We start from the raw sequence: 57351 nt of genomic DNA on the forward strand, positions 1-57351 counted from the left end.
ACTCACTCCACCGAACTCGAGGGAAGCCTCAACTTCATGATACCGTCCGGATAAGTTGAGGGCTGTCTCGACTTATCGACCTGGAAGGCAGCGCCATGTCCATTTCCCCGCGCAGGACCGCCGTCGTCATCGGAGCAGGGCCGGGCCTCGGCATGTCCATCGCGCATCGCGTCGGCCGTGAGGGCTACACCGTGGCCCTGGTCTCCCGCAGCGACGCCCGGCACGCCGGATACGTCAAGTCGCTGGCCGAGGAGGGGATCGAGGCCGAGGCATTCGCCGCCGACGTGCGCGACCGCGACCTGATCGAGTCCACCCTCGACACCGTCGCCGAGCGGCACGGCGGCATCGACCTCGTCTACTACGGGCCGGGCGCGGTCGAACCCGACGCGCACCCGACGCCGATCGACCGGATCGACTCCGACGACGTGCGGACGGCCATGAGCTGGGTGTACCCAGCCGTCGACGTGGTCGCCAAGGTGCTGCCCGGCATGATCGAACGCGGCGACGGCACGCTGCTGTTCGCCGGCGGGCTCAGCGCGATCACGCCGATGCCGCCCCTCGGCAATCTGGCGCTGTCGTCGGCGGCGCTGCGCAACTACGCCCTGACCCTGCACGCGGGCCTGGCCGGCCAGGGCGTCTTCGCGGGCATCCTCACCATCGGCGGGCTCATCGAACGCGGTGACATCCACCAGCTGGTGACGTCGCAACCCGAGCGGTTCGGCGACACGGGGAGCACCACGCTCGACCCCGACGAGATCGCCGACGGGGCCTGGCGGCTGTGCGCGGACAGGGACCGTCCCGAGGCGGTGTTCAGCGCCTTCGGGTGAGGCTAGGGTGTTCCGCCGTGACCGAACCGGACTTCCTGCGCGACACCCGCGCGTCCTACGACGCCGTGGCCGCCGACTACGCCGCGCTCTTCCACGACGAGTTGGCGGCCAAGCCGCTGGACCGAGCCATGCTCGCCGCCTTCGCCGAGCTCGTGCTCGCGGCGGGCGGCGGGCCGGTGGCCGACGTGGGATCGGGTCCTGGCCGCGTGACGGCACACCTGGACGGTCTGGGCCTGACCGTCTTCGGCGTCGACCTGTCGCCGGAGATGGTCGCGGTGGCCAGGGCGACGCATCCGGGCCTGCGGTTCGAGGAGGGCTCGATGCTCGCCCTCGACGTGGCGGACGGTTCCCTCGGCGGCGTCGTGGCCATGTACTCGACCATCCACATCCCCGACGAGCTGCTGCCCGAGGTCTTCGCCGAGTTCCACCGGGTGCTGGCCCCGGGCGGCCACGTGCTGCTCGTCTTCCAGGTCGGCGACGAGCCCGCGCGCCGGACCGAGGGGTTCGGCCGCCCGCTCTCGCTCGTCTTCCACCGGCGGCAGCCCGACCAGGTCGCCGAGCTGCTCGGCCGGGCGGGGCTGGAGGTGCGGGCCAGGCTGCTGCGCGAGCGCGAGGAGGGAACCGTGGAGAAGACGCCCCAGGGATACCTGCTGGCCCGCAAGCCCGCCTGACCCTCTAGTCTGGCCCGCCGACGGCGCGGAGCCGGGACTCGAGGCCGTCAAGGATCCGCTCGAGGCCGTAGACGAAGTTCTCCTCGCGGGCCTGCTGCTGGTCCTTGCCACGCTGTGCGGCGTACTCCTCCCGCAGCTGCGGGTGCTCCTGCACGGCCGCCTCGGCGGCGGGCCACAGCTTTTCGACCCACTCCTGCTCGCTGTAACCGCTGCGGGACAGCAGGGACAGGAATGCGGCCTCGCTGGTGGACATGCCGATGACGTAGGCCACGACGGCGCTGATGGCCTGGTCGGCCTCACCTGCGCCGAAGCCGGCGCTCCTGACGATGGCCAGCAGGCGGTCCGAGGTCCGCATCATGTTCGGCCCGAGGTAGACCAGGCCGACCTGGCCGAGCACGGCGGTCAGCCAGGGGTGCCGCAGGATCGTCGACCGCATGCTGCGGGCGCAGTCGCCGACGGCCTGCCGCCATCCCGCGGGGTCGTCGGCGGGGGGCACCCGCACCTCGCCGTAGACCTCGTCCACGACCAGTTCGATCAGCTCGTCCTTGTTGGCGACGTGCCGGTAGAGCGAGGTGGCCGCGGCGCCCAGCCTGGTGCCCAGACGCCGCATGCTCAGGGCCTCGATGCCCTCGGCGTCGAGCAGCTGGATGGCCTCGGACACGATCTGCGCCCTGCTCAGGGCCGGCTGTGGCTGCTGCCGCTGGGGGCGCATCCACACCGAAGGGATCGGCTGCTTGTCGGCTGGCATGCGGTCTCCTCCTCTGTACGGCTCCCACGATAGCGCACGCCGTGCGCGGCTTGCGTACGTCAAACCTGTGTGCGTAGGGTGTTCGCAACTAGAGCACGTCGTACGCCACTACTGGTCGAGCGGTTAGCTCGTCAACCACTGAAACCGACTCGTCAACGGCTACGTCGTCCCCGACAGGCGCAGTCGGGTGCGGGACGGTGCCGCCGGGGGCAGCGTGGCGAGGATGTCGGCGAGGGTGACCCCGGCGAGGCTGCTTCGCCACGCCTCGTGCGCCTCGGCCATCTTCGCGGCGAGGATGCAGGTGCGGTGGCACTCCTCGGGCGGCAGCGCGCCCCGTCCCTGCTGGCGGATCTCGCGGCACTCGTACGGCGGGGACGTGCCGTCGACGGCCTCGACGATCTGCAGGAGCGTGATCGAGGCGGCGGGCCTGGCGAGCCGGAATCCACCCCGAGGCCCCGTGGTCGCGGCCAGCACGCCGGCTTTGACGAGCGCCTTCAGCTGCTTGGCGAGGTAGGGCGCCGGGAGGTCGTAGTACTGCGCGAGCTGTGTCGTCGACGCGGTTGCCCCCGGATTGAGCTGCGCCAGCGTCGTGGCGCAGTGCAGAACCCATTCAGTGCTCACAGGCAGCTTCACGTTCCCGAGTCTATCGCAGACATTGCGGACCTATTTAGTCCGTGATATGGTCCCGTGCCGTAGCGAGAGAAGAGGAGAGATCATCATGCGGATCGCCGTTGCCGGCGCGACCGGGAACATCGGGGCCCTCACCGTCGCCGCCCTCGAACGGGACGGGCACGACGTCAGGCGCATCAGCCGCTCGCTCGGCCTGGACCTGTCGACAGGTGCCGGGCTCGACGACGCCCTGGCCGGCGTCGAGGCGGTCGTCGACGCCACCAACGGGCCGGCGGCCGGCCGGGACGAGACGGTGGCCTACTTCGGCACCGCCACGCGGAACCTCCTCGCCGCCGAGGAGCGGGCCGGTGTCCGTCACCACGTGCTGCTCTCGATCGCCGGGATGGATCGCATCGACGGCAACGCGCACTACGCCGGCAAGCGGGAGCAGGAGCGCCTCGTCGCCGCGGGACCGGTGCCGTGGACGATCGTCCCTGCCACCCAGTTCCACGACTTCGCCGCGATGGTGACGAGCTGGACCGAGCAGGACGGCGTCGCCACGATCGCGCCGCTGCTCGTGCAGCCGATCGCGCCCCGGGACGTGGCGGAGATCCTCGCCGAGGTCGCGACGGGCGAACCGAAGGGGCGGTACGTCGACGTCGCAGGACCCGAACCGCAGGACCTGGTGGACATGGCCCGGCGCACCAACGAGGCGCGGGGGCGCGCGGTGAAGCTCGTGCCGACGTGGTCGACGGTGTTCAGCCCGGACATGGCCGGCAACGTGCTACTTCCCGGCAAGGATGCCCGCCTCGCCCCGACCACCTTCGACGAGTGGCTGGCGACACAGCGATAGCGCCGCGGGAGGGAGGGCCCGCTGCCACCTAAGGCCGTCCGTGAGGGAGCTGCCCGGACACGGCGGCCTGCCGTAGGCGGGGCCTTCTCGAGGGTGCCCCGCCACCGCCTCTTCCAGGCCGGAGTCAGAGCATGACGTGGGCGGCTGGGTGGCCGACGAAGGAGAACTGGGCGACGCGGTTCAGTTTGATGTCGTCGGCCTGCCAGGTGTGCATCGCCGAGTCGGCGCTGCGCCAGTAGACGAAGTTGAACCGGTCCGTGGAGTAGATCTTGACGCGGTCCTCCTTCAGCCGGCGGACGAGGTGGGTGTCCTCGCCGCGGGTGATGTCCGCGAAGCCGTACGACTTGAACATCTCGGCCTTGCCGAGGAACGTGCCGCCCTGGACCAGCCACGTGTAGCGGTGCTCCAGGCCCGGCAGGCGGAGCATCGTGGTGTTGGTGCCCTCGAAGTACGTGTAATGGGCGCCCTTGCCGACGAGTTCGGCGTCGGAGTAGTCGAAGGCGCGGGCCAGGTCGGACAGGTAGTGCTCGCCGTACAGGTTGTCGTCGTCCATCTTGGCGATGAGCTCGCCCTCGGCGGCCGCGATGCCCATGTTCATGCAGGCGCCGAGCGAGAGCTCGGCGGGGGCGGGCAGGACGACGACGTCGGAGATGCCCGCCATGCGGGCCTTGTCGGCGACCACGACGGGGTCGATGTCGAGGCCGTGCAGGACCATGACGAGCTGGACCGGCTTGTGGATCTGCTTGGCGACCGAGGAGATCGCGTGCTCCAGCTGCGCCGCGCGGTTGGTGGGCAGAACCACCGAGATCGAGCGGGAGCGCTGCGGGACGGGACGGCCCAGCAGGCCGAGGATCTGGTCGACGCGGTGCGAGAACAGGTGCTTGTCGAAGACCTCGCGCATCGCGAGGTGGCCCATGCGCGCGCGCAGCTCCGGACTGTTGAGGAGGTGGAGCACCTGGTTGTAGGACTCGAGGGGCTCGCGGGCGATGGGCACGAGCGGCCCGAAGGTCTCCTCGATGGCGCGCGACCAGCCGGAGACGACCGGCGTGGCGCAGGCCGACAGCTCGAAGACGCGGCGGGCGCACATGGTGGGGGAGTCGAGCACCGAGTTGACGTTCAGGAAGACCTTGTACATGCGGTACGCCGCGAGCATCTGGTCGTACGGCAGCTCGCCGACGATGTGCGGCTCGTATTTCTCGGGCCAGGCGTACTTGTCGTCCACGGAGCCGTTGCGGGCGAAGATGTGCAGGCCGAGCTCCCTGATCGGGTCGATCACGGTCTCCATCTGCTCGCGCCGCTCGGGGTGCTTGTCGCGGAAGTACATCCCGGCGAAGACGACGTCGTGCAGGCGGCCCTGCTTCTGCTGGATGGGGTTGTGAACGCGCGGCTGGGCCGCGAACTGCAGCACATCGACCCGGTCGTGTCCCAAAATTTCGCGATATTTCGGCACCATGTCGCCGTCGCAGGTGAACACGTAGTCGAACAGCTTGGCCGTGTCGATGAAGAAGTCGAAGTTGGGCGGGTCCTCTTTGTTCCAGAAGACCGTGGGGATGCCCTCGGCGCGGCACCACTCCACGAGGTCGCGCAGCTCCTGCTTGGGCGCGTTGCTCCCGGTCATCTGGTAGCGCCAGCGGCCCTGGTTGCCGTGCCAGGCCGACTCGCAGAACAGCAGGTCGGGCCGCTTGTCGGCGAAGATCTCCGGCCAGTCGCGCAGCCCGAACTCGATCTGGTCCCACTCGTAGCGGAAAGCCATCCTGGAGAAGTCGTCCAGGATGACCGCGACCTTCAGGTCGGGCCTGTTGATCGGGCCCGTCGGCCACTTCACCGCGGGCACCTCGACCAGCGGCGGCCGCTTGCCCGCGAGCTCGGTCACCTCCGAGACCGGCTGCGGCGGCTTGGGCGCCTTCTCGTGGGAGCGTACGGCGGCCACCACGCGACCGGGCTTCTTCGACGTCAGGGCCTCGCCGAGCTTGAACGACCGCTTCGCCTGGGTCGCCTGGAGCTTCCACGTGGCGTACTCGGCCTTCGCCTCCGCGATCTCCAGACGCCGCCGCAGCTCCTTGATCTCCGCCTCGTACCGCTCGACGAGCTTGCGATCCTCAGGAAGCCAGTTGATCGGCCCGAGTCGCTGAAAGGTCGGCTCTTCTGAAGACATCCGCTCGCCCTAACGTCAAAGGAGGTCTGTCATGGTACGGCTAGAGCCGTCCGTTTCGTGAGGCTGGCGACAGATTCTCACCCTTCAACCACGCGGCGATCACCCGCGCGATCCTCGGGCCGGACGCGCCGTCCCACAGCACGGGCAGCTCGCCCGCGGGGGTCGAGGCCCCGTCGGCCAGCGCCTTGGAGGCGGCGGCGGGCAGCGCGGCGGGCGTCACGAGCCGGTTGGTGCCGTGCGTGACCGTGATGGGCCGCTCGGTGTTGGGCCGGACCGTGAGGCACGGCACGCCGAGCATGGTGGTCTCCTCCTGCACGCCGCCCGAGTCGGTGACGACCAGCGCGGCGCCCTTCACCAGGGAGAGGAAGTCCACGTAGCCGAGCGGATCGATGACCTTGATACCCGGCCCGTCGACGAGCCCGGCCTCCGCGAGGCGGGCCCGCCCACGGGGGTGGATCGGCACGACCAGCGGGATCTGCCTGGAGACCTCGAGGACCGCCGAGACCAACTCGGCGGCGGCCTCCGGGGTGTCGACGTTGGCCGGGCGGTGCAGCGTGGCCACGCCGTAACGAGCGGGGATGCCCTCGAGCCTGGCGGCGTCGAGCGACGGCAGCGCGGCGAAGAGGCTGTCGATCATCGGGTTGCCGACCAGGTGCATCTTGGCGGCCGGCACGCCCTCGGTGGCCAGGTACGACAGCGCCTCGGGGGAGGTGGCGAACAGCAGGTCCGACAGCGAGTCGGTGACGATCCTGTTGACCTCTTCCGGCATGCCGCGGTCGAAGGAGCGCAGGCCCGCCTCGACGTGGGCGGTCGGGATGCCCAGCTTCGCGCAGACGAGGATGGCGGCCAGCGTGGAGTTGACGTCTCCGTAGACGACCACGAGGTCGGGCTCGTGCGTCTCGACGACCTCCTCGAGCCCCACGAGCAGGGCCGCGGTCTGCTTGGCGTGCGTCCCCGATCCGACTCCGAGGTTGGCCACCGGCTCGGGCAGGCCGAGGTCGGCGAAGAAGACGTCTGACATCAGCGCGTCGTAGTGCTGGCCGGTGTGGATGATGCCCTGCCGCACCCCGAGTTCGTCGAGGCCGCGCACCACGGGTGCGGCCTTCACGAAGTTGGGGCGGGCGCCGAGGACATGGAGGACCAGGGGGTTCTCCCTCATCTACCTCGCCTTTCATAGCGGAAGGGGAAAAACGTTGCCTATGGTACGGTCACCGCGTGGTATCCGACGCCAGACCAAAGGTTTCCGCCAAGTCGGCCAGGGCCGGAGTCGGTGGACTTCTCAAGGGCTTCATCCAGCACCCCGTCATCGTCTCCCGCGTCGTCGCGGCGAAGGTGAAATCCGACCCGGTCAGGGTCGCGCAGGCGGCCGCTGACGCCCTTCCGCCGAGACTGCGCCCCGTCGTGGGCAGGGTCGCGTGGCCCGCCGCCCGCAAGGTGCGGCGCGCCGTCCGCAAGGTCGGCATGCGGGTGGTCAAGGCCCCGTGGAACGACGCCAAGGCGGCCTGGAACGCGGGCCGCGTGAGCGAGGCGGCCGAGGTCCTCGAGCCGCACACGAAGTATCCCTTCGTGAAGCGCAGGGCCGCCTACTACCGTGGCGAGTTGGCCGCGATCAGCCCCGACCCGATCCCGCCGCGCCCCAAGGTGGCGATCGGCGAGCGCGTGGCGGGCCGCGTGCTGCACGTGGTCACCAACGCCCTGCCGTACACGCAGGCGGGGTACACGGTGCGCACGCACCGGATCGTGACCGCGCAGAAGGAGAAGGGCCTCGACCCGCACGTCGTGACCAGCTGGGGCTGGCCGATGCTGCAGGGTCACGTGGATGCCGCGCCCTTCGAGGAGCTCGAGGGCATCCCCTATCACCGGCTGCTGCCCGACGGACAGCAGGAGATGCCGTTCGAGACGCGCGGGCGGATCATCCTGGGCGCCGAGCGCGTCACCGAGCTGGTCGCCACCCTGAAGCCGCAGGTGCTGCACGCGGCCACCGACCACCGCAACGGCTCCATCTCGCACGCCGTGCGCGAGCGCACGGGCACGCCGTTCGTCTACGAGGTGCGCGGCTTCCTGGAGGAGACCTGGGCCTCGCGCGACCCGATCCGCATCGGCAGCCAGCGCCACGTGCTCCAGCGCGAGCGCGAGGCGTTCCTGATGCGCGAGGCCGACGCGGTGGTCACACTGGCCGAGACCATGGCCCAGGAGATCGTCGAGCGCGGCGTGCCGCGCGAGAAGATCACCCTGGCGCCCAACGCCGTGGACGACTCGCTGCTGACGGCCGACTACGACGGAGAGTCGTTCAGGCGCGCCTACGGCATCGAGCCCGGCGAGATCGTCGTGGGCTCCGTGTCCAGCATCGTGGCCTACGAGGGCTTCGCGACCCTGCTGCGGGCCGCCGCGCTGACCCGCGGGATCAGGGTCCTCATCGTCGGCGACGGCACCGAGCGGGAGAACCTTCTCGCGCTGGTGGAGGAGCTCGGGCTGAAGTCCGCGATCCTGCCGGGCCGGGTCGGCCCCGAGGAGGCGCTGCAGGCGCAGTCGGCGATCGACATCTTCGCCTGCCCGCGTGAGGATCTGCGCGTCTGCCGACTCGTTACGCCATTGAAACCCGTCGAGGCGATGGCGCTCGGAAAGCCCGTCGTGCTCAGCGATCTGCCCGCTCTCTCCGAGCTCGTCGGCTCCGACGGCGCGGGTCTGCTCGTGCCGCCCGGCGACCCGGAGGCGCTCGCCAAGGCGCTGGCCGACCTGCGGGACGACCCCGCCAGGCGGGCTGAGATGGGTGAGGCGGGACGGGCCGAAGTGGCGGCCAAGCGCACATGGAGTCGCGTGGCGGAAACTTATCGTGGCCTTTACCGGACGCTTGCCGAGCGATGACCTACGAGTTGGCTGTCTGTTCTGACGGGTTCAGTCGCATTAGGCGTGAGCTAGGTGGACTTGAGATAACCTTTGCGACCATGAAGTGTTCTAAGGCGATGTCGTGACGGATTTCGACCTGGCGGTAATCGGCCTGGGTTACGTCGGCATGCCGCTGGCCAAGGAGGCCGTCGCGGCAGGTCTGCGGGTTGTCGGCGTGGACGTCGACCCCCGTAAGGTCGACGCGCTCAACGCCGGTCAGTCCTACATCGACGACCTGACCGACGCCGATCTCGAGCACATGCTGGCCAACGGTTTCAGCGCCACGCTCGAGGAGTCGGTGCTCGCCACCTGCGACACGATCGTCATCTGCGTGCCGACCCCGCTGGACGAGGACCACCGTCCCGACCTGTCCGCGGTCGAGGGCGCCACCAAGGCCGTCGCGCGCAACCTGACGAAGGGCACGCTCGTCGTCCTGGAGTCCACCACGTACCCGGGCACCACCGACGAGGTGGCGCGGCCGCTGCTGGAGAGCTCGGGCCTCACGGCCGGAGTCGACTTCCAGCTCGCCTTCTCGCCCGAGCGCATCGACCCGGGCAACCCCAAGTACGGCCTGCGCAACACCCCCAAGGTCGTCGGCGGCTTCACCACCGCCTGCCGCGACCGGGCCACCGCCTTCTACGGTCAGTTCATCGAGCAGGTCGTGCCGGTCAGCGGCACCCGCGAGGCCGAGATGGCCAAGCTGCTCGAGAACACCTACCGGCACGTCAACATCGCCCTCGTCAACGAGATGGCGATCTTCTGTGACGAGCTCGGCGTCGACCTGTGGGAGGCGATCGAGGCCGCGGCGACCAAGCCGTTCGGCTTCCAGAAGTTCCTTCCCGGCCCTGGCGTCGGCGGCCACTGCATCCCGGTCGACCCGGGCTACCTGTCCTACACCGTCCGCAAGCTCGGCTACCCGTTCAGGTTCGTCGAGCTGGCGCAGGAGATCAACGAGCGGATGCCGTCGTACGTGGTCAACCGCGTGCAGCGGCTGCTCAACCGGCACAAGAAGGCGGTGAACGGCTCCAGGGTGGTGCTGCTCGGCGTCACCTACAAGCCGGACATCGCCGACGAGCGCGAGACCCCCGCCCTTCCCGTGGCGCGTGCGCTGCTGGAGCTGGGCGCCGAGCTCACGTTCGTCGACCCGCACGTCAAGCAGTGGTCGGTGGACGGCACTCCGGTGCCGCGTGAGGAGGATCTCGCCGAGGCCGTGTCGAACGCGGACGTGACGCTGCTGCTCCAGCAGCACGCCGCATTCGACCTCGACGTGGTCGAGGACAAGGCCAGGCTCGTGCTGGACACCCGAGGCGTGCTCGCCGAGGGTGAACGCGTCGAGCGGCTGTAGCGACAGGGGGCTGCGCGCAGTGCACGTGCTCGTCATGACGGTGGTGCATAACCCCGAGGACGCCCGGATCCTGCACCGGCAGATCCGCGCCCTCGTGGATGCCGGTCATGAGGTCACGTACGCGGCGTCCTTCTCCGCCCACGGCGTGGTCGCCAGGCCGTGGGTCAACGGCGTCGACCTGCCCAGGGCGGCGCAGCGCAAGCGGATGCGGGCCGTGTGGGCGGCCCGCAAGCTCTTCAGGCGCATGCGCGACAAGGTCGACCTGGTGCTCATCCACGACCCCGAGCTGCTGTTCGCCATCTGGGGCGTGCGCCGCAGGCCACCCGTGGTCTGGGACGTGCACGAGGACACCCCCGCGACGCTCTCGCTCAAGCCGTGGCTGCCGTCGCTGCTGCGTCCGCCGGTGCGCTTCCTCGCCCGCCTGCTGGAGGGTACGGCCGAGCGCCACCTGCACCTGCTGCTGGCCGAGACCGCCTACGCGGGCCGGTTCAAGCACGCCCACCTCATCGTGCCGAACGAGACGTGGGTGCCCGACACGGTCACGCCGCCGGGCGACGACAGGGTGGTCTACCTCGGCTGGCTCTCACGGGCGCGCGGCGTCCAGGAGGCGATCGAGGTCGGCAGGCTGCTGCAGCCGTACCGGGTGGCGGTCGAGCTGATCGGCTACGCCGACCCGCAGTCCAGGCCCGCGCTCAACCAGGCGGTGGCCGAGGGCGTGCTCGAGTGGCGCGACTTCATGCCGAACGACGAGGCGCTGAAGCGGCTCGACGGCGCGCTGGCCGGGCTCTCGCTGCTGCACGACGAGCCCAACTACCGGCACTCCATGCCCACGAAGATCGTGGAGTACATGGCGCACGGCATTCCGGTGATCACCACTCCCTCGCCTCGCGCGGTCGAGCTGGTCGAGCGGTACGAGAGCGGCATCGTCGTGGCCTGGGAGGACCCCAAGGCCGTGGCCCAGGCCGTCCTGTCGCTGCGCGACGAGCAGAGGGAGCGGCACGCGATGGGCGCCCGCGGCTACGCGGCGGCTCGCGCCAACCACCACTGGCCGAACTCGGCTCGGAGGTTCGTCTCGCAGCTGGAGTCCTGGGCGGGCGTCAAGAAGTAGTGGTTTATCCGCGGCAGATCACTAGGGCGGTAGGTTCCTGAACGTGCGCTGGCTCACCGTGCTCCTGGGGGCTGCGATCCTGGCCGCCGTCGCGGCCGTGGTCATGGTCCTGCCCGACAACAGGCCGACCGCGGTCGACACGGCGGCCACCCCTTCCGCCGCGCAGTCGAAGAGCCTGCCCCAGCCGACCGCCAAGGAGTACACCGACCCCTGCGGCACCTTCGACCTGCAGGGCGTCAAGAAGTACGCGATCACCGGCTACTGGATCACGCCGTCGAGCAACCCGTGCACGTGGCGCCACCAGATGGAGGAGATCCACCAGGCCGGCGGCGACACCGTCATCAGGATCGGCTACGGCCTGCAGTACCGCACGGTCACCGACGGCCGGATCCTTAAGGACGGCGAGGTCGACCCTCGCTACACCGACTGCGAGAACTGCTGGAACCAGGCGGAGCAGGACCTGAAGGCGGCCAACCCCGGCAACAGGATCGGCCGCACCTACGTCTACCGGACCGACGAGCACTTCGGCCCCGACCTCTTCCGCTGCCCGGGGATGGAACGCACCATCGAGGCGGGCAAGCGCGTCTACTACCGCCTGATCACCTCGCCCGACGGCTCCGACGACTCCACCTGTGACTTCTCCAGCAAGGCCGGCACCTACGACCTGATCCTCATCGCCGCGGCCGCCGAGGACAGCCTCAAGAAGCTGCTGGAGCTGGGCGACACGTTCGGCGTGCAGGTCTTCCCCTCGCTGCCGGTGGCTCCTCGTGACCCGAAGGCGAGCACGAGGGCCAACCCCGAGCACCTCGGCACGCTGACCACGCTGACCCGCAGGCTCATGCAGGACTACGGCGCGCGGTTCAAGGACAGGGCCTCGCTCGGCGGCTTCTACCAGCCGTTCGAGCTGCAGATGGGCGCGACGCTGGTCAACAACCCGACGCTGCAGGTCTACGCCGAGCAGCACGACATCGTGGAGCAGGAGCTGCCGGGCAAGCCCATCCTGGTCAGCCCCTACATGGACGCCCGCAAGCGGGTGCCCTTCGGCCAGACGCCCAAGCAGGTCGCCGAGGGCTTCAGGGCGCTGGCGAAATCCGGGGTCGGCATCATCGCGCCCCAGGACAGCAGGGGCACCGGCAAGGTCGGCCTGTTCTGGCCCGACCAGCGCGACGACGAGGTGGACAAGCGGCTGCAGCCGCTCGTCGGCGTGACCACGTACGGCACGGCCTACCACGGCTCGACCCGCGACTACTACCGGGAGATGAGCGTCGTCCGCGACCAGCTCGTGGACGAGGGCTACGAGGTCGAGCTGTGGGCCAACGTCGAGTCCTTCGAGCCGTCGGCCACCCAGCCGTGTCAGCCGCAGGGCACCAGGGGCAAGACGGACAAGCCGCGCCTGGACGCCGCGATCGCCATGACCGGGCGCTACGTCCAGAAGGTGGTCTCGTACATGTGGAGCGACTTCTTCACCTGCGGCGAGCCCGCGTTGAAGGACGAGGTCGCGGGTGACGTCGACCGGCCGATCGCGGTGGACGCGATCAGGACCGGCTCGGCGGGACAGGACGGCCTCGAGGTTCGCGGGTACCACCTCGACAGCGGCACGGTCACGCTGAGCTGGCCCGGCGGCTCGTCGGAACTGCCGATCACCGTCTCCGACGTGCCGAACGAGGCGATGGCCGAGGGCATCGTGACGGCGTGGGTGCCCTTCGACTGGTCGCAGGTGCCGTACGGGGTGTGGGTGAAGGTGGGGGTGCGCTCACCGGCGGGCAAGGAGGCGACGGAGCAGCTGCACGTGCGCGTCAGCGTGTAACGTGCCTGACATGGTCCCCACCGTCCCGGTCAGCGTGGACCTCGTCGTCCTCACCGTCCGCTGCCATGCGCTCTCCGCCCTGGTGTGGCGGCGCGACAATCCCCCCTTCCTGCGCAGGTGGTCGCTGCCGGGCGGCTTCATCCAGCTCGACGAGGACCTGCCCGACGCGGCCCGCCGCATCCTGGCCGAACGCGCGGGCCTGCCGGGCGCGCCGGTCCATCTGGAGCAGCTGCAGACCTACGGTTACCCCGACCGAGATCCGCGCCAGCGCGTGCTGTCCGTCGCCTATCTCGGCCTCGCGCCCGACCTGCCCGCCTCGGAGAAGGCGCACATGGCGTGGGTGCCCGTCGCCGAGCTGGCGGCCATGGCCTTCGACCACCGGCGCATCATGATGGACGGCGTGGAGCGGGCGCGGGCCAAGCTGGAGTACACCCCGCTCGGCGCGGCCTTCTGCCCGCCCGAGTTCACCGTCGCCGACCTGCGCCGCGTCTACGAGATCGTCTGGGGCCGCCCCCTCGACCCGCGCAACTTCCACCGCAAGGTCACCAAGGCCGAGGGCTTCCTGGTCGAGACCGGCGAGACCACCACCCGCGACGGTGGCCGCCCCGCCAAGCTCTACCGCAGAGGCCCCGCCGAACTCCTTCATCCCCCGATGCTGAGGTCGCTCAAGGAGTGATCGCCGAGGGCGTGGTCGGGCAGGCAGCGCGGGGTGCCGTGCAGGTCGTCGACGACCACGCGGCCCGCCACGCCGAAGACCTCGGCCAGCAGCGCGGGCGTCATCACCTCGCCCGGCGTGCCGTCGGCCCACACGCCCCCCTCGCGCAGCGCGACGACGCGTTCGGCGAAGCGGGCGGCGTGGTCGAGCTCGTGCAGCACGGTCACCACGGTGAGGTCACGGGCCGCCCTCAGCTCCCGCACCAGCGTGAGCACCTCCAGCTGGTGGCGTACGTCCAGGTGCGCGGCGGGCTCGTCGAGCAGCAGCATGCGGGTGTTCTGGGCGACCGCGAGCGCCAGCCGCACCCGCTGGCGCTCGCCGCCCGACAGCGTGTCGAGGACGCGGTCGGCCAGGTGCGCGACGCCGGTCAGGGCGAGGGCCTCGTCCGTCTCGCCGGTGGAGGCGTCCCAGAGCATGCCGAGCGGGCCGCGGTGCGCGTAGCCGCCCTGGCGGACCAGCTGCCGCACGGTCAGGCCCGGCACGGGCGGCAGGGTCTGGTGGAGTACCGCCAGCCTGCGGGCGATCTGGCGGCGCGACAGCGACCTGAGCGGGACGCCGTCGAGCGTGATCGTGCCGGAGGCGGGGGTGAGGAGCCCGGCGACGAGCCTCAGCAGGGTGCTCTTGCCGCAGCCGTTCATGCCGACGAGCGCGACGAACTCACCCTGTTCCACGGTGAGCGAGACCCCGTTGAGCACGGGCCGCGAGCCGTACGAGAAGTGGACGGAGTCGATGGTGATGCTCATGCGTGCTCCTTGCGCGCGATGAAGACGAGGACGGCGGCCCCGGCCAGCGCGGTGACCACCCCCGTGGGCAGGCCGAGACGCTGGGTCCCGGCCAGGGCCCGCCCCGCGAACTGGGCGACGGCGTCGGCGCCCGCCAGCGTGAGACCGCCGAAGAGGGCGGCGGTGAGAACCCCGCCACGCAGCCGCCGTACGGCATGCGGCACCACGAGCCCGACGAAGGCGATGGCCCCGGCCAGCGAGGCCGCCCCGGCGGTCAGCGCGATGGCCACGGCCAGGGTGACGGCGCGTCCGGCGAGGGGCGGCAGGCCGAGTGCGGCGGCGTGGTCGTCGCCTGGCGCCAGCACGGCGAGCACCGCCGAGCAGAGCCAGGCCAGCGCGATCCAGCCGACGATCCACCACCACGCGACCGACAGGTGGTCCCACACGCGTCCCTCGACCGAGCCGACCAGCCAGCGCATCGCGTTGCCGAACCTGCCCGGCTGGTAGGCGAGGAGCATCGTGGTGAACCCGGCCAGCAGCGCCGAGCCGAGCAGGCCGTACACGACGAGGTTGGCGGTGTCGCGCATCGAGGCGAACGCGGCTCCGCCGAGCGCGCCGCCGACCACGGCGGCGAGGAGCGCGCCCGCGGCGGAGTCGGCGGGCACCACACCGAGGGTCAGCGCCGTGAGCACGCCGAGCACCGCGCCCGGGTTGACGCCGGTGAACTCGGGAGCGGCCATGGGGTTGCGGAGCGTGGCCTGCAGGACGTATCCGGCCACGCCGAGCGCCGCTCCCGCCAGCAGGGCGGTCAGCAGGCGCGGTATCCCGAGCTCCCACAGGATGCGCTGGTTGAGCGCGCCGGTGAGCGGTCGTCCGGGGGCCAGCACGTGGGCGGCGGCGACGACGGGGAGAAGGGCGAGCCACGCGGCCCGCCGCACGCCGGGGCTGATCGACTTCACGCGCGCCACCTCCACGCCACGAGCAGCACGCCCGCCACGGCCGTCCACGCCCCCAGCGGTGTCTCCACCGGCGCGAACGCCAGGCGGGCGGCCAGGTCGGCGGCCAGCGTCACGAGCGCGCCGAGGGCCGCCGCCCACGGCAGCCAGCCGCGCGCGTCGGCGTGCGGCCGCGCCCGCCTGGCCAGCAGCGGCGCCACGAACCCGACCCAGGCCAGCGGCCCGCACGGGCCGGTGACGCAGCCGATCAGCAGCGCCGCCACGGCCAGCACGCCCAGCCTGGCCAGGTTGGCCCGCGCGCCGAGCGCGGCGGCGGCCTCGTCGCCGAGGCGCAGCAGCCCGAGTGCGGGCAGGCACAGCAGCACGAGGGGCACGGCCGCGGCGAACCACGGCAGGATCCGTCCGGCCTGCTCCCACATCACGCCGGTGAGGCTGCCGACGAGGTAGCGGAAGAGCATGTCGTACTGCAGCCGGTCGGCCGTCGACATCACGGCGAGCAGCAGCGCCTGGATGGCGGTCGAGACGGCCGCGCCGATGAGCAGCACCGACCCCGCGCTCCTGCCCGTCCTGGCGACCGCGAGCGTGACCACCCCGCCGAGCGCCGCTCCCGCCAGCCCGACCACCGGATACAGCACGAACGGCACGGGCAGCGCCCACACCACGCAGACCCCCACCGCCAGCGAGGCGCCCGTGGAGACCCCGATCATCTCCGGTACGGCCAGCGGATTGCGCAGCGACTCCTGCAGCAGCAGTCCCGCGACCCCGATGGCGGCGCCGCCGAGCAGGGCGACCAGCGTCCTCGGCACCCGCAGCTCCCACAGCACGACCTGTTCAAGCTGGCTGAGCCCGCGCAGCGGCGAGACGATCGGCGTGCCGAGGCAGAGACCGGCGATCACCAGCGCAATCAGCGCGACGGGGACCGCCACCCGTGCCTGCGTCACCCCGCCGCCTTGGCCAGCGCCTCGTCGAGGATGATGCCGAACGCCCTCGTGCCCCTGCCCGAGGCCCACAGCTCGGGCCGGACCTCGAAGACCTTGCCGGTCGCCACGGCGGGCACCTGCTTCCACACCGGGTTGTCCTTGTAGGTGTCGGTCACCGTCTTGGCGTCGGGGCCGAAGGTGAACGACTGGATGAAGATGATCTGCGGCGCCTTGGCCAGGATCTCCTCGATGCTGTAGGCCTGCGCGGTCTCGAACCCGCCGCCCTTGCTGGGCCACGGGTAGGCGAAGAAGCCGCTCAGGAAGTCGCCGAGCACGTCGTCGGTGGTGTTGACGCCGATGGCGGTCCCGCCGTACATGGCCAGGGCGGGCTTGTCCTTCAGCCCGGCGGCGGCTGCCCGGGCGCGGCCCTTGGCGAGCTTGTCGCGGAAGGTCTGCTCTGCGACGGCCTGCTGGGCGCCCCTGCCGGTGAGCTGGGCCATGGCGCGCAGGTAGCCGATCGAGTCCTCGTAGTTCTTGACCTCCACCAGCCACAGCGGAGCGAACTTCTCCACCGCCGCTCTGAGCTGGTCATGGACGCCGGCCAGGCCGATCACCAGGTCAGGACGGGCCTCGGCGATCTTCGCGACGTCCTCGCCGCCGAAGCCGCCGGGGATGACGGGCACCTTCGCGCCCTCGGCGCCCAGGTAGTCGGGCCTCGACAGCAGCTTGGGCGTGGTCGTGGCGGCGGGGGTAAGGCCGAGCTCGACCAGCATGTCGTCGCAGAGACCGGTGAGGCAGACGACCCGCTCCGGCTTGCCGCCGAGCTTGACCGCCCTGCCGTGCGGGTCGGTGATCGACAGGGCGGGGCTCACGGCGCCGGCCGCGGCGGAGGGAGCCGCCTGCGGTTCGGGGGGCGGCTGCTGTCCACAGCCTGCCGCGACGACCAGCGCGACGAGGAAGAACGCACAGCGGCGCATTGCACCTCCAGTGAAAATGGTTACCATTTGCGAAGACTTTACCGGAGGAGTCCTTTGAGATGATTCATCGCCGTCTGTTCCACCTCGCGGGCAGCGTGAAGGGGCCGATAGCCGCATGCGTGGCGCTGGGGTTCCTGGTGTCCGGGGCCTACGTCGCGCAGGCGTTGCTCCTGGCCGCCGCCCTGGCCGCGCTGGTCGCGGGCGAACCCGTGCTCCCGCTGCTGGCGTGGGCCTTCGCGGTCATCGCGGCGCGCGGCGCGCTGCTGTGGGCGAGGGAGGTGGTCACCGTACGGGCGGGAGCGCTGGTCCGGGCCAGGCTGAGGGACCGCCTCGTCGGACGGCTCGCGGAGCTCGGCCCCGCACACCTCGTGGGCACCAGGACAGGACAGGTGCAGACCACGCTGGTCGACGGCGTCGAAGGGCTCGACCCCTACTTCAGCCGCTACCTTCCCCAGGTCGTGGTCACCTTCTGCGTGCCCGTCGCGCTGGTCGGCTGGCTGTTCACGGTCGAGCCGCGAGCCGCCGCGGTGCTGGCCGTCGCGGTGGCGGGCGTGCTGACCATCCCCAGGCTGTGGGACGCGACGCTGCTGCGCAGGGGACGGGCCCGATGGACCGCCTTCTCCGCCCTGGCCGCCGACTACCTGGAGGCGATGCAGGGCATGGCGACGCTGCGCGCGTTCGGCGCCGTCCACAGGCTGGGGACAAGACTCGCGGACCGCGCCCACGCCCTCTACCTGACCACCATGCGCCAGCTGCGGATCTCCCTGGTCGAGACCGGCATCAGCGCCTTTCTGGTCCAGGCGGGGACGGTGGGGGCGATCCTGGTCGGCGGGGAGAGCCTGTTCCTGATCCTGCTCGTCTCCGTCGAGTGCTTCAGGCCGGTCAGGCAGCTGTCGGAGGCCTGGCACGCGGGCTACCTCGGCATCACCGCGGTGGACGGCATCGAGCACCTGCTGGAGGCGCGGCCCGCCGTGCCCGACGAGGGGCGCGCGGGCTTCCCCTCCTCTCCCGAGATCAGGTTCGAGGGTGTCGGGTTCACCTATCCAGGCGCCGCGCGGCCCGCCGTGAGCGAGGTGTCGTTCACCGTGAAGGAGGGACAGACGCTCGCGCTGGTCGGCCCGTCGGGAGCGGGCAAGTCCACCCTCGCCGCGCTCCTCCAGCGCCACCACGACCCCTCGGCGGGCCGGATCACGATCGGCGGCGTCGACGTGCGCGAGCTGTCACTCGACGCGCTCAGGACCGGCATCGCGGTCGTCGCCCAGGACACCTACCTCTTCCACGGCACCATCGCCGACAACCTCCGCCTCGCCAGGCCCGAGGCCACAGACGAGGAGCTGGCCGAGGCCGCCCGCAGAGCGGGAGCGCACGACTTCGTCACCGCGCTGCCCGACGGGTACGGCACGCGGCTCGGCGAGCGCGGCGCCACGCTCTCCGGCGGCCAGCGCCAGCGCCTGGCCATCGCCCGCGCCCTGCTGACAGACGCGCCCATCCTCATCCTCGACGAGGCCACCTCCCACGTGGACCTCCACACCGAACAGGCCATGAACCTCGTACGGCAGGGCCGCACCTGCCTGGTCATCGCCCATCGCCTGGCCACGGTGCGCGACGCCGACCAGACCATCACGATCGACGACGGAACCATCATCGAAGGCAGGGCCGCGTGAACCCCTCCATCCGCTGGCTGGCCGGGGCCGTGGGCGGCCACCGCAGGGCCTTCCTCTCCACCCTCGCCGCCAACCTGATCAGCCAGCTCTCCCTCTGGGGCATCGCGCTGACCTGCGCGTGGCTGGTCGGGCACAGCTCGCCCCTGGGCGGCGTCCTGGCTGTGCTGGTCCTGATCGCCACGGCCGCCACCTGGTGGGAGAGCTATGTCGCGCACGACCTGGCCTACCTCGTGCTGGCGCGGCTGCGCGGCCAGGCGTTCGAGGCGGTCGCCCGCATCGCGCCCGCCAGGCTGCTCGGCCGCCGCAGCGGCGACCTGTCCGCGGTCGTGCTGTCGGACATCGAGACGCTCGAATGGCTCTTCGCCCACACCCTGGCCCAGCTCATCACCTCCTTCGTGGTGCTGACGGCGGGCTCCGTCGCGGCCCTCCTGATCAATCCGTGGCTGCTGGCCGTCTCGCTCCCGCTGGCCTGCCTCGTACTGACGGTCCCGCTGTGGCTGCGGCGCTTCTCCTCCGCGCACGGCTCCGCCATGCGCGCCGCCACCGCCGACCTGCACGCCGACGTGGTGGACACCGTCCAGGGGCTGCGCGAGATCCTCGCCTTCGGCGCCGTGGACCGGCGTCGCGCGCTGCTGGCCGACAAGACCAGGCGGCTGGCCCGCGCCCAGGCGGCCAACGCCGCGCGCGGCGGGCTCGAAGGGGCCCTCACCGACGTGCTGCTCTCCGTGGCGAGCGCGGCCACCCTGGCCGTCGTCGCCCTCACCGTCAGCGCCCCCGCCGACGCGCCCCTCGCCATGGTCCTCGCGGCGGGCTCGCTCGCCCCCGCCGCGCAGGTGGCGCTGCTGCTCAAGGAGTACGGCTCGCTGCGCGCCGCCGCCGACAGGGTCCACACCCTGGTCACCGCCCCCGCGAACGTCACGCCCGCGCGGCAGGTCCGGGCCGAGCCCGGCGACGTGGTCTTCGAGGACGTCCGCTTCCGCTACACCCCCGAGGGACCCGAGGTGCTGAAGGGCGTCTCGTTCACCATTCCCCAAGGCAGGACCGTCGCGCTGGTCGGTCCCTCGGGCGCGGGCAAGTCCACCTGCGTCTCCCTGCTCCTGCGCTACTGGGATCCCGACGGCGGGCGCATCACGATCGGCGGCGTCCCGCTGGCCCAGGCGTCCTCGCTGGTGACGGTCGTGCCGCAGGACGTGCACCTGTTCGCGGGCACGGTGGCCGACAACGTCAGGCTCGGCGCCCCCTCGGCCGACGTGACGGGGCCGCTGGCCACCGCCCAGCTGCCCATCGACCCCGAGACGGTCGTCGGCGAGCGGGGCGTCGCGCTGTCCGGCGGCCAGCGGGCCAGGGTGGCCATCGCCCGCGCGCTGGCCACCGAGGCGCCCGTGCTCGTCCTGGACGAGGCCGTGGCCAACCTCGACACCTCGACAGAGGAACGCCTCGCCTCCGCGCTTGAGGTCGCGGCGGCCGGCCGTACGACCTTGGTCATCGCGCACAGGCCGGCCACGATCAGGCGCGCGGACCACGTCGTGGTCCTCGACGACGGCAGGGTGGTGGCCCAGGGCACGTTCACGGAGGTGTCTCACTGGCTCGAGTGAACGTGGATCGGGGCCGACGAGACCGTCCACGGCCGCTCCGGAGAGGGATGTGCGGCAGTTGTAAGGTATGGGCGCATGGGACGTGGAGTGGCATGAGCCCTGATCTCATGGCGGAGCAGGGCCCCGACGAGAGGCACATGGCGCCACCCGTTCCTTCGTGGCAGGCGCCCGGCGACACCGAACGCGGCCTGTACGAGGCCAAGACGCGTGGCGACTGGGCTGCGTATTTCGACGTCCTCGCCACCGCCGACCTCTATCACCCGATCTCGCGCGCCGTGGCCGACGCCCGACCCGGCTGGGTTCGCTACACGGCCACATACTGGGGCCCTGGGCCTCGCGCCAAGTGTCTTGCGTTCTTCACCGACGGGATGCTCCCCGCGCCCGTGCCCGACCCGGTCTTCTTCGAGGTCGACCTGGACCAGCTCGACAAGGACTGGCCTCAGGAGCACTACTGGCTGGCGATCAATCCCGGTAGCCCCTGTGAGGCGTTCTTCCCCGCCACAGCCGCCCATCGGCAGGTGTGGCGCTGGCACGCCGATCGGACGCCCCACCCCCGCCGGAACCAGCTGCGCACGCTGTGGGCAGGGGGCCCGCTGCACGGCCCCGTGGCGCACGGCCTCGCCTGCGGGGCGCTTCTCTGCGTGAGCAACGGCTCGCTCTGGAACGCGATGGGCTGGCACGGCACCGGCTACGTCCGCGAGCGGAAACGTCTCAGGGAGTGGTGGGACATCACCAGCAGAGAAGAGTGGCTGAGCGCGGAGGAGGCGCTGCTCGGCGGCCGCATGAGCAGCCCGTTCTGGGGGCTCGTGCTGGGCGTCCGCAGCGCCCTCGCCCGTGACTTCGGCGGCATGGTCGAGGTGGACCACTGGCGCCAGGTGACCTCGCGGGTCATACGCAGCCGCGCCGTGGCGCAGGAGATCACTCCCGAGGTCGCCCACCGCAGCGACTCCGAGACGGAGGCCCAGGTCGCAGGGGCGCAACGGCTCATCGGACGGATCACACGATACGAGGCGCGCTTCCGCGCGGACGGGCTGCTCGCCGATGGCCGCTTCGTCCACACGGTGGAGGCGTGGGACTACGGTCGCGCCTCGAAGATGGCCCGCTGGGGACTGGGGGCCCGCTTCTGCGACCTGGCGGAGGCCGAACAGGCGGTCCTGCGGGCCGGACGGGTCAGCCGTTTCAACTACCGCTCATGGGAGGACTTCTCGGCCGCCTACATCCTGGGACGTTGCCTCCACTTCGACGAGGAGGAGTTCGGCGACTGGTACGGCGACATGCTCAACGCGCACAGAATCCTGATGACCGACCCGAACAGCCCCTGGCTCAACATCCCTTTCAAATGACGTTCTACGGCAGCAGGGGATCGGCGATCACGAAGTCGGCCAGTTCGGGCGCCGAGGAGGGATCTCCCGCGTCGCGGAGGAGAAACGTCCCTCCTCGTGTCAGCGGATCCCACCCCCGCTGGATGGCGCGCTCGATGACCGTGCGGACGTCACGCGGTGTCGGATACGACGTGTCCGTCGCGCAGTAGCCCCAGGGCCCGCCCTCATAGGTGGACACCAGGTCCGCCTGAAGCGCCTGCCCGTTCTTACCGCCGCCATAGACCCGCAATCGGACGAAGCGACGGCAGTCATCGGAGTGGACCGTGTGGCCGATCCGAGCGGTCCATACGTAGGTGCGGCCGTCGATCCGCAAGGCCCGCAGTCTGGTCTTCACAACGCCTCCTTGGAGATCACCAGGGTAGACAGTGGACGACGTGCCCGCGATCAGTTTTCTGCCCCTCCCTTCGCATGCTGTCGCGGCCGAGGTCCTCGGGTGGGTTGGCCGGAAGTCTGCTGTTCGTGCCGCCGACTAGCATGGGGCCATGCCTCGTTTCCGCGCGATTCTTGACACTATGCCCCCCTACAAGGCGGGCAAGGCCGTGGTGAGCGCCGACGGCCGGTCGTACAAGCTCTCCTCCAACGAGTCGCCCTACGACCCGCTGCCGTCGGTCGTCAAGGCGATCGCCGAGGGCGCGAGGCAGATCAACCGCTATCCCGACCCCGGCGCGGTCAGGCTGACCGAGTCGATCGCGGCCAGGTTCGGGGTGCCGCCCGAGCACGTGGCGCTGGGCGCGGGCTCCGTCACCGTCGCCCAGCAGCTCTTCGAGACGATCGGCGAGCCGGGCGCCGAGGTGATCTACGCGTGGCGCTCCTTCGAGGCCTACCCGCTGCTGGCCGACCTGGCGGGCGTGACCTCGGTACGGGTGCCGCTGGTCGAGGAGAACCACGACCTGGACGCGATGGCGGCGGCGATCACCGACCGCACCCGCATGATCTTCGTCTGCAACCCGAACAACCCCACGGGCACCTCGATCCGCAGGACCGAGCTCGAGGCGTTCCTCGACAAGGTCCCCTCCGAGGTGCTCGTGGTGCTGGACGAGGCGTACCGGGAGTACGTCCGCGACGCCGACGTCCCCGACGGGCTCGACCTCTACCGCGACAGGCCGAACGTCTGCGTCCTGCGCACCTTCTCCAAGGCGTACGGCCTGGCGGGGCTGCGCGTGGGCTACCTGATCGGACACGAGCCCGTGGCCTCGGCGGTCCGTAAGACGATCATCCCGTTCGCCGTCAACCACCTGGCCCAGCTGGCCGCCGTCGCCTCGCTGGAGGCGGAGGCCGAGCTGCTCGAGCGGGTGGACACGGTCGTGAAGGAGCGCACCAGGGTCCGCGAGGCGCTCATCGCGCAGGGCTGGACGGTGCCGCCGACCGAGGCGAACTTCGTCTGGCTCAGGCTGGGTGAGCGCACGCTCGACTTCGCCGCCGCCTGCGCGGTGGAGGGGGTGGCGGTGCGGCCGTTCGCCGGTGAGGGCGCACGGATCTCGATCGGCACCCCCGAGGCCAACGACGCCTTCCTCAAGGCGGCCGCCGACTTCCGCGCCTAGCCGGACCGCCTGTCCCGCCACCCTGAAGCGGCATCTCGAAGAGAATCGCCCCCGGGGGGACGGAGGCCGTCCCGTCCCAGGGAGACGGAACCCTCGGGGGGGACGGAGATCCTTCTGTCCCCCCGAGAGACTTCACCTCGTAAGGCGGAACCCCGTGGAGACGGGAGTCTCCCCGAGAGAGATCACGCCGTGGAGACGGGGAGGGCCGTAGGGGTCTCCCCGTGTCCGCGAGGAACCGGGGCTCACTCCAAGCGCAGCAGGCGCGACAGGGTGATGAGGTGTGAGGCGTTGGTCCCGGTGAAGTTCGTGTACTTGGTGGACGCCAGCGTCCACACCTGCCGGTCGAACTCGGTCAGCTCCAGCCACGAGTGCAGGAAGTAGTCGACGCCGTTGGCCGCCCCCGTCCCGTCGACGTACAGGCTGAAGGCGGGCGCGGTCGTCGACCCGTTCCACATCCTGCTCTTGAGCGTGTTCTTGAAGGCCGTCATGTCCGTCCCGGTGAACACCTGTCCGCGCCGGTAGAACTCCACGAAGGCCGACAGGTCCACGTTCGCGTGTGACAGGTCCTCCTTCTTGGTGGTGTACGTGCCGTAGTTCCAGACGTACGCCCCGCCCGAGTTCGTCAGGTTGGCCTTGGCCCACTGCCCGACCTTGACGGCGCGCGAGAGGTAGGTCGCGTCGCCGTTGACCTCGTTCAGGACCAGCAGCAGGTTGGCGAAGCCCAGCGGCATGTTGAAGGGCAGGTCGTTGGTCGTCCCCGTGTGGCTGAACGTGTCGATGTTGGGCGGCTGCCGCCAGGTGGTGCCGTTCCAGGTGTTGCCGAGGTAGGCGCTCTGCTCCCAGCGGGGGACGATCTCGGTCTCGAGGAAGGCGCGGTAGGCCCCCGCCTTGGCCGCGTACGCCGACAGCGCCGGGCTCTTCGCGACCAGGCGGGCGAACTCCGCCATCGGGATGCCGATCATGGCGTCGTGCACCATGTAGGGGAAGATCCCGCTCAGCTTGACGTCGTCGAAGGACGCCGACCCGCTGACCGTGTACGACGCGTGCTCCAGCCAGACGGTCAGCGTCGGCCCGCCGGTGGGCAGCGTGCAGGTGGTCTGCTTGAACGTCCAGGTCGTGGTCGTGTAGTCGAGCGAGCAGATCGTCGTCGACCCGTTGCGCAGCACGACGCGGCCCGTCACGGATCCGCTCTTCTTGCCCCAGCCGCGCAGGAGGTACCGGGATCCGCCCTCGTAGGCGCTGTTGACGTTCTGCCGGAGCTTCTTCCACCTGGTCAGGTCGGAGACCACCCGCACGGCCTGGGTGCCCGTGCTGCCGCCCGGCGTGTCGGTGATCCGGTAGACGTGGCTGCCGGTGTCCTGGAACCTGGCCCAGCTCGCGGGCAGCGTGGCGTCTCCGGTCGTCGCGCTCTCGAAGCTCGGGTTGGCCAGCTCGACCGGTGAGTACTGGGCGGTGCTCCAGCCCTCGAAGCCGTCGCCGTCGAGGTCGTCGGCGTTCCCGATGACCGTGTCGGCGTGCGTGACGAGCTTGTCGAGCCAGGCGGTGTCCTGCGTGACGGCGTACGCGTCGAGGTAGCTGCGCATGATGTAGCTCTCGCCCCACGCCAGGTTCGCGCTGTTGGGGTCGGTGTAGACGGCGTTCCCGATCTGCGCCTCGAGCGCCTTGTACTTCGTCAGCCACACGCTTTCGGCCGAGGAGGCCGAGGAGGCCGAGGAGGCCGAGGAGGCGGGGGCGGCGGTGCCCGCCAGCACCAGCGAGGCCGCCGTGATCAGTTTGAGTAACATCAGGCCCCCCTGCGCGCGTGCCAGTTGAGGTAGGCGACGCAGCCCAGGTAGGAGCCGAGCTGCGGCTGCACCGCGCGAGCGTCGTAGATCGAGCGCGCGTGGGTGAACACCGTCTCGTCCCACTGCGCCACCGCCATCCACCGCGGCGCCTGGAGGTACTGCCCCGCGCTGGTGGTGCTGCCCGTGCCGTTCACGCGCTGGTAGGCGGTCGGGTGGCCGTCGGCGCCCGGGGGGGCGACCAGGTTCCTGCTGTAGGTGTGCGCGAAGCGGGCCATGTCCTCGCCCTTGTAGAACAGATGGTTGCGGAAGGCGGCCGCGGCGAACTCCACGTCGATCGCGCCGTGGCTGAGGTCCTCGATGCCGCGCCCCGGGTTGCTCGACGGGGTGTACTCGGAGACGTCGTCGGTCTTGGCGAAGCCGTTGTAGACCTTGCCGAACGTCGGCCAGTACGTCCAGACGTAGGCGTCGTCGGCGTCCACCTGGAGCTCCCTGGCGAACGTGCGCGCCATCCGCTGCGTCCTGTCCCTGTAGAACGGGTCGCCCGTGGCCGCGGCCAGCTCGGCGTAGGTCTGGCCGAGCGCCAGGCTCTGGTTGGTGGGCTGCTCGGTGCCGTCGTTGCCGAGCGGCGTGCCCTTGTTCCACACGAAGTAGCCGTGGCCGTCCTCGGTCTCGCGCCACTCGTCGTCGTGGACGGCCGCCGCCTCCCGGGCCGCCTTGAGGTACTCCACCGCCTTGTCCCGATACTTCGGTACGGCCAGCAGCTTCGGCGTCCTGAAGACGATCTTCGCGAACGATGCCATCGGGTAGGTGATCATCCCGGTGTGCACGGTGAAGACCACGGGCTGCGAGGTGAAGCGGGTCGCCCCCAGCACGGGCATCGCTCCGGAGGCGGGCGAGGGCCGCAGCTCCTTCGCCGTGACCAGCGTGGGCGTCGGATAGGCGGCGAAGATCCTGCGCACCGCGTAGTCGGCCGCCGCGGGGTCGAGCGACAGGTCGGGGAAGGTGGCCACCAGGTTGGTCCGGTGGTTCTTCACCTCCAGGGTGAAGCGGTCCTCGGAGCTGCCCGCGCGTACGGTGGCCACCGCGTTGTCGGCGTAGGTGAGCGCGGTGCGCACCTCCAGCAGCGGCGTGCCGTCCGCGCTCTTCAGCGTGACGATGCCCGCCGTGTAGGGCGCCATGGCCCGCCAGGCCGGCAGCGACAGCCCCCTGAAGTCCTTGACCCCTCGCACCGAGTCGCGGTTGGCCAGCACCAGGTCGATGTTGGTGATGAGCCGGTCGAGGTAGTGGGTGTCCTTGTAGGCCTCGTACATCCTGATGAAGCCGGCCAGCACGTACGACTGGCCCCACGCGAGGCCGCCGTGCTCGTTGGTGTCGGTCGGCTGGCCGCCGTTGCCGCTCTCGTGGAAGAGCTTGTCGAACAGGTCGAAGGTCTCCCGGGAGGTGTAGTCGTAGCCCGCCGAGGCGTGGGCCGTATACGCAGTTGAGGAGCTTGCGACGATATCGGTGAAGGAGCCGAGAGCGCCCATGGCCATGGCGCCGAGGGTGAATTGCCTGCGGGACAGCTGCATTGGATGTGCCTCCGGGGGGTCAGGAGCGTCGGGCGAACCAGTTGAGGTAGGTGACGCAGAGCAGGGTGGAGCCCCTCTGCGATTCGACGGCGTGGTCGTCGTAGACCTGCCGCGCGTGGGTGAAGAGCGCCGGATCCCAGGGGGCCACCGGCATGGACCTGGGCGCCTGGAGGTACTGCCCGGCCAGCGCCAGGCCGCCCGAACCGAACTGCCTGCGAGTCACCATCGGTCAGCCTTTCACCGCGCCTCGCATGCCTTCGAGGACGTGACGTTGCATGAGCATGAAGATCACGATCACCGGGACGATCGAGATGATCGTTCCCGCGGCGAGAGTGCGGACGTCGGTGCCGGTGATCCCCGCCAGGTAGGCGATGCCGAGCGCGATCGGGTACTTCGCCGAGTCCTTGAGCACCACCAGCGGCCAGATGAAGCTGTTCCAGACCGAGATGAAGCCGAAGATGCCGAGGATCGCCAGCGTCGGTCTGGCGGCAGGGAGCATGACGTGCCAGAAGATGCGCAGCTCGTGACAGCCGTCGGTGCGGGCGGCGTCCACGATCTCGCGCGGCACCCCCGCGAACGTCTGGCGGAGCAGGAAGATCCCGAAGGCCGACAGCAGCCCGGGCAGGATCACTCCCGCGAACGTGTCGGCCATCCCGAGCTGGGAGACCACCAGGAAGCGCGGGATGAGCATGACCTCGCCCGGCAGGAACATCGTCGACAGGATCGCCAGGAAGATCAGGTTGTTGCCGCGGAAGCGCATCCGCGCCAGCGGGTACGCGCACAGCGCCGAGACCAGGACGTGGAGCGGCACCATGGCGCCGACGTAGATGACCGAGTTCAGCACGTAGCGGGGGAAGGGGATGACCGTCCACGCCTCCTCCACCCAGTCGAGCACCGGCGGCCTGGGGATGACGTCGGGAGGGAAGGAGAAGACCGCCTGGCTGGACGGCTTCACCGCGGCCGACAGCAGGATCAGGAACGGGCCGACGAAGACCAGGGCGATCGCGGTCAGCAGCACGTACATCCCGGCACGTCTCATGATCTCCCCCTGGTGACGCGGTAGTTGAGCATGGCCATCCCGATCAGCACCACCCAGAGCACGAGACCCATGGCGCTGGCGTAGCCCATCTCGTAGTGCTCGAACGCCGCCGACCAGATGTAGTAGCCCAGCGTGAGTGTGGCGTCCTGGGGCCCGCCCTTGGTCATCACGTAGACGGAGGTGAAGACCTGCATCGCGTCGAGCATCTCCATCGTGATGGCGACCGCGATGTAGGGGATCATGAGCGGCACCGTGATGCGCCGCAGCCGATGCCAGGCCGAGGCGCCGTCGACCCTGGCCGCCTCGTAGAGGGAGCTGTCGATCGTCTGCAGCCCGGCCAGGTAGATCATCATGTAGAAGCCCATGCTCTTCCAGCCCTCGACCAGGATGAGCGCGGGCAGCGCCCAGAACGGGTCGAGGAGGTACTGGATCGGCTGGTCGAGCAGGCCGGCACCGGTGAGGATCCAGTTCAGCACGCCCTGCTGGTGGAAGACGTACTCCCAGGCCACGGCCACCGCGACCATCGAGGTCACTACCGGCAGGTAGTAGAGCATCCTGAAGGTCCTGATCCCGGGCAGTCTCTGGTTCACCAGGACGGCCAGCAGCAGCGGCGCGACCACCAGCAGGGGGAAGAGCCCGATCAGGAACAGCACGGAGTTGAGCGTCGCGGTCCAGAACTTCGAGTCGCCCATCATCTTGACGAAGTTGTCCAGGCCCACGAACTCGGGCGGGGACACCACGTCGTACTCCATGAAGGAGAGCTGGATCGCGGTCAGGGCAGGCCAGACGAAGAACACCCCGAACAGCGCCAGCGCGGGCAGCGCGAACAGGTAGGGGGTGTACCACCGCTGTCCTGGCATATGAGTCCTAAAGTCCGTATAGCGGCGGCCAGAATTTTGTGCAGCGTAAGCGCGTGCCGATAAACCCGTCAACACCCTCGTCGTGAACCGGGGGATTGACTGCCAGAGTGTGCGGTGTCATTCTGCCGAAAGTTGCCGTTGAGGACGGCCATAATCTCAGGAGGTGCTCCGTGATGGCCAGAGGGGTCTTAATGGCGGGCGCGCTCGCGCTGTCCCTGCTCGTGTCAGGCTGCGTGGCGGGAACGTCGTCCGAGGGCACCGCGGTCGCCGACGACCAGCCCTTCGAGGGCGAGGTCGAGTTCTGGACGATCAACCTGAAGAAGAACTACAGCGACTTCATCACCGGCCTCATCAACGAGTACCAGAAGCAGCACCCCAAGGTCACGATCAAGTGGGTCGACGTGCCGGGCCAGGAGAGCGCGACCAAGCTGCTGGCCGCCGTGGCCAGCGGCGACGTGCCCGACGCGGTCAACGTCTCGTCCATCGAGCTCGGCAGGTTCGCCCCCTCGCTGAGCCCGCTCGAGGACTACTTCAAGCCCGCCGACCTGGCGGACTTCCAGCCCAACCTGGTCGAGCCGCTGCGCATCGACGGCAAGCTCCACGCCGTGCCCTGGTACAACGGCGGCGCTCCCGTGGCGATGTACCGCAAGTCCGTGGCCGAGAAGGCGGGCGTCGATCTCAGCGCCCCGCCGAAGAGCTACGACGAGGCCCTCGCGCTGGCCGACAAGATCTACGCCAAGACGAAGATCAACGGCATGAACGCGATCCCCGACCACAACGCGATGCGCTACTACGGGATCAAGCTGCTGTCCGACGACAAGAAGACGGCGGCGTTCAACACCCCCGAGGCCATCGCGGTCCTGGAGAAGTTCAAGAAGAGCTACGACGCCAAGGGCATCGCCCCCGGTGCCGTGTCCAAGGACATCCGCAACCTGCCGCAGACCCTGGAGAACGGCCAGATCGCCTTCAAGGCCATGGCCAACGCCGCCGAGCTGCTCAACATCCAGAAGAACGCGCCCGACGTCTACAAGGACCTGGTCGTGACCGAGCCGGTCAGGATGAGCACGGGCGGCTTCCTGCTCCTGGCCCAGCAGGCCTTCTCCATTCCCAAGGCCTCCAAGCACAAGAGGGCCGCCGCCGAGTTCATCAAGTTCTTCACCAACGGCGCCAACCAGCTGGCCTTCTGCAAGATCGTGCCGATCTACCCCTCGACGGTCTCCTCGACCAAGGATCCCTTCTTCTCGAGCAGCGCCGGCGACGACCCGATGGCCATGGCCAGGAGCGTGATCGTGAAGGGCCTGCCCGAGCTGGAGTACACCCCCATCGGCACCGCCAAGGACGCCGAGCTGGGCGAGCTCCTCTCCGAGGAGGTCAGGGCCTACCTCACGGGAACCAAGAGCGCCAAGGAGGCGCTCGACACTGCAGAGAAGCGATGGAATGACGCACTTGCCTCCTAAGCTCAGAGTCGGGATCGTGGGCGCGGGGATCATGGGCCGCGGCCACGCCGAGGTCCTCTCCGCCCACCCCGACGTCGAGATCACCGCGGTCTCCCGGCGACCCCTGGAGCACGCGGAGACGGCGACGGTCTACGCCGACTACCGCGACCTGCTCGCCTCGGGCACCGTCGACGCCGTCTCGATCACCACCCCCGACCACCTGCACGGCGACGTGATGGTGGCCGCGGCCGAGGCGGGCGTGCACATCCTGGTCGAGAAGCCGTTCACCACGACCGTGGAGGACGCCGACCGCTCGGTCGCCGCGATCAGGCGGGCGGGCGTGACCGCGATGTGCCTGTTCAACCACCGGTGGGTGCCCGCCTACGCGCAGGCCAAGGACCAGATGGCGCTGGTCGGCGAGCCCGTCGTCGGCTACGCGCGCAAGGACGACACCATCCACGTGCCCACCGAGATGATCGGCTGGGCCGACCTGACCACCTGCGCCTGGTTCCTCTCCAGTCACGACATCGACCTGGTCACCTGGCTGTACGACGACCACGTGGTCGAGGTCTTCGCCACCGCGAGGTACGGCAAGCTGCGCGGCATGGGCGTCGAGACGCCCGACGCGATGCAGATCCAGGCCCGTTTCAGCAGGGGCGCGGTCGCCACCTTCGAGTCGGCCTGGATCTACCCCGACACCTTCCCGACGATGGTGGACAGCTACGTCACCGTCGTCGGCGAGGACGGCGTCATCCAGCTCGACCGCCAGAAGGAGAACATCCAGCTGGCCACCTCGAAGTCCTACACCTACCCGCGCAACATGCTCCAGCGCGTCGTCCACGGCGTGCCCGCGGGGGCCTACCGCGACGCCATCCACCACTTCGTCGACTGCGTGCGCGCCGGGGCCGAGCCGCTGATCAGCGTGGAGAGCTCCCGCCACGTCACCGCCGTGCTCGCCGCCGCGCACGAGTCGGCCCGTACGGGAGCGCCGGTGAAGCTCTGATGTCCGCTTCGATCTCGGTGGAGAAGGCCCCGCACGTGCATCCCACCCGGATGCGGCACATCCCCGACGAGGACCTCTTCGCCGCACTGGGCACCGACTCCAGGGCCTGGCGCAGGCGCGCGCCGGTCCCCGCCGGGCTGCCCGCGGCCGGGGCCGACGCGCTGCTCGGCGTCGAGGTGGACTTCCTCGACAAGGGGCACGGCCGCTCCCGGCTCTACGGCTTCCACTACCTGCGCTGGATGACCCCGCTGGTGGCCGCCTACGCCGAGAGCGGCGACCAGCGCTACGCCGACGAGTGGGAGCGGCTGTTCCGCCAGTGGTACGCCGGCCGCGACCTGGTCGAGGGCGACTGGCCGGGGCTCGACGTGGTCTGGTACTCCCTCGGCGTGTGCGCCCGCTCGATGTACGTCACGCAGGCGCTGGCCGTCCTCGGTGCGGCGGTCGGCGAGGAGTGCTGGAAGGAGATGATGAAGACCGTCCTCGGCGGCGCCCGCTGGGCCGCGGAGGAGCACGACGAGTTCAGGCACGGGAACTGGCAGTTCGCCACCGTCTGCGAGCTGCTCCACACCGCGCGGGTCTTCGAGGAGCTGCCCGAGGCCGCGGGGTGGGCGGAGATCGCCACGGCCCGCATCCACGAGCACCTGGAGCGCGACGTGCGCGCCGACGGCGGGCACCACGAGCGCTCGCCCGGCTACCACGGCATGTGCCTCGACGCGCTCAAGCGCGCCGCCGCCGTCGAGCCCGAGCTGGCCGCGCACCCGCGCTACCTGGCCATGCACGACTGGCTCGCCGCGCTCATGACCTCGGGCGGCTGGGTCCCGCACCTCCAGGACAGCGGCGTCGTCTGGCCCGAGGGCATCGAACCGGCGAAGGGCTCGCTGAACCTGGAGGCCAGCGGCTACGCGGTCTTCCGCTCGGACACCTTCCACACCGTGATCAACTACGGCTCCTACGTCGGCCACGAGCTGGAGCCGCACAGCCATCACGCCGCGCTCGACTTCGTGATCGCCGGATGGGACGTGCCGCTGGCGTGGGAGGCGGGCGGCCCGCCCTCCTACGACGACCCCGGCTACTACGACTGGTATCAGGCGACCAGGGCGCACAACACGCTGCTGGTCCCAGGCCACGACTACACCGAGGACCGCAGGGCCGCCTGCGACCTGTTCAGGACGACCCGCGAGCTGGACGTCTTCAAGGGACACCACCACGGCTACCCCGCCCGCCACGACCGGACGATCGTCTTCGTCCGCGACCCCGGCTACTGGGTGATCACCGACCGGATCGAGGCGGAGGCGATCTGGCAGGTGCACGGCCTGTCCCCCTGGGTACGGCTCGGCGACGGCCACGTCAGTGAGCGCGGCCCCGGACTCCTCGTGGTGCCTCTCGACCCACCGGACGAGGTCCTGCTCGGGAACGGTCCCGCGCGGATCCCCGACCCTGTCACCAGGACCGCCGAGTACGGCGAGATCCACTCGCTGGGCCTGCGCCGCCGCGACGGCCGGTTCACCGTCGGGCTCTTCCCCTTCCTGGACGAACCTCCCACGATCCCCGACGGATGGACGGTTCATGCTGATCGACGCTGACGCGATGCTCGGCCGCTACCCCCGCAGGGACGTCGGCGAGGGCACGGTCACCGAGACGCTGGCCAGGATGGACCGCTTCGGCATCGCGGAGGCCGTCGTGAGCCACACCCTGTCCTGGCTGCACGACCCGCACACCGGCAACCTCAGGCTGCTCGACCTGATCGAGGGGGAGCCGAGGCTGCGTCCCTGCTGGGTGCTGCTCCCCGACACCTGCGGCGAGACGGGGACCCCGGCCGAGTTCGTGTCCGCCGCGAAGGCGGCAGGGGTCGGCGCCGTGCGCGCCTACCCCGCCGACCACGGCTACGACCTGGCCGGCCGCGACGCCGCCTCGATGCTCCACGCCCTGGCGGAGGCGGAGCTGCCGCTGCTCTTCGACGCGCCGCAGGTCGGCTGGCCCGCCATTGAGTCGATCGCGCGGACCCACCCGGAGCTGTCCGTCGTGGTCGGGGGGCTCGGCTACCGCACGCTGAGGCAGGCGGCGGGCGTGCTGTCCCGCACCGCCAACGTCCACCTCGGCCTGGCCAACCTCTCCTCCCACTGCGGCCTGGAATGGCTCGTCGAGAGGTACGGCCCGCACCGCGTGGTCTTCGGCACCGGCGCGCCGGTCAGGGACCCCGCCGAGTCGGTCACCAGGCTGCTGTGGTCGGAGCTCGACGACCAGGCCGTGGCCGCCATCGGCGCGGGCAACCTGCGGAGCCTGCTGCGAGAGGAGGCGAGGGTGGCGTGAACGCACTCACCTCCGCGGTGTGGAAGCGCGAGCCGCAGAGCGCCCTGCGGATCGTGGACGCGCACGCGCACGCAGGGCCGTACAGCCTGTTCTTCATCCCGGACGCCGGGCGGGGCGGGCTGATGAGGGTGATGGACAGGTGCGGGGTGTCCCACGCGGTCATCTCCAGCCACCTGGCGATCCAGCTCGACGCGGCGGAGGGCAACGCCCAGACCGCCGAGATCGTGGGGCAGGCGCCCGACAGGTTCACCGGGTACCTGACCGTCAACCCGTGGCAGGACCCGGTCGGCGAGCTGGACAAGTGGGGGAACGACCCGCGCTTCGGCGGCGTCAAGCTCCATCCCGACCTGCACGACTACCCACTCACGGGCCGGCGGTACGCCCCCGTGTGGGAGTTCGCGCAGCGGACGGGGTGCCCCGTGCTGACGCACACCTACGACGGCTCGCCGTACAACGACCTGCCGATGGTGGACGAGGTCGCCGCGCGCCACCCCGGCGTGGTGATCCTGGCGGGGCACGCCGGCGCCACGCCGCTCGGGTTCGACGCCGCGATCGAGGTGGCGCAGCGCCGGCCCGGGGTGGTCCTGGAGGTGTGCGGATCCTTCAACACCGGCGCGGACATCGCCACAATGGTGAGAGAGGTGGGCGCCGACCGAGTGGTCTACGGCTCCGACTTCCCCTTCATCGACCTGCGGATGTCTCTGGGACGGGTAATCTTCAGTGGCCTCCCTGAGGAGGATCGGGCGGCGGTGCTCGGCGGAACGATGACCCGCCTGCTTCAGTGGCGATCCGGACTGGGGTGATCATGATCATGGATCGGTTGCGTTCAGAGGCGCGGTCCAGGGTGGCGATCGGGGTCGTGGGGCCGAGCGATCTGGTCGAGGAGATCATGATGATCGGCGCCGACCTGCCGGGAGCCGCCGACTGGCGCCTGGTCGGCGCGCCGCACGCCGGAGAACACGAGACCTACGAGAAGTTCTCCAGGATCGCCGACAGCATCGACGTCGTGCTGTTCACGGGACCGCTCCAGCACGACCTGGCCAGGCAGGCGGGCGAGCTGCCGGTCCCCGCCACCTTCGTGCCGATGAGCGGCGCCAGTCTCTACGCCAGCCTGCTGCGCGGCGTGCTCACCCAGGGCATCGACCCGGCCAGGGTGAGCATCGACTCGCTGCCCGCCGCCGACGTCGACGAGGCCTACGGCGAGATCGGGGTGAGCACCGACGGCGTGCACCTGTCGGAGTACGACCAGCCCGAGTCGGCCCGCGGGTTCGCCGCCTTCCACGAGCAGCTCTACCGGCAGGGCGCCACCACCGCGGCGCTGACCACGATCAGGAGCGTGGCGGGGAAGCTGGCCGCCGCGGGCGTTCCCGTGCTGCGCATGCTGCCCACCTCCCACACGCTGCGACTCTCCCTCAACACCGCCGCGCTGCTCGGCACCGGGAGCAGGCTGGAGGAGTCGCAGATCGCGATCGTCGTGGTGGAGCTGGCCGTCTCGGCCAGGCCCACCTACTCGGGTCCTGGCAACTACTGGCAGCAGGAGCTCAAGCTGTCGCTGCACCAGTCGCTGCTGGCGGACGCGCGGCTGATGGGGGCCACGGTGGCGGCGCGTGACGAGAACAGCTACGTCGTGACCGCGACCGTCGGCGCGCTCGCCCAGGCCACGGACGGGTTCAGGGTCGCGCCCTTCATGGACAGGATCAGGGCGGACGCCGGGGTTGCGGTCGAGGTCGGCATCGGGCTCGGGAGCACCGCGCGCGACGCCGACGCCAACGCGATGGTCGCGGTGGAGAAGGCGCGGGGGGTGGGCGCGGCCGCCGCCTACCTGGTGGGCGGCGACGGGGTCGTGCTGTCGCTGCCGCTGCGCCAGCGCAGGCGGGCCGAGAGCGAGCCCGTGGTCGCCACCAAGGCCGCCAAGCTGCTCGAACGGCTGGTCGAGGCGCTGGGCGACGGGCCGCTCGTCGTGGACGCCGAGACGGTGGCCGACGTACTGGAGATCGCGCCGCGCAGCGCCCGGCGGGTGCTGCAGAGCCTGGCGGAGGAGGGGCTGGCCTGGCCGATGCCGCCGGTCAAGGGCACCCAGGCGGGACGGCCGCGCCAGCCGTACCGCCTGGTCAAGAACTAGCCTTCGGCGAGCAGGCGGCGCGCGGTGGCGGCGAGCAACTCGGCGCTGCCCTCGGCCACCTGGCCGGCCAGCACCTCGTACTCGGTCCTGCGATAGGCGTCGGCGGTCGGCAGGTAGCCGGGGTAGCCGTTGACGTAGCCGAGCACCACGGTGGGGCCCGGCGCCGCCCCGGCGATCTGGTCGGCGACGGCCAGGAACGGCTCACCAGGCAACCCGACGAGCGCCAGTCCACCCAGCCGGGCAACGCCCACCTCCGCTCCGATCGTCCCCGAGCCGGTGGGGCTCGCGGCTTCCGAGGGCACGTCGTCGGCCCGGCGTGCGTATCCGGTGCGTGCTCGCAGGCCCTCCAGGCGGCTGCGGGCCAGGCGAGCGGCCACCGGGTCACCCGCCGCCTCGGCGCGCCGGAGGTCGTCGGCCAGCTTCTCGGAGTCGGCCGGCACCGTGGCGCGTTCGAGCCGGACCCGCCGCGTGACGGCGGCGACCCCCGACCCCGCCCCCCAGACCCGCTCGCCGACCGCCGCCGCCGTCGGCCCGGCCGCCTCGGTCCTCGATCCGGGCGCCTCGGGTCTCGATCCGGCTGTCTCCGTGGCGCCGGTCAGCAGGTCCACGCAGCGGTCGGCCACCAGCGCGCCCAGGCGCGCCAGCTCCGTGGTGTCCTGGCCGCGCCGGGTGTGCCGGGTGCTGATGTCGCCCGCCGCGCCCGTGGCCACCACCACCCACACGTCAGGCCCCAGCCGCGCCCTCAGCGCCCTCCGCACCGCCCCCGGCAGATCCGCGCTGACCCGCCGGTTGGCCGCGGGCAGCACGGTCGGGTGGACCGGCAGCACCACCACGACCCCGGCCAGCCCTCCGTCGACGACCGCGATCACGTCCAGCGGCACCACCGCCTCGGCGTCCGGCCTGCTCCGGTCGGCGCCGACGCCCCGCAGGTCGCCGCCCAGGGCCACCCCCTCGCACGGCCGCTCGCTGTCCACAGCCCTGTGGACGGCGGCGCGGGCCGCCTCCGCGACCAGGTCGAGCCACGGCTCGGGCGTGGCACCGCCCCCCGGCACGCATCCCGTCTCGGGACCCGCGTGCGTGTGGGTGGCCGCCAGCCACAGCTCGCACCCGGCCGCCCGCCGGGCCCGCGCGGCCAGGTCGTCGTTGACGCAGATGACGTCCGCGACGGCCAGCGCGAAGCGGCGCTCCCCGTCGGACCAGGTGACCGCGCTGACCTCGAGCGGATCCAGCGTTCCGGCCGACATCCCTTGCCGGTCGAGATAGCCGCCCATCGGCACGCCCTCGGGCACGTGCAGCACGACGCTGCCGTACCCCACCGTCATCGCCGCGCTCATCGGGTCACCGTCCTGATCATCGAGTCGTAGACACCGGGGTCGTCGGCAGCGGCAAGGAGCGCCGCGCCCGCCAGGCTGTCACCCGCGGGCGGCTGGAGGCGTGCCCCGGGCAGCCGTGCGGCCAGCTCGGTCGCGAACGCGGCCCGCAGCCCGGGATCGCGCAGCAGCCTGCCGGTGCACGCGACCGGCACCACCCGCTCGTCCTCCGCGAAGCAGCGGGCGGCCGCGGTCACCGTGCAGGCGAGCTCGCGGCCCGCCGCCGAGACGATGGCTCGCGCCGTCGCGTCGTGCTCGGCCAGCTCGAAGACGTGGACGGCGAAGCGCGCGATCCGCGACACCGCGTCGGGCGAGAGGTAGAGCAGGCCCGGCAGCTCCGCCAGGTCGCCCCAGACCTCCTCAGCGCGCTCGGTGAGCGCCCCGGCCGCCGCCCTGCCGTCGAAGCCCCGGTACGCGGCGTCGAGCCCCTGGCGGCCGATCCAGAACCCGCTGCCCGCGTCGCCGTACAGGTAGCCCCAGCCGTCCACCTGCCTGATCGTGTCGGCCACGCCCAGCGCGATGGCGCCCGTGCCCGCCGCGAGCACGACGCCCCGCCCTCCCCCGAAGGCGCCGGCGTGCGAGGTGACCACGTCGGTCGTGATCAACACGCGGTCCGCCATGGCGAGCAGGCGGTCGGCGAGCGCGTCCTGGGCGTCGAGGATCGTGGTCAGGCCCAGGCAGATCGTGCCGAGCCCGCGCCAGTCGGTCCCGACGCGCTCGAGCACGGCGTCGGCGGGGGAGCCTTCGGCGTACGACAGGCCGGGCACCTCCCTGATCTCCTGGACGCGGCCGCGCGAGGAGAGCGCCAGGCGCAGGCCGGTCTGCCCGCCGTCGATCGCCAGATCCATCCGGTCTCCCTTGGTTCACCATCAGGGCCGCAGCCCCGCCCTGCGGTACTCGGTGGGAGAGCAGCCGACGTGCCGGCGGAACGCGCCGCGCAACGCCTTGGCGCTCGGGTATCCGGTGCGGGCGGCGATCACGTCCACGGGCAGCGTGGAGGTGGTGAGCAGCCGCCTGGCGTGCCGCAGCCGCAGCCCGGTCAGGTGCCGCAGGAAGGTCGTCCCGCGTTCCTCCGCGAACAGGTGCGAGATGTAGAACGGGCTCGCGCACACCGCCTCCGCCACGGTCGACAGCCGCAGCCCCGGATCGGTGTAGTGCTCGGCCAGGTACGCCTCCGCCAGCGCCAGGATGTCGGTGCGCGCGGGCGGCGGCATCAGCCGTCCGAGCGTCTCCCGCAGCCAGATGTGGAGGTAGGAGCGCTCGTGGATGTCGCCGACCGTCACGATGTCCTCGATCGGCAGCCGGGCGCAGGCCGCCACCCAGTCGGTCGACCCGTCGGGCAGGCGGGAGCGGTTGACCACGTCCACCACGAACAGCAGCTCGCCGATGAGCCAGTTGCGCAGGGTCACCGGGTCGACGTCGGGCTCGCTCGCGCACCTGTCGACCCAGCCGGCCAGCAGTCCGGCCGCCCCGTTACGGTCACCGGCCCGCACCCGCCTGGTCAGCTCCTCCTCGATCCTGACCGGGGGCGACAGCGCGCCGCGCGACGCCGAGGCGCCCGAGGAGATCACCCTGTCGCCGCCGAGCACGAGCTTGTAGTCGTTGGCCCGGCGCGCCTCCCTCTCGGCCTCCCCCTGGCGGAGGCGGGGGAGGCCGAGGCTGACCGTGGCGGTCCAGGCCGTCTCCCTGACGATCCTGGCCCGCACCTCCTCGGCCAGCGCCGCCGCCTCCGACATCAACGCGTCGGGATCGGCGCCCGTCAGCATCACCAGCCACTCCTCGGGCGGCTGTGGGCTGCAGGTCACGCCGGGACGGCCGAGGGCCGCGGCGCGCACCGCGTGGTCGGCTCGCCGGAGCTGGCGCCGAGCCCACACCTGCCCCTGGGCCTGCGAGGAGGCGACGAAGTCATCGATGTCCACCAGCGCGGCGACGGCATAGCTCATGCCTCCACTTTAGGCGGACCGAAATTTGACCGTATTCACGAGCGTGCCGACGCCTTCGACGGTGGCCCGCATGGTGTCGCCGTCCTTGAGCGGGGCGATCCCGGCGATGGTCCCCGTGGCGATGAGGTCGCCGGGCATCAGCGTCATCCCGTCGGACAGGTCGGCGATGAGCCGGGGAACGCCGAACACCATCTGCTTGGTGTTGGCGCGCTGCCTGACCTCGCCGTCCACCTCCAGCGTCAGCTCCAGCGCCTGCGGATCGGGCACCTCGTCCACGGTGGCCAGATAGGGGCCGGTCGGGGCGAAGGTGTCGAAGCCCTTGGACTGGTCCCACGGCACGTTGCGGCCGATGTTGACCAGCTGCAGGTCGCGCGCCGTCATGTCGTTGAGCACGGTGTATCCGGCGACCGCCTCCCTCCACCGCTCGGCGGGCAGGTCCCTGGTGACCTTGCCGATGACGACGGCCAGCTCCACCTCGTGCTCCAGGTGGCTGGTGCGCGCGGGAGCGATCACGGGCTGGTTGTGCCCGGTCAGCGCGGACGGCGGCTTGAAGAACAGCACGGGCTCGGGCGGCACCTCCATGCCGCTCTCCTCGGCGTGGGCGACGTAGTTCAGCGCCAGGCAGCAGATCTTCGTGCAGGTCGCCACGGGCGGCTCGAAGAAGACCTCCGCCTCGTCCAGCTCGGGCCTGCGCGAGGCGGCCGTTTCGCTCAGCCGCGCCAGGCCGAGCGAGTTCAGCAGGGCCACGGGGTCGTCGGTGCCGAGATCGGCCAGGCTGACCAGCCCGCCGTCCCGCAGGGCCACCAGCTCGACGGGGGCGGACGGCGTGCGCCGGATGCGTCCAAGGAACATACCGGCAAGCCCACCAGCGCGCCCGGTGCGCCACAAGCACCGAAATTTGCGCTGACGACCCACTTCTTGCCGTCCTGCTTGTCGCCGGGCGAGAGGCGGCTCTTTGATGGTCGCCATGACCCGCTCTCTGGACGTCAGCCGCGACCTCTACGCCACCGCCCAGCAGTTCATCGCGGGCGGCGTCTCCAGCGACGCCCGCCGTTCGGCAGGCGTGCCCCTCTACGTCGAAAGGGCCGCGGGATCGCGCCTGTGGGACGTGGACGGCAACGTCTACCTCGACTACGTCCTCGGCCAGGGCCCCGCCCTTCTCGGCCACTGCCCGCCCGCCGTCGTCGAGGCCGTCACCGCGCAGGTGTCGCGCGGCATCGTCTACTCGGCCCAGCACGCCGCCGAGGCACGGGTGGCCGAACGCCTGTGCGCGATGGTGCCGTCGGCCGAGCGGGTCCGCTTCAACACGGTGGGCTCGGAGGCCGCGCACGCCGCCTGGCGGCTGGCCCGCGGGCACACCGGACGGCCGAAGATCCTCAAGTTCGAGGGCCACTACCACGGCTGGCTCGACCCGGTCCTCTACAGCGTCCACCCCGCCCTGGACGCCGCGGGTCCCGCCGACGCCCCGCACGCGGTCCCCGGCACCGCGGGCCAGCCGCCCGCTGCCGATCTCGTCGTGGCGCCGTGGAACGACCTGGAGGCGCTCGCCTGCCTCATGGACGACCAGATCGCCGCCGTGGTCATGGAGCCCGTGCTGTGCAACACGGGCGCCATCGAGCCCGACCCGGGCTACCTGCGGGCCGTGAGGGAGCTCTGTGACCGCAACGGGAGTCTGCTGATCTTCGATGAGATCATCACCGGCTTCCGCCTGGCGCCCGGCGGCGCGCAGGAGTACCTCGGCGTCCACCCCGACCTGTCGATCTTCGGCAAGGCCATGGCGGGCGGCATGCAGGTCTCGGCCCTCGCGGGACGGGCCGACGTGATGGACACCATCTCCACCGGCAAGGTCGCGCACGCCGGCACCTTCAACTCCCAGCCCGTCGGCATCGCGGCCGCGGAGGCCACCCTGCGCATCCTCGACGAGCAGCGGGAGGAGGTCTACGGCACCCTGTACGCCCGGGGCAGGGCGCTCATGGAGGGCCTGCGCGAGGCCGCGGCCAAGGCGGGCGTCCCCATGCTCGTGGACGGCCCGGGACCGGTCTTCCAGACGTACTTCACCGACGCGCCCGCCGTACGGAACTACCGGGACTTCGCCCGCACCGACCGGGCCAGGATGGCGCTCCTGCACGCCGCGCTGCTCGAGCGGGGCGTCAACATGGTGCCGCGCGGCCTATGGTTCCTGTCCACGGCCCACACCGAGGCGGACGTCGCCGCCACTGTCGACGCCTTCGCCGACGCGCTGGGGACCCTTCCGCTCGGTTGAGATCACCAGCGCCACGCCGACCAGGATGACCAGCCCGCCGAGGAGGATCTGCGGGGTCACCGGCTCGCTCAGCACCAGCGCGCCCAGCGCCACGGCGACCGCGGGGTTGACGTACGCGTAGGTCGACACCAGCGAGATGGGCGCGTTGCCGAGCAGCCACACGAACGAGGTGAACCCGACCAGCGACCCCACCAGTATCAGGTAGACCAGCCCCGCCCACGACCGGCCCGAGATCTGCTCGAGGACCAGAGACTCGCCGGTCACCGTGCCGAGCAGCGCGAGGCCCACGCCGCCGACCAGCATCTCGACGGTGCTGGCGGCGAACGGGTTGGCCGGCAGCGAGATGCGGCTCGAGAGGAACGACCCCACGGCCCACGACAGCGACCCGAACAGGACGACGACGATGCCGATGGTCGAGCTCGCGCCGTGGCCGCCCGTCAGCGACAGCGCCGCGACGCCGCCGAGACCGACCAGCACGCCGGCCAGCGTGAGGACCTTGGGCCGGTCCCTGACCGCGAACCTGAACACCACCAGCCAGAGCGGCACCGACGCGACGAGCAGCGCGGCCAGGCCGGTCGAGATGTGCTGCTCGGCGACCGCCAGGAGCCCGTTGCCAAGGGTCAGCAGCAGGATGCCCGCGATCGCCGCCCCGACGAACTCCCTGCGCGTCATCCTGAACACCGCCCTGCCCCCTCGGGCCAGCAGGAAGGCGCCCAGCAGGACACCTGCGGCGACGAAGCGCATGGCGCCGCTGTACATGGGCGGAATCGTCTCGACGGCGACGGCGATCCCGAGGTAGGTCGACCCCCACACCACGTAGACGATCCCCAGCGCTATCCAGACGAGGAGTCGCTTGTCAGTGGCGTTTTGTCCCATGGCTGCTGACAATAGCGCCCCAAATTATGATCTTTACGGCGAGCCCCACTCAAGCGCACCGCGGATCACCGGCGACTGCCGCCGTCACGTCGCCCGTTACTGGGGGAATCGTCGAGCGTCGGACGGGGTGGCCTTCCGTTGCCGGCCCCGGCCATGGGCGCTCGGTGACGCGTATCCCTGGACAGAGCCCAGCCCCGCGCGCTCGGGTGGCGCGGCCCCGCCGCTTGCCGTAAAGGATCAGCAAACAGCGGGCCCCACAGCATGCCGTAGGGGATCAGAGAACGATGGGGTCCGCCGCCCCTGAAAAGGGGAAGGGGGGCGACGGACCGGATCACCTGGACCCCAGTTTCTCCACGATCAGCCGGTAGAGCTGCCGCGGACGGCCAGGCTGGGGCGTGCGGTTCGGCGGAAGCGGCCACGCGAGTCCCTCGTCAACCAGCGTGCGCAGCAACCGCCGAGCCGTGCGCGGGGTCACCCCGAGCATCTTCCCCGCGCCCTCGGCGTCGACGACCGTGTCGCCGCCCTCCAGCTTCGCCGCCAGCCGCGCGAGCACCTCGATGCCCTTCGGCTTGAGCGGCGTCGCGCCCTGCGGGGGCATCCTGGGCGCGGGGATCAGCGCCCGCCCCTCGCGGTCGAACGTGAACCCCTGCGCCTGCTTGCCCGCCTGCGAGCGGGCCAGCGCGGCGCGCGCGTGGGATTCGGCGTCGTGCGTGGTACGGCCCATGCCCACGCCCACCTCGACCGCCAGCCCCAGCTCGTCGCGGATCCTGGCGGCGAAGGGCAGCACCCTGAAGCCGTCCGTCGCCGAGGCGATCGAGCCCCGGGTGGCGGTGACCAGGTAGCTGTGGTCGTCGATGGGCCACACCGTGGCGTTGATCCGGTTGGCCTCCTGCACCAGCAGCCGGTGCAGGGACAGCCGCAGCTCGTCGCGCCAGTAGCGGGGCGCCGCCCTGCGCACGGGTTCGCGCAGCGTCGGCACCTCGATCAGCACCACGGTGAGCTGCGACTCCTCCAGCCGGTGGTGGGCGCCGAGCAGCGCCGCGGTGTGCAGCGCGGTCCGCACCGCCGCCGAGGTCGGCCTGATCCTGATGGCGGGGACCCCCGCCGTCTGCAGCCGGTCGGCGACCGCCGGCAGGCACGTGAGTGCCCCCGTGGTCGCCCCCTGCCTGGCCAGCCGTTCGTGGTAGGCCGCGATCGTGCCGGTGGCGCCCGGTTCGTCGCGGCTGTGCACGTCGGTGGCGGGAATGCCCAGATCGGTGTACGCCTCCTCGACGTCGGCGCGGGCGACCACGTCGATGCTCACCCGCTGGGGGTCGAGCCGGGGGTCGATGGCCGCCTTGGCCAGCGCCGCGATCAGCGCCGCCCCACCGAGCTGGACGTACGTCGCCGGCATCGTCAGTACGCCGGAACGCCTCGCCAGATCGTAGGGGACGGGGCTGGCGAAAAGGCACGCGTCAACCCCTGGGCCCAGCCGTGTCACCTTGTCCGCCGCCTCCTGCTCGTCGCGGTACGCGGCGGCGACGAGGCGGCATGGCAGGGGCGCCGCGGCGTGACCCATCAGCATGACGCGTTCGACCAGATCGTGGGGTCCGACCACGCCGATCGTGAGGTCCGGTGTCATAGCGCCCGGGCGTGACACTCGGGGAGGCTCTTCGGTCCGCTCGACCAATGTTCGTCCCATCCTGCCGTCCATTGCAGTGCTCTCTTTTGGAACGATCGCTCGCGAGGGCCATAATGTCACGCCCAAATTTTCCAGAAAGTCACTCTGGAAAGAGTTCAGCCAGGTCAGCGCTAAGAAACCTCGCGAATAATATCCGCGCCCACTGCCCTCATTCGATCGGCCAGATGCGCATGGCCGCGGTCGATCAGATAGCCGGACTCGATGACCGTCTCGCCTTCGGCGGCGAGCCCCGCCAGGACGAGCGCGATGCCGGAACGAAGATCGTGCGCCGTCACCCTGGTGCCGACGAGCGGGGTGTGGCCATGGACGGTGGCCGCGTTGTCCTTCACCCGCACGTCGGCGCCCATCTTGTTGAGCTCGCCCGCGAGTGCGAAACGGCCGTCGAAGATGCGCTCGTGGATGTAGCTGATGCCGTCGGCGAAGCAGGCCACGGTCATCATCGGCGACTGCAGGTCGGTCGCGAACCCCGGGTAGGTGTCGGTGATGACGTTGATCGGCTTGAGCGGGCTGTTGTGGCAGCGGACGTTGAGCACCGCGCCCTGCGTGGCGAACTCGACGCCCATCTGCTCCAGCTTGTAGCGCACCACGCCCAGGTCGAGGCCGGTGCCGACGAGGCTGAGCTCGCCGCCGGTGATGGCCGCCGCCATGGCGAACACGCCCGCGTCGAGCCGGTCGGGCATCACGGTGTGCTCGACGGCGTGCAGCTCGGTGACGCCCTCGACGGTGATGAACCCGGTGCCGCCGCCGCGGATCTTCGCGCCCATCTTGGTGAGCATGTCGATCACGTCGAGGACCTCGGGCTCCAGCGCCGCGTTCTCGATCACGGTGGTGCCGCTGGCGAGGGCGGCGGCCATGATGAGGTTCTCGGTGCCGGTGTGCGACGGGGTGTCGAGGTAGAGCGTCGCCCCGGTCAGGCCGGACGACTTGACGTGGATGACGGTCTCGCTCTCGTCCACGATCGCGCCGAGGCGCTTGTAGCCGAGGTAGTGGAAGTCGAGATTGCGGCTGCCGAGGTTGCAGCCGCCGACGCCCTCGACCACGGCCTCGCCCAGCCGGTGGAGCAGGGCGGGGGTGAACAGCACCGAGCCGCGGAAGCGCCTGGCGATCTCGGCGGGCAGGACCGGGCTGGTCAGCCTGGAGGCGTCGATCACCAGCGTGCGCTCGGCCTCGTGCAGCTCCACGTGCGCGCCGATGGCCTGCGCCAGCTCGACCGCGCGGCGGACGTCCTCGATGATGGGGACGTTGCGCAGGACCGTACGGCCCTTGGCCGCGAGCAGGGCGGCCCCGATCATGGGCAGCACGGCGTTCTTCGCGCCCTGGATGAACGCGGTTCCACGCAGTGCGTTGCCACCGCGCACGCGGTAACGGACCATTCGCTTCTGCTCTCCTCGGAAGAAAGTGTTCGGGACGCGCCAACAGTAGCCGCTGCGGACGGCTGAGCCGGCCGATTCGCCCCGTGACTACCCGGTAAAGGAGTGTCCAGTGAGACGCTCGTACGCCTCGATGTAGCGCTGCCGCGTGCGCTCGACCACCTCGTCGGGAAGAGGGGGTGGAGCCTCTCCTGAGGATTTGTCCCATCCGGATTCCGGCGAATTCAGCCAGTCGCGGACATATTGCTTGTCGAAGGAGGGCTGCGAGCGCCCCGGCTCCCACTGGTCGAGCGGCCAGAAACGGGAGGAGTCGGGAGTCAGCACCTCGTCGCCGAGGGTCAGAACTCCGTTGGAATCCCAACCGAGTTCGATCTTGGTGTCGGCGAGGATGATGCCGCGCTCGTGGGCGATCTCGGCGCCGCGGGTGTAGACGGCGAGGGTGATCCTGCGCAGTTCCTCCGCGGTCTCCTCGCCCACCTCGGCGACCACCTGGTCGAAGGTGATCGGCTCGTCGTGCTCGCCGATCGGGGCCTTCGTGGAGGGGGTGAAGATCGGCTCGGGCAGGCGGGAGCCGTCCAGCAGGCCCTGCGGCAGCCGTACGCCGGAGACGGCGCCGTCACGGTCGTACTCGGCCAGGCCACCGCCCGCGAGGTACCCACGCGCCACGCACTCCACCGGCACCATCCTCAGCGGCTTGCACACCATGCTGCGCGCGTCGGGTGAGGGGCCCGCGAGGTGGTTCGGGACGATGTCCTTGAGCTGCTCGAACCACCAGATCGACAGCTGGGTGAGGATCGCACCCTTGTCGGGGATCTCCGGCTCGAGCACGTGGTCGAAGGCCGAGATGCGGTCGGAGGCGACCATCAGCAGCAGGCCGTCGTCGGTCTCGTAGAGGTCGCGTACCTTGCCGGAGTGCACATGCTTCATCGGGCGATGTCCGTCCTGTGGTGCGAGCCGCGCAGCTCGATCCTGTCCACCAGTTCGTAGGCGTGGTTCCTGGCGCTCTCCTGGTCGGGGCCGGTGCCGACGACCGCGAGCACCCGCCCGCCCGAGGAGACGATCCTGCCGTTCTCGACCGAGGTTCCGGCATGGAGGACGTAGGCGTGCTCGGTGGGCTCCAGCCCGGTGATCGCATCGCCCTTGACGGGGTCGCCCGGGTAGTTCTCCGCCGCGATCACCACCGCCACGGCCGAGCCCTCGCGGTAGGACAGCGGCGGCTGGTCGGCCAGCTCGCCCTTCGCGCACGCCATCAGCAGCCCCGCCAGCGGCGTCTCGAGCCTGTCGAGCACCACCTGCGTCTCAGGGTCGCCGAACCGCGCGTTGAACTCGATGACCTTCGGCCCCTTGGAGGTCAGCGCCAGACCGACGTACAGCACCCCGTTGTACGGCAGGCCGCGCCCGGCCAGCTCGGCCACCGTCGGGTGCACGACCTCGCGCATCACCTGCTCGGACAGCTCCTTCGGCGCCCACGGGAGCGGCGTGTAGGCGCCCATGCCGCCGGTGTTGGGACCCTCGTCGCCGTCGTAGGCGCGCTTGAAGTCCTGGGCGGGCTGCAGCGCCACCGCGGTCGAGCCGTCGCACAGCGCGAACAGCGACACCTCGGGGCCGTCGAGGAACTCCTCGATCACCACCCGCTCGCACGCCCGCGCGTGGGCGAGCGCCGCGCCGAGGTCGCCGGTGACGACCACACCCTTGCCCGCGGCCAGCCCGTCGTCCTTGACCACGTACGGCGCGCCGAACTCCTCGAGCGCCCGCTCGGCCTCCTCAGGCGTCGAGCAGGTGCGCGACCTCGCGGTGGGGACCCCCGCGGCGTTCATGACGTCCTTGGCGAAGGCCTTGGAGCCCTCGATCATGGCGGCCTGCCCGCTGGGGCCGAAGCAGGGGACGCCCTTGGCGCGCACCGCGTCGGCCACCCCCGCCACCAGCGGCGCCTCGGGGCCGACGACGACGAGGTCGGCACCCAGGCGCTCGGCCAGCTCGGCGACCCGCGCGGGGTCGGTGGGGACGATGTCGTGGAGGGTCGCGATCTCCGCGATGCCGGCGTTGCCGGGGGCACAGTGGAGCTCGGAAACCTGGGGGTCGAGTTTGAGCGAGCGGCACAGGGCGTGTTCCCGCCCGCCGGATCCAATCACTAGAACGCGCACCCAGCCATTCTCCCAGCTCACTGGTTTCCGTTTGCACCCGCGTCGGGCACCGGGACGCCGTACCCCGAGGAGGCTCGCCGTGCCAGATCGGCCTCCTCTCCCCGCGAGTCCCCATGGGCCGCTTCTCGGGTGTGCGGCAGGAGGAGAGAAGCGGATGTGCGGGATGGGGAGGGAATCTTTGTGGAGTTCTACGTGATCGTCTGACTCGTGAGCGAGTAGCCTGTGGGGGGTTCCTCGGCCTGTGATAGGTTGGGTCGGCTTTGCGGCGTCTCGTGTGATTGGAGGTGGTCCGGGATGAATCCTGGTGATCCCAGCAGTACGTGCCCGCGCATGATCATCGTGCGCACCCCCGACCACTCCAATTCGGCAGCCTGATCGTGCCTCCACGCATCTCTAGATTGAGGTGATCTTTCGTCCTGCGTGGACCGTGCCAGGTCGGGCGGAAAGGGACTGCCATGCGCTCGTCCACGATCTTCCGTCGCATCAACCGTCACCCCGTTCCCGTGCACTCCGCACGCCAGATGGCCACGCCCGTGCGTGAGGCCTGCGTGCCGCCGGTCGACTCCATCGTCGAGTACGGCGCCTACATCAACGGCAAGAAGATCTGCGCCGACGGCATCATCGAGTCGCTCGAGCTGGTGCGCGGCCACAATGCCGCCAACGACGGCGCCAAGGCCTTCGTCTGGGTGGGCCTGCACGAGCCAGAGGCCCCCGAGGTCGAGTGGCTGGCCGAGGTGTTCGGCCTGCACCCGCTGTCGGTGGAGGACGCGGTCAAGGCCCATCAGCGGCCCAAGATCGAGCGCTACGGCGACTCCCTGTTCATGGTCCTGAAGACCGTCGCCTACCTCGACCACAACGAGCTGACCGCGACGAGCGAGATCATCGCCACCGGCGAGATCATGGTCTTCCTCGGCGCCGACTTCGTGGTGACCGTACGGCACGGCCGGCACTGCCCGCTCACCGAGGTGCGCGAGAAGCTCGAGGACAAGCCCAAGCTGATGAACCGCGGGCCCACGGGCGTGCTGCACGCGATCTCCGACCACGTCGTCGACCGCTACCTGCAGGTCGCCGACCTCATGCAGCTCGAGCTCGAAGAGGTCGAGGCCACGGTCTTCGCCGACGTCAGCTCCCGCGACATCAACCGCATCTACCAGCTCAAGCGGGAGATGCTGGAGATGAAGCGCGCGGTCACGCCGCTGCAGCCGCCCATGGCCTCGCTCCCGCAGCGCCGCGTCATCCCCAGCGAGATGCGCGAGTACTTCCGCGACGTCGGCGACCACCTGGCCAGGGTGTGCGAGCAGGTCGAGTCGTCCAACGAACTGGCCAACTCGATCCTGCAGGCCGCGCTCGCCCGCTCCAACACCCTCGCCAACGAGGACATGCGCAAGATCTCCTCGTGGGTCGCCATCATCAGCGTGCCGACGATGATCGCGGGGATCTACGGCATGAACTTCGACTTCATGCCGGAGACCAAGCAGGTCTGGGGCTACCCGGCCGTGCTGGCCGTCATGGTCACGGCCTGTACTCTCCTCTACCGCGGTTTCCGTCGTAACGGATGGCTTTAAGTCTCATTTGACCGTATTGCCGGACCACCGGGCGTGCCTTTACGACGTTCCGGGAAGCGTCCACGGTATGTACGGGGCAAGAGGGACAAAAACCATCATCGGCACGATTCTTGCCGGTTCGGCGCTGCTCGCGGGCTCGGCCTGTGGGAGCAGCGGCACACAGTCCGGCACCGTCGCCGCACAACAGGCGGGCGCGGGAGCCGCGGCGGACAGACCCGTCGCCCTCCTGTCGCCCACGGGGGTGCCCACGGACCCCACAGGGATGCCTACGGATCCCACGGGTCACCCCACCCCCACAATGCCAGGCGAACCGAGCCCGGGCGCCGGCATGGCCGACCTGCAGAAGGCGGCCTCGGGCGCGCTCGAGGCCGTGGAGGGCGGCACGCTCGTCTCGATCGAGTCCGAGGACGAGGGCCGCTGGGAGGTCCACGTCGTCGAGACCGACGGCACCGAACAACAGATGGACGTCGACGCCGAGACCGGAGACGTGGTCTCCGGCCCCACGACCGAGGAGGACGAGGCGGAGGACAAGGCCGAGCTCCAGGCCCTCGTCAAGGGCGCCGAACTCACCTACGAGGAGGCCGCGGCGAAGGCCGCCTCGGCCGTGCCCGGAGGCCGGATCACCGAGCTGAGCCTGGACCGCGAGGGCGGCAAGGTGGTCTGGGAGGCCGACGTGATGGCCGCGGACGGCACCAAGCACGAGGTCAAGGTCGACGCCAAGGAAGGCACGGTGCAGAAGAACGGCGCGACGAGCTGAACGGAAGGCCGCTCAGACCCCTACCGGCTTGAGCGGGCCGACGGGACGGGGAAGCGCGAGCCCGCGCTCCTCCCACAGCTCTCTCATCAGGTCGGGATAGTCGGTGACGACGCCCGCCACTCCGAGGTCGAGCATCCGCTCGGCCGTGGCGGCGTCGTTCACCGTCCAGACGGCGACGGGCAGCCCCGCCGCTCCGGCCTGCGCCATCAGCGCCTCGTCCACCATCACGTGCTCGGGTGAGAGCGTCGTGCCGCCCGCGGCGCGCGCGGCGGCGGGGAGGTCGTCGCCCAGGTCGTCGTGCCAGTGCAGCGTGTCGCGCTCGATCAGGGCGAAGCGCTGCGTGCCCGGCGCGAGCGAAGCGGCGTGCCCGATGATCCGCCAGTCGAAGCTGAGGATCGCCGCGTTGCCGAGCCTGCCGTGCCTGTCGAGCTCGGCCACCACGGCCTCGGTGAACTCCAGCGGATCGGCCGTCAGCTCGGGCCTGGTCGGATCGGACTTCAGCTCGACGTGCAGCCTGACCGAGTCGGCGTCGTAGGCGTTCACCAGGCCGAGCACCGCGCCGAGGGTCGGCATGCGGGTGTCGGGCATGGGCTTCTGCGTGAGGGCGAAGGGGTCGGTGGGATGCCGCGGCAGCCGCACCCCGACGTCCAGCGTGCGCAGCTGGGCGAGGGTGAGGGCGTTGACGGGCTTGCCCACGTAGGGGAACAGCGGGTCCTGCGCCGCCGCGGGCCGCGTGTCGGCGCTCGTCACGGCCGAGACCGTGAGGTCGTGCGTGAGCACGAGACGCCGGTCGGCGGTGAGCGCGACGTCGAACTCCAGCGCATGGACGCCCATCTCCATGGCGTGGCTCAATCCCGGGAGGGTGTTCTCGGGCCAGAGCCCTCTCGCTCCCCGATGACCGTGAATTTCGACATGCACATCGGGGACCCTACCGTCCTGGCGACGCGCTGACGCGCGTGCCACGCCGGGAGCTGTTTGTCCTGATCTTTCCGCTTCCATCCCGTACGGCTACCGCCTGGGAAAGGCCACCCCGGTCACCGGCTCGCGCCCGTCCATCACGCCACTCCTGCGCCGCCCCGCGGCGCCGTCACGCCGGGCTCGCTCAGGGCCCACCGACGGCCGGCGGCACCGCGCCGGCCGTCGCGAGAAGGCGGGTGTGTCAGACCAGGGAGTGCAGCTCGATGGTCTGGTCGCGGCCGGGGCCGACGCCGATGGCGGAGATGCGCGACTCGCTCATCTCCTCCAGCGCCCGCACGTACGCCTGGGCGTTGGCAGGCAGGTCCTCGAAGCTCCTGGCCTTGGAGATGTCGCCCTCCCAGCCGGGGAACTCCTCGTAGATCGGCTTCGCGTGGTGGAAGTCGGTCTGCGTCATCGGGATCTCGTCGTGCCGTACGCCGTCGACGTCGTAGGCGACGCACACCGGGATGCGGTCGAGGCCCGACAGCACGTCCAGCTTGGTCAGGAAGAAGTCCGTGACGCCGTTGATCCTGGTCGCGTAGCGCGCGATGACCGCGTCGAACCAGCCGCAGCGGCGGTTGCGCCCGGTGGTCACGCCGTACTCGCCGCCGGTCGTGCGCAGCCAGTCGCCCATCTCGTCGGTCAGCTCCGTCGGGAACGGACCCGAGCCGACGCGCGTGGTGTACGCCTTCAGGATGCCGATCACGCCGGTGAGGCGGTTCGGCGGGATGCCCGCGCCCGCGCACGCCCCGCCGCTGGTCGGCGAGGAGGAGGTGACGAACGGGTAGGTGCCGTGGTCGATGTCGAGCAGCGTGCCCTGGCCGCCCTCGAGCAGCACGAACTTGTCGTCGTCCAGCGCCTTCTTCAGCACCAGCGAGGTGTCGGCGATGTGCGGCTTGAGCCGCTCGGCGTAGCCGAGGTACTCCTCCAGCACCTTCTGCCCGTCGATGCCGCGCCTGTTGTAGACCTTGGTCAGCACCTGGTTCTTCTCGCCGAGCACGGCCTCGATCTTCTGCGCGAGGATGCCGGGGTCGAGCAGGTCCTGGACCCTGATGCCCATGCGGTAGATCTTGTCGCCGTAGGCGGGCCCGATGCCGCGCCCCGTCGTGCCGATCTTCGCCTTGCCGAGGTAGCGCTCGGTCACCTTGTCGAGCGCCTTGTGGTGGGGCATGATCAGGTGCGCGTTCGCCGAGATCAGCAGCCGCTCGGCGGAGATGCCCCGCTCGGCCAGCGCGTCGAGCTCCGACAGCAGGACCCCTGGGTCGATCACCACGCCGTTGCCGATCACCGGGACCACGTCGGGCGACAGGATGCCGGTGGGGACGAGGTGGAGGGCGTACTTCTGGTCGCCGATCACGATGGTGTGACCGGCGTTGTTCCCGCCCTGGTAGCGAACGACGTAGTCGACGGCGCCGCCGAGCAGGTCGGTCGCCTTCCCCTTGCCTTCATCGCCCCACTGGGCACCCAAGACAACGACAGCCGGCATGGTTATCTCTCCCGAGCAAAACGAAAACCCCTGGCGCAAGCGCGACAGGGGCTCTTGCGTGGAGAGACTACCCGAGTATGCCCATTCGTCCCAAGGGCTAGCCCTTGGTCAGCGCGTCGTATGCCTCGGTGCTGCTGTCCTTGAGGAACTGCAGGCACCGTTCGGCCTCGTCCTTCTCGCCGATCGACTGCGCGGCCCTGGACAGTGAGTAGAGGCAGCGCAGGAAGCCGCGGTTCGGCTCATGCTCCCACGGGATCGGCCCGTGCCCCTTCCATCCGCTCCTTCTCAGCTGGTCGAGGCCACGGTGGTAGCCGGTGCGGGCGAAGGCGTACGAGGTGACCGCGTGGCCCTTGGCGAAGTATTCCTCCGCGAGTGCGGCCCAGGCCGCCGGGTAGGCGGGGAAGCGCGCTGCCACGTCGGACGCCTTAGCGCCGGATTCCAGCGCCTCTCGGGCCTCGGGCAGGTCCGGCAGGTGGGTCGGGGGCGGCCCGGCGAGAAGGTTATCCATAGACAAGTCATACCCGCCAAGCGGGGAAAGTGGCTAGGAGATCTTCGTCGCAGTGTGGGGATCTACGGCGTGCTCGCTCACTCGAGGGCCCTGAGCAGCCGGTCGAGCACATCGTCCCAGGGGCGCGCGGGAACCACCGCCACCCCCGCCCGCTCGGCCTGGCCGGCCAGCCAGTCCCCGAACAGGCGGCTCACCCTGGCCCGCTCGCGCTGCGCCCCTGCCGCGGGCTCGCGCAGCCGGTAGTTCTCGACGATCTGCTCCTCGTCGCCCTCGTACAGGACGGCCGCGCGCACGCCGTCCAGCTCCGCGGCCAGCGACGGCAGCAGGTAGTCGCCCTCGATGACCACAGGAGTCCTGGTCTCGAGGTGGTTGGCGACCACCGCCCGCACCGCGGGGACGAGCGCCCGCGCCACGGAGATCTGCATCTCCACGATCCGCTCGGGCGGCAGCGCGGGGGCGTCGGGTCGGCCCGCCAGTAGTGGAGCGCGGGCAGCTGCTCGGGTGTGGTCATGGCCTGCAGCGCCTCGACGATGTCGTCGATCTCGACGATCGGCACGCCGAGGCGCCGGGCCAGGGGATAGGAGACCTGGCTCTTGCCGGTCCCGGAGGCGCCGCCGAGCAGGATGACAGGGGTGTCGTTCACGCAGGGATGCTACCGATGGCGCCATGAACGCTTACGTCCTCCTGCTGACCAAGAACCCGGAGACGGCCAGCAACACGCCCCTGCTCATCCAGTTCCTGCCGTTCCTCGGCAGCGCGTTCGTCCCCCCGGAGTCGATGCCGGCGGGGATCAGGTGGTTCGCCGAGTACCAGCCCTTCACGCCCGTCATCGAGACGCTGAGGGGGCTGCTGACCGCCACTCCGGTGGGCGGCATCTGGATCGTCGCGGTGGCCTGGTGCCTCGGCATCGCACTGGTGGGCTACCTGTGGTCGAGGAGACTGTTCAACCGCGGCACCGCCGGCTAGCCCGGCGAGACAGTTCTTGAACGCCCGGCGCACGCGCCCCTCCCGTTGGATAATGATCGACGACTTCGACACTCCGACGGGAGGCGTGAGTGGCCCTGCCCAGCTCGTCCGCCGTCCGTGTCCAGGGGCCGGCAGGAGTGTCGGGCGGCGGCTGCCTGGTGGGGCCGCGCGAGGTGGTGACCTGCGCCCACGTCGTCAGCGGAGCACTCGGCCTGTGCGTCGACGAGCGGCCCGACGAACCGGTCCTGATCGACTTTCCGTTGTTCGGCGACGAGCACGAGCCGATCGCCGCCCACGTGGTGGCCTGGGACGCCCACGGTGACCTCGCGGGGCTGCGGCTGGCCGAGCCGCCGCCGCGGGGCGTCCTTCCCACCCGGCTGGTCAGTGCGCCCCACTACTGGGGCCACCCCTTCCGCGCGCTCGGCTTCCCCGTTGGGCACGACGACAGCGGGGTATGGGCGCATGGCCGGCTGCTCGCGCGCCGCGGTGACGGCTGGCTCCAGGTCGAGAACACCGGCTCAGTCGGCCACGGCCTCCGTCCGGGGTTCAGCGGCGCCATGGTGTGGGACGACGAACTCGACGCGGCGGTCGGCATCGTGGTCGCCGAAGACAAGGATCTGACGACCCGCACCGCCTATGTGATTCCCGCGGACGTCTTGCTGCGCGGCTGGCCGGAGCTGGCCGCGCGGGCGCCGGCCGCTTCGCCGTACAGGGGGCTGGAGGCCTTCGGGGAGAGCGACGCGGACGTCTTCTTCGGAAGGGCGGAGGAGGCGCGGGAGCTGCGGGACAGGGTCGCGGGGCCGGGCCTCACCGTGGTGTACGGGCCCTCGGGCAGCGGCAAGTCCTCCCTGGTCCTGGCGGGGCTGCTGCCGCTCCTCGGCGCGGACCCCGGCGTGCGGGCGCTCACCCTGCGCCCTTCGCAGGGGCGCACGCCGCTCTCCGCGCTGGCGGCCGTCCTTCTCCCCGAGCTCGAGCCCGAGCGGGCCGAGGCCGCCCGGATGGCCGACCTGCCCGCGCTGACGCGGGTGTTGCGCGACGGCGGGATCGTCGAGGTGGTCCAGCGGCTGCGCGCCCGCTCGGGCGCGGACCGGATCGTGCTGGTCATCGACCAGTTCGAGGAGATCTACACCTCGCGACACCCGCACGAGGAGTTCGTCACCGCGCTCCTGCCGCTGCTGGAGACGGCGTCGGCGGGCGCGCACACGCTGGTGACGCTGCGCGCCGACTTCTCCGGCCAGATGCTGGAGCATCCGCGGCTGGCCGAGCTCCAGCGCGGCGCCGTCTACCCGGTCGGGACGCTCGGCAGAGACCGCCTGCGCGAGGTCATCGAGGCCCCGGCGGCCCGCGCGGGCGGGGTGCGGTTCCAGGACGGGCTGGTCGATCGGATCCTCGACGACGTGGGCGACGAGCAGGGACGACTCCCCCTGGTGGAGTTCGCGCTGACCATGCTGTGGGAGCGGCAGCGCGACGGCGTGCTCACCCACGACGCGTACCTCCGGCTCGGCGGCGCCGCGGGCGCGCTGGCCGCCTACGCCGAGCAGATCTGGCACGAGCGGCTGTCCGCCGACCCCTTGCGCGCCCGCTCCTTGCTGCTCCAGCTCGTACGGCAGGCGCAAGGCCAGGAGCCCACCTGCGCCACCCTGCCGAAGGAGGCGTTCAGCGAGGAGGAGTGGCGGCTCGGCCAGGAGCTGGCCACCACCCGGCTGCTGGTCGCCGCCGAGGGGCCGCCGGGCGTCCATACGCTGCGCCTGGCCCACGAGTCACTGATCTCCCGATGGGACCGGCTGCGCGACTGGGTCGAGGCCGACCACGATTTCCGCGCCTGGCACCACGAGCTGCAGCGGGCCCTCGACCGCTGGTCGGCCGAGCGCGAGAACGACCGGTTACTGCGTGGCGGCGACCTGGCGGTGGCGCTCGACTGGCTGGCGAAGCGCGGCGAGGATCTGCGCCCCGCGGAACGCGACTTCGTCGAGGAAAGCCACCGCAGGTCCGAACGGCTGCGGAAGAGGCAGCGGCGGGTGTCGGTCGGCCTCGCCCTCCTGCTCGCCCTCAGCGTGGTCCTCGGCCTGCTGGCCGGTGAGGGCTACGTGACCAGCCAGGAGCGGCTCCGCACCTTGGCGGCGCAGGTGATGGCCGACCGGGCGGAGGAGAGCGCCGAACGCCCCGACCTCCGCCTCCTCGAGGCGGTGGCCGCCTATCGGGGCGACCCCGACGATCCCAAGGTGACGCGGGCGCTGTTCAACCGCTACAGCGGCGTCGTCAGCATCGACAGGATCCTGGCGGGCTCGGGCGTCACTTCCCGCCACGTCCTCGCCGGCGAGGACGGCACGCTGGTCGTCCAGCAGGAGAGCCACGCGGTCAAGGTCTGGCGGCCCGAGGAGGAATCGCCGCTGCCCGAGCAGATCTCGTTCTCGGCGCGCATCAAGACCACGGCGATGTCGCCCGACGGCGGCCTGCTCGCCGTCGCCACCGAGGAGGGCACCGTCGAGCTGTGGAGCCCGCGTGACCGACGGCTGGTCGACAGGTTGCCAGGCGAGCCACCCGGCCCAGGCGAAGACGTGCTCCTCGCCCTCGATCCCGGCGGACGGCAGCTGGCCGTCCACCGGACGGGCGAGCGCACGGTGACGGTCTGGGACCTGCGGCGCCGCCAGTCGCGCGGCGTCTCCCTCCCTGGCCGGGCGAGCATGCTGCGGCTGGGCGGCGACGGTCTCCTGTCGGCCGCTCTTCCCGGCGGCAGGCTGCTGGTGTTCGAGCCGGGCGCGACACGGCCCGCGAGGACGTGGCGACTGCCCTCGGCCATCGCCAACGACGGCTCGACCGTCGTCACCTGCCGCGACACCGGTACGACCAGCACGGTGCGCGGCGTGGACCTGCGCACCGGCAGGACAGTCGTCGAGGCCGCCCTTCCTCCGCTCGACTGTGCGGGAGTCAGTGAGGCGGGCACGCTGAGCCACGGCGGCAGGCTCCTGCTCCTCCAGCACGTCCTGGTGGACCTGAAGGAGAAGCGGATCATCGGCGCCCCCTCCGGCCATGTCGAGTCGCCGGTCGTCACCGGACGTGAAGGCCGATGGAGCATCTGGGCGGCCGGCGGGCCCGGACTGGTCAGGTTTCCCGTCGCCCGCACGATCGACACGAACCCCTTCGCGGTGAAGGAGAGCGCCGTCACCGACGACGGCCGGCACGTCGTCACCTACGACGCCGACGGACGGCTGCGGGTGTGGGACGCCAGGTCGAGGCTGCTGGTCGCCGAGCGGTACGCGAGCCTGAGCGGCGCCCCGGCGGACGGCGCGGCGATCACCAGGGTGGTCGCGCTGACGGGACGCCGTGAGATCGCCGTGGTCGGTGCGGGCTCCCGCGACCTGGTGCTGATGTCGCTGCCCGACCTGCGGCCGACCGCGTCGGCGCGGTTGCCCGCGGGTTCCGCCGAGAACGCGCCCCTCCGCCTGCACGCCGTCGCGGACGGCCGTCTCGTGGTCTTCGCGCGCGGTGTCGTCACGGTCTGGGAGAGCGCGCCGCTGCGCATGACGGGGCCCGAACTCGATCTCAGCGAGCGGCTGCCGCCCACGGTCTCCCTGGAGCAGGACGAGGGGCTGAGGCTGCTGCCGAGCGCGGACGGCAGCGCCGCACTGCTCGTCGATGTGTTGACACGCCGGGTCGAACGATGGGACCTGACCCTTGGCCGTGTCACCAGGGATCACCTGATCCCCGGCAGCGACGGTCTCGTTCCCGTCGCGGTGAGCGCGGACCTGACCCGCCTGGTCTCCCACAGCCTGACGGCCGGACAGCACTTCGTGACCTGGCGGCTGCCCGCCTCGGGCCCGCCCACTTCCAGCGCGGAGGCCGCGGCGCGGGGCGACGCCTT

At 70.8% G+C, this 57351-nt stretch carries 50 protein-coding genes (1 of these 50 only partly in view); 23 read left to right on the forward strand and 27 right to left on the reverse strand.

Annotation, left to right across the window (positions count from 1 at the left end):
* Window positions 1–95: 95 nt before the first annotated feature.
* Together H4W81_RS36890 and H4W81_RS36895 are read left to right on the forward strand one after the other, a co-directional pair.
* A complete protein-coding gene (locus H4W81_RS36890) occupies window positions 96–827 on the forward strand; it encodes an SDR family NAD(P)-dependent oxidoreductase (RefSeq protein ID WP_192779023.1) in 732 nt (243 codons plus the stop codon).
* 17 nt (window positions 828–844) lie between these two features.
* Complete coding sequence (locus H4W81_RS36895) at window positions 845–1498, forward strand: class I SAM-dependent DNA methyltransferase (protein ID WP_192779024.1); 654 nt, start codon at window positions 845–847, stop codon at window positions 1496–1498.
* Window positions 1499–1502: 4 nt separating this feature from the next.
* Here the strand turns inward: H4W81_RS36895 and H4W81_RS36900 are convergent, their stop codons facing one another.
* Both H4W81_RS36900 and H4W81_RS36905 read right to left on the reverse strand, forming a co-directional pair.
* Window positions 1503–2246, reverse strand: a complete 744-nt coding sequence (locus H4W81_RS36900; RefSeq protein WP_192779025.1) for a TetR/AcrR family transcriptional regulator — start codon at window positions 2244–2246, stop codon at window positions 1503–1505.
* A 159-nt stretch (window positions 2247–2405) separates the two neighbouring features.
* Window positions 2406–2879 (reverse strand): RrF2 family transcriptional regulator, encoded by a 474-nt coding sequence (locus tag H4W81_RS36905; protein ID WP_192779026.1) that lies wholly within the window; start codon window positions 2877–2879, stop codon window positions 2406–2408.
* 85 nt (window positions 2880–2964) lie between these two features.
* On the opposite strand from H4W81_RS36905, the gene H4W81_RS36910 reads away from it, so the two are divergent.
* Window positions 2965–3708: an SDR family oxidoreductase gene (locus H4W81_RS36910; RefSeq protein ID WP_192779027.1), complete on the forward strand. Its 744-nt coding sequence runs from the start codon at window positions 2965–2967 to the stop codon at window positions 3706–3708.
* 124 nt (window positions 3709–3832) lie between these two features.
* Here H4W81_RS36910 and H4W81_RS36915 read toward each other — a convergent pair whose 3' ends face one another.
* A complete protein-coding gene (locus tag H4W81_RS36915; RefSeq protein WP_192779028.1) occupies window positions 3833–5863 on the reverse strand; it encodes a glycosyltransferase family protein in 2031 nt (676 codons plus the stop codon).
* Between the two features lie 40 nt (window positions 5864–5903).
* Window positions 5904–7022 (reverse strand): non-hydrolyzing UDP-N-acetylglucosamine 2-epimerase, encoded by a 1119-nt coding sequence (gene wecB, locus H4W81_RS36920; protein ID WP_192779029.1) that lies wholly within the window; start codon window positions 7020–7022, stop codon window positions 5904–5906.
* A 56-nt stretch (window positions 7023–7078) separates the two neighbouring features.
* On the opposite strand from wecB, the gene H4W81_RS36925 reads away from it, so the two are divergent.
* The 5 genes from H4W81_RS36925 to H4W81_RS36945 all read left to right on the forward strand — a co-directional run bounded on the left by H4W81_RS36925 (window position 7079) and on the right by H4W81_RS36945 (window position 13685).
* Window positions 7079–8728, forward strand: coding sequence for a glycosyltransferase family 4 protein (locus H4W81_RS36925; protein ID WP_318782247.1), 1650 nt, complete (start codon window positions 7079–7081; stop codon window positions 8726–8728).
* Window positions 8729–8831: 103 nt separating this feature from the next.
* Window positions 8832–10094 (forward strand): nucleotide sugar dehydrogenase, encoded by a 1263-nt coding sequence (locus H4W81_RS36930; RefSeq protein WP_192779030.1) that lies wholly within the window; start codon window positions 8832–8834, stop codon window positions 10092–10094.
* A 19-nt stretch (window positions 10095–10113) separates the two neighbouring features.
* On the forward strand, window positions 10114–11202 hold the full coding sequence (locus tag H4W81_RS36935; protein WP_192779031.1) for a glycosyltransferase: 1089 nt from the start codon (window positions 10114–10116) through the stop codon (window positions 11200–11202).
* 43 nt (window positions 11203–11245) lie between these two features.
* Window positions 11246–13009 carry a DUF4434 domain-containing protein gene (locus H4W81_RS36940; RefSeq protein ID WP_192779032.1) on the forward strand — a complete coding sequence of 588 codons (1764 nt, stop codon included), beginning with the start codon at window positions 11246–11248 and terminating at the stop codon, window positions 13007–13009.
* A 10-nt stretch (window positions 13010–13019) separates the two neighbouring features.
* A complete protein-coding gene (locus H4W81_RS36945; RefSeq protein ID WP_192779033.1) occupies window positions 13020–13685 on the forward strand; it encodes an NUDIX hydrolase in 666 nt (221 codons plus the stop codon).
* Here H4W81_RS36945 and H4W81_RS36950 read toward each other — a convergent pair.
* Genes H4W81_RS36950 through H4W81_RS36965 form a run of 4 tightly spaced genes read right to left on the reverse strand, consistent with a single transcriptional unit; the run spans window position 13652 to window position 17299 of the window.
* Window positions 13652–14467: an ABC transporter ATP-binding protein gene (locus H4W81_RS36950; protein ID WP_192779034.1), complete on the reverse strand. Its 816-nt coding sequence runs from the start codon at window positions 14465–14467 to the stop codon at window positions 13652–13654. The two genes, H4W81_RS36945 and H4W81_RS36950, sit on opposite strands and share 34 nt — an antisense overlap.
* Window positions 14464–15405: a FecCD family ABC transporter permease gene (locus H4W81_RS36955; RefSeq protein WP_192779035.1), complete on the reverse strand. Its 942-nt coding sequence runs from the start codon at window positions 15403–15405 to the stop codon at window positions 14464–14466. The genes H4W81_RS36950 and H4W81_RS36955 overlap by 4 nt, the downstream gene beginning before the upstream one ends.
* On the reverse strand, window positions 15402–16343 hold the full coding sequence (locus H4W81_RS36960) for a FecCD family ABC transporter permease (protein WP_192779036.1): 942 nt from the start codon (window positions 16341–16343) through the stop codon (window positions 15402–15404). Before H4W81_RS36960 ends, H4W81_RS36955 begins: the two co-directional genes overlap by 4 nt.
* A complete protein-coding gene (locus H4W81_RS36965) occupies window positions 16340–17299 on the reverse strand; it encodes an ABC transporter substrate-binding protein (protein ID WP_192779037.1) in 960 nt (319 codons plus the stop codon). The genes H4W81_RS36960 and H4W81_RS36965 overlap by 4 nt, the downstream gene beginning before the upstream one ends.
* A gap of 59 nt (window positions 17300–17358) precedes the next feature.
* On the opposite strand from H4W81_RS36965, the gene H4W81_RS36970 reads away from it, so the two are divergent.
* The 3 genes from H4W81_RS36970 to H4W81_RS36980 all read left to right on the forward strand — a co-directional run bounded on the left by H4W81_RS36970 (window position 17359) and on the right by H4W81_RS36980 (window position 21901).
* A complete protein-coding gene (locus H4W81_RS36970) occupies window positions 17359–18963 on the forward strand; it encodes an ABC transporter ATP-binding protein/permease (RefSeq protein WP_192779038.1) in 1605 nt (534 codons plus the stop codon).
* Window positions 18960–20558 carry an ABC transporter ATP-binding protein gene (locus H4W81_RS36975; RefSeq protein ID WP_192779039.1) on the forward strand — a complete coding sequence of 533 codons (1599 nt, stop codon included), beginning with the start codon at window positions 18960–18962 and terminating at the stop codon, window positions 20556–20558. The genes H4W81_RS36970 and H4W81_RS36975 overlap by 4 nt, the downstream gene beginning before the upstream one ends.
* Before the next feature lie 92 nt (window positions 20559–20650).
* Window positions 20651–21901, forward strand: coding sequence for a DUF1266 domain-containing protein (locus H4W81_RS36980; RefSeq protein ID WP_225958973.1), 1251 nt, complete (start codon window positions 20651–20653; stop codon window positions 21899–21901).
* A 4-nt stretch (window positions 21902–21905) separates the two neighbouring features.
* Here H4W81_RS36980 and H4W81_RS36985 read toward each other — a convergent pair whose 3' ends face one another.
* Window positions 21906–22274, reverse strand: coding sequence for an integrase (locus H4W81_RS36985; RefSeq protein WP_192779040.1), 369 nt, complete (start codon window positions 22272–22274; stop codon window positions 21906–21908).
* Window positions 22275–22422: 148 nt separating this feature from the next.
* On the opposite strand from H4W81_RS36985, the gene hisC reads away from it, so the two are divergent.
* Window positions 22423–23481, forward strand: coding sequence for a histidinol-phosphate transaminase (gene hisC / locus H4W81_RS36990; protein WP_192779041.1), 1059 nt, complete (start codon window positions 22423–22425; stop codon window positions 23479–23481).
* Between the two features lie 242 nt (window positions 23482–23723).
* Here hisC and H4W81_RS36995 read toward each other — a convergent pair whose 3' ends face one another.
* The 5 genes from H4W81_RS36995 to H4W81_RS37015 are packed head-to-tail and all read right to left on the reverse strand — an operon-like array spanning window position 23724 to window position 28732.
* A complete protein-coding gene (locus H4W81_RS36995) occupies window positions 23724–25265 on the reverse strand; it encodes a hypothetical protein (protein ID WP_192779042.1) in 1542 nt (513 codons plus the stop codon).
* On the reverse strand, window positions 25265–26797 hold the full coding sequence (locus tag H4W81_RS37000; RefSeq protein ID WP_225958974.1) for a hypothetical protein: 1533 nt from the start codon (window positions 26795–26797) through the stop codon (window positions 25265–25267). Before H4W81_RS37000 ends, H4W81_RS36995 begins: the two co-directional genes overlap by 1 nt.
* 55 nt (window positions 26798–26852) lie before the next feature.
* Window positions 26853–27059, reverse strand: coding sequence for a hypothetical protein (locus tag H4W81_RS37005; protein WP_192779044.1), 207 nt, complete (start codon window positions 27057–27059; stop codon window positions 26853–26855).
* Between the two features lie 3 nt (window positions 27060–27062).
* Window positions 27063–27872, reverse strand: coding sequence for a carbohydrate ABC transporter permease (locus H4W81_RS37010; RefSeq protein WP_192779045.1), 810 nt, complete (start codon window positions 27870–27872; stop codon window positions 27063–27065).
* Window positions 27869–28732: a carbohydrate ABC transporter permease gene (locus tag H4W81_RS37015; RefSeq protein ID WP_192779046.1), complete on the reverse strand. Its 864-nt coding sequence runs from the start codon at window positions 28730–28732 to the stop codon at window positions 27869–27871. The genes H4W81_RS37010 and H4W81_RS37015 overlap by 4 nt, the downstream gene beginning before the upstream one ends.
* Before the next feature lie 191 nt (window positions 28733–28923).
* On the opposite strand from H4W81_RS37015, the gene H4W81_RS37020 reads away from it, so the two are divergent.
* From H4W81_RS37020 to H4W81_RS37045, 6 genes are read left to right on the forward strand one after another with little or no spacing between them, the layout of a single operon-like run.
* Entirely contained in the window at window positions 28924–30189 is a 1266-nt protein-coding gene (locus H4W81_RS37020) for an ABC transporter substrate-binding protein (protein ID WP_192779047.1), read from the forward strand.
* Window positions 30170–31171 (forward strand): Gfo/Idh/MocA family protein, encoded by a 1002-nt coding sequence (locus H4W81_RS37025; RefSeq protein ID WP_192779048.1) that lies wholly within the window; start codon window positions 30170–30172, stop codon window positions 31169–31171. Before H4W81_RS37020 ends, H4W81_RS37025 begins: the two co-directional genes overlap by 20 nt.
* Window positions 31171–32754: a heparinase II/III family protein gene (locus H4W81_RS37030; protein ID WP_192779049.1), complete on the forward strand. Its 1584-nt coding sequence runs from the start codon at window positions 31171–31173 to the stop codon at window positions 32752–32754. The genes H4W81_RS37025 and H4W81_RS37030 overlap by 1 nt, the downstream gene beginning before the upstream one ends.
* On the forward strand, window positions 32738–33481 hold the full coding sequence (locus H4W81_RS37035; RefSeq protein ID WP_192779050.1) for an amidohydrolase family protein: 744 nt from the start codon (window positions 32738–32740) through the stop codon (window positions 33479–33481). The genes H4W81_RS37030 and H4W81_RS37035 overlap by 17 nt, the downstream gene beginning before the upstream one ends.
* A complete protein-coding gene (locus H4W81_RS37040) occupies window positions 33478–34284 on the forward strand; it encodes an amidohydrolase family protein (RefSeq protein ID WP_192779051.1) in 807 nt (268 codons plus the stop codon). The genes H4W81_RS37035 and H4W81_RS37040 overlap by 4 nt, the downstream gene beginning before the upstream one ends.
* A 17-nt stretch (window positions 34285–34301) precedes the next feature.
* Window positions 34302–35603, forward strand: coding sequence for a GTP cyclohydrolase IIa (locus tag H4W81_RS37045; RefSeq protein ID WP_192779052.1), 1302 nt, complete (start codon window positions 34302–34304; stop codon window positions 35601–35603).
* On the opposite strand, the gene H4W81_RS37050 is transcribed toward H4W81_RS37045, so the two are convergent.
* From H4W81_RS37050 to H4W81_RS37065, 4 genes are read right to left on the reverse strand one after another with little or no spacing between them, the layout of a single operon-like run.
* Entirely contained in the window at window positions 35600–36937 is a 1338-nt protein-coding gene (locus H4W81_RS37050) for a hypothetical protein (protein WP_192779053.1), read from the reverse strand. The two genes, H4W81_RS37045 and H4W81_RS37050, sit on opposite strands and share 4 nt — an antisense overlap.
* Window positions 36934–37821, reverse strand: a complete 888-nt coding sequence (locus H4W81_RS37055) for an N-acetylglucosamine kinase (protein ID WP_192779054.1) — start codon at window positions 37819–37821, stop codon at window positions 36934–36936. Before H4W81_RS37055 ends, H4W81_RS37050 begins: the two co-directional genes overlap by 4 nt.
* A 21-nt stretch (window positions 37822–37842) precedes the next feature.
* A complete protein-coding gene (locus tag H4W81_RS37060) occupies window positions 37843–38916 on the reverse strand; it encodes a helix-turn-helix transcriptional regulator (protein ID WP_192779055.1) in 1074 nt (357 codons plus the stop codon).
* Window positions 38917–38925: 9 nt separating this feature from the next.
* Complete coding sequence (locus H4W81_RS37065; protein ID WP_225958975.1) at window positions 38926–39768, reverse strand: fumarylacetoacetate hydrolase family protein; 843 nt, start codon at window positions 39766–39768, stop codon at window positions 38926–38928.
* 115 nt (window positions 39769–39883) lie between these two features.
* Between H4W81_RS37065 and H4W81_RS37070 the strand changes: the two genes are divergently transcribed.
* Window positions 39884–41179 (forward strand): aspartate aminotransferase family protein, encoded by a 1296-nt coding sequence (locus H4W81_RS37070; protein ID WP_225958976.1) that lies wholly within the window; start codon window positions 39884–39886, stop codon window positions 41177–41179.
* Here H4W81_RS37070 and H4W81_RS37075 read toward each other — a convergent pair.
* The 5 genes from H4W81_RS37075 to purD all read right to left on the reverse strand — a co-directional run bounded on the left by H4W81_RS37075 (window position 41087) and on the right by purD (window position 47250).
* On the reverse strand, window positions 41087–42055 hold the full coding sequence (locus tag H4W81_RS37075) for an EamA family transporter (protein WP_192779056.1): 969 nt from the start codon (window positions 42053–42055) through the stop codon (window positions 41087–41089). The two genes, H4W81_RS37070 and H4W81_RS37075, sit on opposite strands and share 93 nt — an antisense overlap.
* 331 nt (window positions 42056–42386) lie before the next feature.
* Complete coding sequence (locus H4W81_RS37080) at window positions 42387–43676, reverse strand: transcriptional regulator (RefSeq protein WP_192779057.1); 1290 nt, start codon at window positions 43674–43676, stop codon at window positions 42387–42389.
* A 170-nt stretch (window positions 43677–43846) separates the two neighbouring features.
* Complete coding sequence (gene murA / locus H4W81_RS37085) at window positions 43847–45109, reverse strand: UDP-N-acetylglucosamine 1-carboxyvinyltransferase (protein ID WP_192779058.1); 1263 nt, start codon at window positions 45107–45109, stop codon at window positions 43847–43849.
* A gap of 87 nt (window positions 45110–45196) precedes the next feature.
* Window positions 45197–46033 carry a phosphoribosylaminoimidazolesuccinocarboxamide synthase gene (locus tag H4W81_RS37090; RefSeq protein WP_192779059.1) on the reverse strand — a complete coding sequence of 279 codons (837 nt, stop codon included), beginning with the start codon at window positions 46031–46033 and terminating at the stop codon, window positions 45197–45199.
* Window positions 46030–47250: a phosphoribosylamine--glycine ligase gene (gene purD, locus H4W81_RS37095; protein WP_192779060.1), complete on the reverse strand. Its 1221-nt coding sequence runs from the start codon at window positions 47248–47250 to the stop codon at window positions 46030–46032. The genes H4W81_RS37090 and purD overlap by 4 nt, the downstream gene beginning before the upstream one ends.
* 503 nt (window positions 47251–47753) lie before the next feature.
* Here purD and corA point away from each other — a divergent pair.
* On the forward strand, window positions 47754–48815 hold the full coding sequence (gene corA / locus H4W81_RS37100; RefSeq protein ID WP_318782250.1) for a magnesium/cobalt transporter CorA: 1062 nt from the start codon (window positions 47754–47756) through the stop codon (window positions 48813–48815).
* Between the two features lie 328 nt (window positions 48816–49143).
* Entirely contained in the window at window positions 49144–49572 is a 429-nt protein-coding gene (locus H4W81_RS37105; RefSeq protein ID WP_192779062.1) for a PepSY domain-containing protein, read from the forward strand.
* Between the two features lie 12 nt (window positions 49573–49584).
* On the opposite strand, the gene H4W81_RS37110 is transcribed toward H4W81_RS37105, so the two are convergent.
* The 4 genes from H4W81_RS37110 to H4W81_RS48005 form a co-directional block, all read right to left on the reverse strand.
* A complete protein-coding gene (locus tag H4W81_RS37110) occupies window positions 49585–50535 on the reverse strand; it encodes a glycerophosphodiester phosphodiesterase family protein (protein ID WP_318782252.1) in 951 nt (316 codons plus the stop codon).
* Between the two features lie 196 nt (window positions 50536–50731).
* The gene (locus tag H4W81_RS37115; RefSeq protein ID WP_192779064.1) at window positions 50732–52015 is read right to left on the reverse strand and encodes an adenylosuccinate synthase; all 1284 of its coding nucleotides are present in this window, start codon (window positions 52013–52015) and stop codon (window positions 50732–50734) included.
* 97 nt (window positions 52016–52112) lie between these two features.
* On the reverse strand, window positions 52113–52523 hold the full coding sequence (locus tag H4W81_RS37120) for a DUF3151 domain-containing protein (RefSeq protein ID WP_225958978.1): 411 nt from the start codon (window positions 52521–52523) through the stop codon (window positions 52113–52115).
* A gap of 77 nt (window positions 52524–52600) precedes the next feature.
* Window positions 52601–52948 carry a hypothetical protein gene (locus tag H4W81_RS48005; RefSeq protein WP_225958979.1) on the reverse strand — a complete coding sequence of 116 codons (348 nt, stop codon included), beginning with the start codon at window positions 52946–52948 and terminating at the stop codon, window positions 52601–52603.
* 241 nt (window positions 52949–53189) lie between these two features.
* Here H4W81_RS48005 and H4W81_RS37130 point away from each other — a divergent pair, with 241 nt between their 5' ends.
* Window positions 53190–53489, forward strand: coding sequence for an ABC transporter permease (locus H4W81_RS37130; protein WP_192779066.1), 300 nt, complete (start codon window positions 53190–53192; stop codon window positions 53487–53489).
* A gap of 89 nt (window positions 53490–53578) precedes the next feature.
* Window positions 53579–57351, forward strand: partial view of an nSTAND1 domain-containing NTPase gene (locus H4W81_RS37135; RefSeq protein ID WP_192779067.1) — the 5' portion only. 271 nt of this gene lie beyond the right edge of the window; only the first 3773 of its 4044 coding nucleotides appear in the window; it begins with the start codon at window positions 53579–53581; the stop codon falls past the right edge of the window.

This window comes from Nonomuraea africana (genome assembly GCF_014873535.1).
GTDB classification, from domain to species: domain Bacteria; phylum Actinomycetota; class Actinomycetes; order Streptosporangiales; family Streptosporangiaceae; genus Nonomuraea; species Nonomuraea africana.

Coding starts and splice junctions, on each gene's coding strand:
- H4W81_RS36965 (WP_192779037.1), bottom strand. CDS start 17,299: ATGCGCCGCTGTGCGTTCTTCCTCGTCGCGCTGGTCGTCGCGGCAGGC.
- H4W81_RS37020 (WP_192779047.1), top strand. CDS start 28,924: ATGGCGGGCGCGCTCGCGCTGTCCCTGCTCGTGTCAGGCTGCGTGGCG.
- murA (WP_192779058.1), bottom strand. CDS start 45,109: ATGGTCCGTTACCGCGTGCGCGGTGGCAACGCACTGCGTGGAACCGCG.
- H4W81_RS36950 (WP_192779034.1), bottom strand. CDS start 14,467: ATGAGCATCACCATCGACTCCGTCCACTTCTCGTACGGCTCGCGGCCC.
- H4W81_RS36900 (WP_192779025.1), bottom strand. CDS start 2,246: ATGCCAGCCGACAAGCAGCCGATCCCTTCGGTGTGGATGCGCCCCCAG.
- H4W81_RS37055 (WP_192779054.1), bottom strand. CDS start 37,821: ATGGATCTGGCGATCGACGGCGGGCAGACCGGCCTGCGCCTGGCGCTC.
- H4W81_RS37015 (WP_192779046.1), bottom strand. CDS start 28,732: ATGCCAGGACAGCGGTGGTACACCCCCTACCTGTTCGCGCTGCCCGCG.
- H4W81_RS48005 (WP_225958979.1), bottom strand. CDS start 52,948: ATGCAGATCTCCGTGGCGCGGGCGCTCGTCCCCGCGGTGCGGGCGGTG.
- H4W81_RS37130 (WP_192779066.1), top strand. CDS start 53,190: ATGAACGCTTACGTCCTCCTGCTGACCAAGAACCCGGAGACGGCCAGC.
- H4W81_RS36915 (WP_192779028.1), bottom strand. CDS start 5,863: ATGTCTTCAGAAGAGCCGACCTTTCAGCGACTCGGGCCGATCAACTGG.
- H4W81_RS37030 (WP_192779049.1), top strand. CDS start 31,171: ATGTCCGCTTCGATCTCGGTGGAGAAGGCCCCGCACGTGCATCCCACC.
- H4W81_RS36910 (WP_192779027.1), top strand. CDS start 2,965: ATGCGGATCGCCGTTGCCGGCGCGACCGGGAACATCGGGGCCCTCACC.
- H4W81_RS37010 (WP_192779045.1), bottom strand. CDS start 27,872: ATGAGACGTGCCGGGATGTACGTGCTGCTGACCGCGATCGCCCTGGTC.
- H4W81_RS37035 (WP_192779050.1), top strand. CDS start 32,738: ATGCTGATCGACGCTGACGCGATGCTCGGCCGCTACCCCCGCAGGGAC.
- H4W81_RS36890 (WP_192779023.1), top strand. CDS start 96: ATGTCCATTTCCCCGCGCAGGACCGCCGTCGTCATCGGAGCAGGGCCG.
- H4W81_RS37005 (WP_192779044.1), bottom strand. CDS start 27,059: ATGGTGACTCGCAGGCAGTTCGGTTCGGGCGGCCTGGCGCTGGCCGGG.
- H4W81_RS37075 (WP_192779056.1), bottom strand. CDS start 42,055: ATGGGACAAAACGCCACTGACAAGCGACTCCTCGTCTGGATAGCGCTG.
- H4W81_RS37065 (WP_225958975.1), bottom strand. CDS start 39,768: ATGTTCCTTGGACGCATCCGGCGCACGCCGTCCGCCCCCGTCGAGCTG.
- H4W81_RS37025 (WP_192779048.1), top strand. CDS start 30,170: ATGACGCACTTGCCTCCTAAGCTCAGAGTCGGGATCGTGGGCGCGGGG.
- H4W81_RS37120 (WP_225958978.1), bottom strand. CDS start 52,523: ATGGATAACCTTCTCGCCGGGCCGCCCCCGACCCACCTGCCGGACCTG.
- H4W81_RS36970 (WP_192779038.1), top strand. CDS start 17,359: ATGATTCATCGCCGTCTGTTCCACCTCGCGGGCAGCGTGAAGGGGCCG.
- H4W81_RS36945 (WP_192779033.1), top strand. CDS start 13,020: ATGGTCCCCACCGTCCCGGTCAGCGTGGACCTCGTCGTCCTCACCGTC.
- H4W81_RS36980 (WP_225958973.1), top strand. CDS start 20,651: ATGAGCCCTGATCTCATGGCGGAGCAGGGCCCCGACGAGAGGCACATG.
- H4W81_RS37050 (WP_192779053.1), bottom strand. CDS start 36,937: ATGAGCGCGGCGATGACGGTGGGGTACGGCAGCGTCGTGCTGCACGTG.
- H4W81_RS37090 (WP_192779059.1), bottom strand. CDS start 46,033: ATGAAGCATGTGCACTCCGGCAAGGTACGCGACCTCTACGAGACCGAC.
- H4W81_RS37080 (WP_192779057.1), bottom strand. CDS start 43,676: ATGACACCGGACCTCACGATCGGCGTGGTCGGACCCCACGATCTGGTC.
- H4W81_RS37115 (WP_192779064.1), bottom strand. CDS start 52,015: ATGCCGGCTGTCGTTGTCTTGGGTGCCCAGTGGGGCGATGAAGGCAAG.
- H4W81_RS37070 (WP_225958976.1), top strand. CDS start 39,884: ATGACCCGCTCTCTGGACGTCAGCCGCGACCTCTACGCCACCGCCCAG.
- H4W81_RS37000 (WP_225958974.1), bottom strand. CDS start 26,797: ATGGCCATGGGCGCTCTCGGCTCCTTCACCGATATCGTCGCAAGCTCC.
- H4W81_RS36995 (WP_192779042.1), bottom strand. CDS start 25,265: ATGTTACTCAAACTGATCACGGCGGCCTCGCTGGTGCTGGCGGGCACC.
- hisC (WP_192779041.1), top strand. CDS start 22,423: ATGCCTCGTTTCCGCGCGATTCTTGACACTATGCCCCCCTACAAGGCG.
- H4W81_RS37060 (WP_192779055.1), bottom strand. CDS start 38,916: ATGAGCTATGCCGTCGCCGCGCTGGTGGACATCGATGACTTCGTCGCC.
- H4W81_RS37105 (WP_192779062.1), top strand. CDS start 49,144: ATGGCCGACCTGCAGAAGGCGGCCTCGGGCGCGCTCGAGGCCGTGGAG.
- wecB (WP_192779029.1), bottom strand. CDS start 7,022: ATGAGGGAGAACCCCCTGGTCCTCCATGTCCTCGGCGCCCGCCCCAAC.